50 protein-coding genes and 1 pseudogene (1 of these 51 cut by a window edge) are annotated in these 56,533 nt (G+C 74.7%); 31 read left to right on the forward strand and 20 right to left on the reverse strand.

All coding sequences use genetic code 11. The features are described from left to right. Window positions 1-40: 40 nt before the first annotated feature. The gene (locus tag M0638_RS16600; RefSeq protein WP_248668117.1) at window positions 41-1,132 is read right to left on the reverse strand and encodes a phosphatase PAP2 family protein; all 1,092 of its coding nucleotides are present in this window, start codon (window positions 1,130-1,132) and stop codon (window positions 41-43) included. A 35-nt stretch (window positions 1,133-1,167) separates the two neighbouring features. Further along, a complete protein-coding gene (locus M0638_RS16605; RefSeq protein WP_248668118.1) occupies window positions 1,168-2,091 on the reverse strand; it encodes a lipid kinase in 924 nt (307 codons plus the stop codon). 133 nt (window positions 2,092-2,224) lie between these two features. Between M0638_RS16605 and M0638_RS16610 the strand changes: the two genes are divergently transcribed. From M0638_RS16610 to M0638_RS16620, 4 genes are all read left to right on the forward strand, one after another. After that, window positions 2,225-3,232: a Bug family tripartite tricarboxylate transporter substrate binding protein gene (locus tag M0638_RS16610; protein WP_248668119.1), complete on the forward strand. Its 1,008-nt coding sequence runs from the start codon at window positions 2,225-2,227 to the stop codon at window positions 3,230-3,232. 47 nt (window positions 3,233-3,279) lie between these two features. Next, complete coding sequence (locus tag M0638_RS28875; protein WP_282572087.1) at window positions 3,280-3,408, forward strand: hypothetical protein; 129 nt, start codon at window positions 3,280-3,282, stop codon at window positions 3,406-3,408. Then, on the forward strand, window positions 3,405-3,548 hold the full coding sequence (locus M0638_RS16615) for a hypothetical protein (protein ID WP_248668120.1): 144 nt from the start codon (window positions 3,405-3,407) through the stop codon (window positions 3,546-3,548). Before M0638_RS28875 ends, M0638_RS16615 begins: the two co-directional genes overlap by 4 nt. A gap of 308 nt (window positions 3,549-3,856) precedes the next feature. Next, on the forward strand, window positions 3,857-4,936 hold the full coding sequence (locus tag M0638_RS16620) for an amidohydrolase family protein (RefSeq protein WP_248668121.1): 1,080 nt from the start codon (window positions 3,857-3,859) through the stop codon (window positions 4,934-4,936). 305 nt (window positions 4,937-5,241) lie between these two features. Here the strand turns inward: M0638_RS16620 and M0638_RS16625 are convergent, their stop codons facing one another. Next, window positions 5,242-6,270, reverse strand: a complete 1,029-nt coding sequence (locus tag M0638_RS16625; protein WP_248668122.1) for a Bug family tripartite tricarboxylate transporter substrate binding protein — start codon at window positions 6,268-6,270, stop codon at window positions 5,242-5,244. 242 nt (window positions 6,271-6,512) lie between these two features. On the opposite strand from M0638_RS16625, the gene M0638_RS16630 reads away from it, so the two are divergent. Both M0638_RS16630 and crtI read left to right on the forward strand, forming a co-directional pair. Further along, the gene (locus M0638_RS16630; protein WP_248668123.1) at window positions 6,513-7,631 is read left to right on the forward strand and encodes a YihY/virulence factor BrkB family protein; all 1,119 of its coding nucleotides are present in this window, start codon (window positions 6,513-6,515) and stop codon (window positions 7,629-7,631) included. Window positions 7,632-7,891: 260 nt separating this feature from the next. Next, complete coding sequence (gene crtI / locus M0638_RS16635) at window positions 7,892-9,448, forward strand: phytoene desaturase family protein (protein ID WP_248668124.1); 1,557 nt, start codon at window positions 7,892-7,894, stop codon at window positions 9,446-9,448. Between the two features lie 91 nt (window positions 9,449-9,539). Here crtI and M0638_RS16640 read toward each other — a convergent pair whose 3' ends face one another. Then, the gene (locus M0638_RS16640; RefSeq protein ID WP_248668125.1) at window positions 9,540-10,934 is read right to left on the reverse strand and encodes an MFS transporter; all 1,395 of its coding nucleotides are present in this window, start codon (window positions 10,932-10,934) and stop codon (window positions 9,540-9,542) included. 1,233 nt (window positions 10,935-12,167) lie between these two features. Between M0638_RS16640 and M0638_RS16645 the strand changes: the two genes are divergently transcribed. From M0638_RS16645 to typA, 4 genes are all read left to right on the forward strand, one after another. Beyond that, window positions 12,168-13,736: a phytoene desaturase family protein gene (locus M0638_RS16645; RefSeq protein WP_248668126.1), complete on the forward strand. Its 1,569-nt coding sequence runs from the start codon at window positions 12,168-12,170 to the stop codon at window positions 13,734-13,736. 580 nt (window positions 13,737-14,316) lie between these two features. Next, a complete protein-coding gene (locus M0638_RS16650; protein WP_248668127.1) occupies window positions 14,317-14,535 on the forward strand; it encodes a hypothetical protein in 219 nt (72 codons plus the stop codon). A 271-nt stretch (window positions 14,536-14,806) separates the two neighbouring features. Further along, window positions 14,807-15,610, forward strand: coding sequence for a hypothetical protein (locus M0638_RS16655; RefSeq protein WP_248668128.1), 804 nt, complete (start codon window positions 14,807-14,809; stop codon window positions 15,608-15,610). A gap of 404 nt (window positions 15,611-16,014) precedes the next feature. Beyond that, a complete protein-coding gene (gene typA, locus M0638_RS16660; protein ID WP_248668129.1) occupies window positions 16,015-17,844 on the forward strand; it encodes a translational GTPase TypA in 1,830 nt (609 codons plus the stop codon). A gap of 232 nt (window positions 17,845-18,076) precedes the next feature. Here typA and rlmN read toward each other — a convergent pair whose 3' ends face one another. Continuing rightward, window positions 18,077-19,288 (reverse strand): 23S rRNA (adenine(2503)-C(2))-methyltransferase RlmN, encoded by a 1,212-nt coding sequence (gene rlmN, locus M0638_RS16665; RefSeq protein WP_248668130.1) that lies wholly within the window; start codon window positions 19,286-19,288, stop codon window positions 18,077-18,079. Between the two features lie 22 nt (window positions 19,289-19,310). Next, complete coding sequence (locus tag M0638_RS16670) at window positions 19,311-19,883, reverse strand: invasion associated locus B family protein (protein ID WP_248668131.1); 573 nt, start codon at window positions 19,881-19,883, stop codon at window positions 19,311-19,313. A 181-nt stretch (window positions 19,884-20,064) separates the two neighbouring features. Between M0638_RS16670 and M0638_RS16675 the strand changes: the two genes are divergently transcribed. The 4 genes from M0638_RS16675 (at window position 20,065) to M0638_RS16690 (ending at window position 24,500) form a co-directional block, all read left to right on the forward strand. Next, window positions 20,065-21,309 carry a methyltransferase gene (locus M0638_RS16675; RefSeq protein ID WP_248668132.1) on the forward strand — a complete coding sequence of 415 codons (1,245 nt, stop codon included), beginning with the start codon at window positions 20,065-20,067 and terminating at the stop codon, window positions 21,307-21,309. 121 nt (window positions 21,310-21,430) lie between these two features. Next, complete coding sequence (locus M0638_RS16680) at window positions 21,431-21,946, forward strand: YdcF family protein (RefSeq protein WP_248668133.1); 516 nt, start codon at window positions 21,431-21,433, stop codon at window positions 21,944-21,946. Between the two features lie 328 nt (window positions 21,947-22,274). Further along, window positions 22,275-23,420 carry an MFS transporter gene (locus M0638_RS16685; protein ID WP_248668134.1) on the forward strand — a complete coding sequence of 382 codons (1,146 nt, stop codon included), beginning with the start codon at window positions 22,275-22,277 and terminating at the stop codon, window positions 23,418-23,420. Between the two features lie 249 nt (window positions 23,421-23,669). Further along, window positions 23,670-24,500, forward strand: coding sequence for a PhzF family phenazine biosynthesis protein (locus M0638_RS16690; RefSeq protein ID WP_248668135.1), 831 nt, complete (start codon window positions 23,670-23,672; stop codon window positions 24,498-24,500). A 31-nt stretch (window positions 24,501-24,531) separates the two neighbouring features. On the opposite strand, the gene M0638_RS16695 is transcribed toward M0638_RS16690, so the two are convergent. Next, the gene (locus M0638_RS16695) at window positions 24,532-25,668 is read right to left on the reverse strand and encodes an alpha/beta hydrolase family protein (protein ID WP_248668136.1); all 1,137 of its coding nucleotides are present in this window, start codon (window positions 25,666-25,668) and stop codon (window positions 24,532-24,534) included. Window positions 25,669-25,738: 70 nt separating this feature from the next. Further along, a pseudogene (locus tag M0638_RS16700) lies at window positions 25,739-26,032 on the reverse strand (LysR substrate-binding domain-containing protein); the annotation flags it as partial. Between the two features lie 247 nt (window positions 26,033-26,279). Between M0638_RS16700 and M0638_RS16705 the strand changes: the two are divergent. From M0638_RS16705 to M0638_RS16715, 3 genes are read left to right on the forward strand one after another with little or no spacing between them, the layout of a single operon-like run. Beyond that, window positions 26,280-26,540, forward strand: coding sequence for a peptidoglycan-binding domain-containing protein (locus M0638_RS16705; protein ID WP_248668138.1), 261 nt, complete (start codon window positions 26,280-26,282; stop codon window positions 26,538-26,540). Continuing rightward, window positions 26,537-27,307: a hypothetical protein gene (locus M0638_RS16710; protein WP_248668139.1), complete on the forward strand. Its 771-nt coding sequence runs from the start codon at window positions 26,537-26,539 to the stop codon at window positions 27,305-27,307. Before M0638_RS16705 ends, M0638_RS16710 begins: the two co-directional genes overlap by 4 nt. An 11-nt stretch (window positions 27,308-27,318) precedes the next feature. Further along, window positions 27,319-27,855, forward strand: a complete 537-nt coding sequence (locus M0638_RS16715; RefSeq protein ID WP_248668140.1) for a hypothetical protein — start codon at window positions 27,319-27,321, stop codon at window positions 27,853-27,855. A gap of 18 nt (window positions 27,856-27,873) precedes the next feature. On the opposite strand, the gene M0638_RS16720 is transcribed toward M0638_RS16715, so the two are convergent. Further along, window positions 27,874-28,785 (reverse strand): LysR family transcriptional regulator, encoded by a 912-nt coding sequence (locus M0638_RS16720; RefSeq protein WP_248668141.1) that lies wholly within the window; start codon window positions 28,783-28,785, stop codon window positions 27,874-27,876. Between the two features lie 143 nt (window positions 28,786-28,928). On the opposite strand from M0638_RS16720, the gene M0638_RS16725 reads away from it, so the two are divergent. After that, window positions 28,929-29,702 carry an SDR family oxidoreductase gene (locus M0638_RS16725; RefSeq protein ID WP_248668227.1) on the forward strand — a complete coding sequence of 258 codons (774 nt, stop codon included), beginning with the start codon at window positions 28,929-28,931 and terminating at the stop codon, window positions 29,700-29,702. Between the two features lie 149 nt (window positions 29,703-29,851). On the opposite strand, the gene M0638_RS16730 is transcribed toward M0638_RS16725, so the two are convergent. The 3 genes from M0638_RS16730 to M0638_RS16740 all read right to left on the reverse strand — a co-directional run bounded on the left by M0638_RS16730 (window position 29,852) and on the right by M0638_RS16740 (window position 32,492). After that, window positions 29,852-30,955, reverse strand: coding sequence for an AI-2E family transporter (locus M0638_RS16730; RefSeq protein ID WP_248668142.1), 1,104 nt, complete (start codon window positions 30,953-30,955; stop codon window positions 29,852-29,854). A 234-nt stretch (window positions 30,956-31,189) separates the two neighbouring features. Then, entirely contained in the window at window positions 31,190-31,735 is a 546-nt protein-coding gene (locus M0638_RS16735; protein WP_248668143.1) for a L,D-transpeptidase family protein, read from the reverse strand. Then, entirely contained in the window at window positions 31,716-32,492 is a 777-nt protein-coding gene (locus M0638_RS16740) for a hypothetical protein (RefSeq protein WP_248668144.1), read from the reverse strand. The genes M0638_RS16735 and M0638_RS16740 overlap by 20 nt, the downstream gene beginning before the upstream one ends. 453 nt (window positions 32,493-32,945) lie before the next feature. Here M0638_RS16740 and M0638_RS16745 point away from each other — a divergent pair, with 453 nt between their 5' ends. Next, window positions 32,946-33,662: a response regulator transcription factor gene (locus tag M0638_RS16745; protein WP_248668145.1), complete on the forward strand. Its 717-nt coding sequence runs from the start codon at window positions 32,946-32,948 to the stop codon at window positions 33,660-33,662. 159 nt (window positions 33,663-33,821) lie between these two features. Here M0638_RS16745 and M0638_RS16750 read toward each other — a convergent pair whose 3' ends face one another. Continuing rightward, complete coding sequence (locus M0638_RS16750) at window positions 33,822-34,880, reverse strand: DUF6683 family protein (protein ID WP_248668146.1); 1,059 nt, start codon at window positions 34,878-34,880, stop codon at window positions 33,822-33,824. Between the two features lie 308 nt (window positions 34,881-35,188). Here M0638_RS16750 and leuS point away from each other — a divergent pair, with 308 nt between their 5' ends. From leuS to holA, 3 genes are read left to right on the forward strand one after another with little or no spacing between them, the layout of a single operon-like run. Next, window positions 35,189-37,885, forward strand: coding sequence for a leucine--tRNA ligase (gene leuS, locus M0638_RS16755; protein WP_248668147.1), 2,697 nt, complete (start codon window positions 35,189-35,191; stop codon window positions 37,883-37,885). Between the two features lie 19 nt (window positions 37,886-37,904). Continuing rightward, complete coding sequence (gene lptE, locus M0638_RS16760) at window positions 37,905-38,480, forward strand: LPS assembly lipoprotein LptE (protein ID WP_248668148.1); 576 nt, start codon at window positions 37,905-37,907, stop codon at window positions 38,478-38,480. Between the two features lie 9 nt (window positions 38,481-38,489). Further along, complete coding sequence (gene holA / locus M0638_RS16765) at window positions 38,490-39,545, forward strand: DNA polymerase III subunit delta (RefSeq protein WP_248668149.1); 1,056 nt, start codon at window positions 38,490-38,492, stop codon at window positions 39,543-39,545. A gap of 56 nt (window positions 39,546-39,601) precedes the next feature. On the opposite strand, the gene M0638_RS16770 is transcribed toward holA, so the two are convergent. The 6 genes from M0638_RS16770 to M0638_RS16795 form a co-directional block, all read right to left on the reverse strand. Beyond that, a complete protein-coding gene (locus M0638_RS16770; RefSeq protein WP_248668228.1) occupies window positions 39,602-40,444 on the reverse strand; it encodes a ParB/RepB/Spo0J family partition protein in 843 nt (280 codons plus the stop codon). Window positions 40,445-40,467: 23 nt separating this feature from the next. Beyond that, the gene (locus M0638_RS16775) at window positions 40,468-41,310 is read right to left on the reverse strand and encodes a ParA family protein (protein WP_248668150.1); all 843 of its coding nucleotides are present in this window, start codon (window positions 41,308-41,310) and stop codon (window positions 40,468-40,470) included. Next, the gene (rsmG, locus tag M0638_RS16780; RefSeq protein WP_248668151.1) at window positions 41,291-41,911 is read right to left on the reverse strand and encodes a 16S rRNA (guanine(527)-N(7))-methyltransferase RsmG; all 621 of its coding nucleotides are present in this window, start codon (window positions 41,909-41,911) and stop codon (window positions 41,291-41,293) included. Before rsmG ends, M0638_RS16775 begins: the two co-directional genes overlap by 20 nt. Next, window positions 41,908-43,779, reverse strand: coding sequence for a tRNA uridine-5-carboxymethylaminomethyl(34) synthesis enzyme MnmG (gene mnmG, locus M0638_RS16785; RefSeq protein ID WP_248668152.1), 1,872 nt, complete (start codon window positions 43,777-43,779; stop codon window positions 41,908-41,910). The genes rsmG and mnmG overlap by 4 nt, the downstream gene beginning before the upstream one ends. Window positions 43,780-43,837: 58 nt before the next feature. Beyond that, complete coding sequence (gene mnmE, locus M0638_RS16790) at window positions 43,838-45,172, reverse strand: tRNA uridine-5-carboxymethylaminomethyl(34) synthesis GTPase MnmE (RefSeq protein WP_248668153.1); 1,335 nt, start codon at window positions 45,170-45,172, stop codon at window positions 43,838-43,840. Window positions 45,173-45,366: 194 nt separating this feature from the next. Then, on the reverse strand, window positions 45,367-45,747 hold the full coding sequence (locus M0638_RS16795) for a (2Fe-2S) ferredoxin domain-containing protein (protein WP_248668154.1): 381 nt from the start codon (window positions 45,745-45,747) through the stop codon (window positions 45,367-45,369). Window positions 45,748-46,042: 295 nt separating this feature from the next. Here M0638_RS16795 and M0638_RS16800 point away from each other — a divergent pair, with 295 nt between their 5' ends. From M0638_RS16800 to cobM, 4 genes are all read left to right on the forward strand, one after another. Continuing rightward, complete coding sequence (locus tag M0638_RS16800) at window positions 46,043-46,543, forward strand: methylated-DNA--[protein]-cysteine S-methyltransferase (RefSeq protein WP_248668155.1); 501 nt, start codon at window positions 46,043-46,045, stop codon at window positions 46,541-46,543. A gap of 58 nt (window positions 46,544-46,601) precedes the next feature. Further along, entirely contained in the window at window positions 46,602-47,576 is a 975-nt protein-coding gene (locus M0638_RS16805) for a quinone oxidoreductase family protein (protein WP_248668156.1), read from the forward strand. A 126-nt stretch (window positions 47,577-47,702) separates the two neighbouring features. Further along, window positions 47,703-48,743 carry a LysR family transcriptional regulator gene (locus tag M0638_RS16810; protein WP_248668157.1) on the forward strand — a complete coding sequence of 347 codons (1,041 nt, stop codon included), beginning with the start codon at window positions 47,703-47,705 and terminating at the stop codon, window positions 48,741-48,743. After that, entirely contained in the window at window positions 48,740-49,495 is a 756-nt protein-coding gene (gene cobM / locus M0638_RS16815) for a precorrin-4 C(11)-methyltransferase (protein ID WP_248668158.1), read from the forward strand. Before M0638_RS16810 ends, cobM begins: the two co-directional genes overlap by 4 nt. A gap of 248 nt (window positions 49,496-49,743) precedes the next feature. Here cobM and M0638_RS16820 read toward each other — a convergent pair whose 3' ends face one another. Then, entirely contained in the window at window positions 49,744-50,838 is a 1,095-nt protein-coding gene (locus tag M0638_RS16820; RefSeq protein ID WP_248668159.1) for a cobalt-precorrin-5B (C(1))-methyltransferase, read from the reverse strand. A 251-nt stretch (window positions 50,839-51,089) separates the two neighbouring features. On the opposite strand from M0638_RS16820, the gene M0638_RS16825 reads away from it, so the two are divergent. From M0638_RS16825 to M0638_RS16845, 5 genes are all read left to right on the forward strand, one after another. Further along, window positions 51,090-52,508 (forward strand): cobyrinate a,c-diamide synthase, encoded by a 1,419-nt coding sequence (locus M0638_RS16825; RefSeq protein WP_248668160.1) that lies wholly within the window; start codon window positions 51,090-51,092, stop codon window positions 52,506-52,508. 104 nt (window positions 52,509-52,612) lie between these two features. Then, window positions 52,613-53,656: a nicotinate-nucleotide--dimethylbenzimidazole phosphoribosyltransferase gene (cobT, locus tag M0638_RS16830; RefSeq protein WP_248668161.1), complete on the forward strand. Its 1,044-nt coding sequence runs from the start codon at window positions 52,613-52,615 to the stop codon at window positions 53,654-53,656. Between the two features lie 272 nt (window positions 53,657-53,928). Further along, the gene (cobS, locus tag M0638_RS16835) at window positions 53,929-54,729 is read left to right on the forward strand and encodes an adenosylcobinamide-GDP ribazoletransferase (RefSeq protein WP_248668162.1); all 801 of its coding nucleotides are present in this window, start codon (window positions 53,929-53,931) and stop codon (window positions 54,727-54,729) included. Window positions 54,730-54,959: 230 nt separating this feature from the next. After that, window positions 54,960-55,799 carry an EcsC family protein gene (locus M0638_RS16840; RefSeq protein ID WP_248668163.1) on the forward strand — a complete coding sequence of 280 codons (840 nt, stop codon included), beginning with the start codon at window positions 54,960-54,962 and terminating at the stop codon, window positions 55,797-55,799. A 152-nt stretch (window positions 55,800-55,951) separates the two neighbouring features. Further along, window positions 55,952-56,533: the 5' portion of a Bug family tripartite tricarboxylate transporter substrate binding protein gene (locus tag M0638_RS16845; protein ID WP_248668164.1), read on the forward strand. It continues 462 nt past the right edge of the window; 582 of the gene's 1,044 nt are visible here — the first part of the coding sequence; the start codon lies at window positions 55,952-55,954; its stop codon lies beyond the right edge, outside the window.

A 56,533-nucleotide genomic window follows, 5' to 3' on the forward strand; every position in this document is an offset into this window, starting at 1 on the left:
TAGAGCCGTTCCGGCCTGATACAGTCAGGCTGGATCGGCTCTAAGGAGAGGGAGCCCCGGGCGGCGCCGCGCCCTCCCGTGGGGTCCGGAGCGGCGCCGGGGGTGCTGTCGGGGACGGATCGACGGACGAGGCCGCGGGCATGGCGGCGCCGCGGCGCCATTCCGCCAGGGCGATGCCGGCCAGCAGCCAGAAGCCGCCCACCAGGTAGCCGCTGGCCACGTCGGTGGCGTAGTGGACGCTGAGCAGCATCCGGCTGAGCCCGATCAGCCCGATCAGCGCGGCGGTCCAGAAGCCGAGCTCGAAGCGCCGGCGCCGCCCCGGCAGGTCGCGCGCCACGGCGTAGGCGACGAAGCCCAGCACCGCCATGGCGCCGGTGGCGTGCGCGCTGGGAAAGGAGGGCGAGGCGGCGGTGACGTCCGCCAGGAAGTCGGGCCGGGTGCGCCCTACCGCGAACTTGCCGATCCAGGTGGTGGCCTGGGCGCCGAGCAGGGTCAGCCAGAGGGCCGGCACCAGCCTGGCGCGCCCGCCGGCCCAGAGGAAGCCGGTGGCGGTCACGGCGATGCCGGCCAGCGCCGCGCCGGTGCCGAGGGTGGTCAGCCACGCCATGCCGGCCAGCAGCCAGGGCGCGCGGACGGCGCCGAGGGCGAGGTTCAACCGCACGTCGAGGCGATGGACCGAATCGGCCTCCCGCACCGCCTCGACCAGCCCGCCGAACAGGGCGGCGAGGTAGAGCGCGGCGAGCGCCAGCAGGGTCAGGGGCAGGCCGGCGAAGCGGCGCGGGTCCAGGCGCCGGCGCAGCAGCCCGTAGGCCCGCGGCGCGCGCCGGCGCAGCCAGGCCCGGGCGGGATGGCGGGCGACCCAGCGCCGGGCGCGGCCGGAACGTCCTTCCCGCACCGCCAGCCGGCCGGCCAGCCGGTCCAGCAGCCGCCACAGCGCCGCGCGCAGCAGCAGCAGCCCGCCCAGCGTGGCGAGGGCGAGCAGCAGGAGGGGCAGCAGCGGCAGCACCTCCGCGGCCACGGCGTCGAACGGCGTGCCCGGAGCCGGCCCGGCGGGCGCCGTCGGCATGCCGGCGCCCGCCGGCGCGGCCGCCAGGATGGGCAGGACCGGGATGAGCAGGATTGGGAGAGGCATGGTCGGGGCGGCCGTGACCGGGGCGGACCCGGTGGTCAGGGCACGTAGACCCGCAGCGCGCCGCGCAGCACGCGGAAGCAGGCCGGGGTGCGGGTGACGATCTCGCCGTCGGCGTTCACGGCCCGGCGCCGGCGGGTGCGGATCTCGATGGCGTCGCCCGTGAGGGTGCGGATCTCCGCCCAGCGCTGGTGGCGGCCGCTGCGCAGCGCCGGCAGCAGCTTCAGGAGCTGCCAGACGCCGGCCACCTCCAGGCTGTAGACGTCGAGCCGGCCATCGTCGATCTCCGCATCCTCGGAGACGGTCATGCCGCCGCCGTAGTGCCGGCCGTTGCCCACGGCGACGTGGACGGTGCGCGAGACCCGCCGCTCGCCGCCCGAGAGGATCTCGGCGCTGAACGGGCGCAGCCGGCTGAGCGCGCGGAAGCCGGCGATGGCATAGCCGAGCACGCCGAAGCTCCGCTTCGAATCACGCGTCAGCGCGCGGGTGAGGTCGACGCCGAAGCCGACGCTGGCGACGTTGAAGTAGGGGTGCCCGTTCACCTCGCCGAGGTCGATGGCGCGCAGCCGCCCCGCCGCGATCACCGCCGCCGCCGCCTCCGGATCCGCCGGGATGCCCAGGGTGCGGGCGAGGTCGTTGGCGGTGCCGAGCGGCAGGACGCCGAGCGGCAGGCCCGTCTCCAGCAGGCCGGGTGCCGCGGCGTTCATGCTGCCGTCGCCGCCGCCGATCACCACCCGGTCCACCCGGTCGGCCATGGCACGGATCAGGTCGGGCAGGCCGCGCGCATCCTCGCAATTCTCGCGGCGCACGGGCACGCCGGCCGCCTCCAGCGCCGCGCCCGCCGCCTCGCCGGCCGCCGCGCCGCGCCGGCTGTTGCGGTTGACCACGAGCAGCGCCGGCAGGCGCTGCGATGCCGTCCCGTCCGCCCCGGCGGCGGCCGGCTCCTCAATGTCCTGCTGCACGGCGGCTCCCGGTTCCGCTTTCCCGGCGCAACAGCGCGAGGGCCGCGGCAAGGTTGCCGGCCGCCGGGAATGCCCCGATGCTGGACCGCAAGGGGACGGCCGGGCAACGGCCGACAGCGCGGGAGGGACGGCGATGCCGGGACGAGGCGAGGCGGCGGGCTGGCGCAGGCGTGCCGCCCTGGGCGCGGGGCTCGCCCTGGCCGTCGTGCCGGCGCCGCGCGCCGCCCGGGCCGCGTCCTGGCCGGAGCGGCCGGTGAAGGTGCTGGTGCCCTTCCCGCCCGGCGGCACGGTGGACATCCTCGCGCGGCTGATCGCCTCGGGCCTGTCGGAGACGCTGGGCCAGGCCTTCGTGTGCGAGAACCGGCCCGGGGCGGGCGGCAACATCGCCGCCGCGGCGGCCGCGCGCGCGGCGCCGGACGGCTACACGCTGCTGATGGGCTCGCCCGGCACGCAGGCGATCAACGCGCATCTCTACGCCAGCCCCGGCTATGACGGCATCGCCGACTTCGCGCCGATCGTGCTGGTGGCGGACGTGCCGAACATCCTGGCGGCGCACCCCGACCTCGGCGTGCGCACCGTGCCGGGGCTGGTGGCGAAGGCGCGTGAGCGGGCGGCGGCGGGCAGCCGGCTCGCCTACGGCGAGACCAGCATCGGCGGCAGCACGCACCTCTCGGCGGAGCTGTTCCGGATCCAGGCCGGGATCGAGGCGGAGCACGTCTCCTACCGCGGCTCGGCGCCGATGCTGCAGGACCTGCTGCCGGGGCGTGTCCAGTTCGGCTTCGACAACCTGCCCTCGATCCTGCCGCACCTGCGCTCCGGCGCGCTGTCGGGCCTCGGCGTCACCTCGGCCGCGCGCTGGCCGGGGCTGCCGGACCTGCCGGCGATCGCCGAGAGCCTGCCGGGCTACGAGGTGACCGCCTGGTTCGGGCTGCTGGCGCCGCGCGGCACGCCGGCGGCGCTGGTCGAGACGGCCAACGCGGCGGCGCGGCGCGCCATGGCGGCGCCGGCCCTGCGCGCGCGCTTCATGGAGGTCGGGGCGCAGCCGGTCGGCGGCACGCCCGACGACTACGCCGCGCGCATCGCCTCGGAGCACCGGCGCTGGGGCGTGGTGATCCGGCAGGCGGGGATCAGGATGGAATGATGGACCCGCGCGTCCGGGAGACCCGCGCCGGCCGCGGATCGTCCGCGATGGCATCGCCGCGCGCGGCCGGCATCGCCTGCGGGAACGGGATGAACGTGCTCCGCCTCGGCGCCGGCGTCCGCCTGGAGAGCATGCGCGCCTTCAACGAGAAGCGTTCGGCGGAATTCGCGCGATGAGGGTGTTCCTGACCCGCATCGAGGCAGCCTTCGCCGGCCGCTGCGGCGAGGAGGCGCCGGCCGCCGGTCGTCTGCCCGAGGGGGCGGTGAACGGCGATGCCGCCCACCAGCTCGGCCGCCTCGTCGGGCCCGCTCCCTGACAGACCCTTCCGCCGGGGGAATCGGCGCCCCGGCGGCAGCCAGGGGCACGATCCCGGACGCTGTAGGGCGACGCTTGGCGCGATGTCCGGGGCGACCGGGTTCGCACCCCCGTCCTGCCGGCGGCCCCGGCGCGGATCCGCCCGGGCTGCGCGCCGACCGCCGGCAGCGGGCCGAGGGCGCGCCGCGCCGGGGGGGCGACATGGCCGGCCGCGGCGGCGAGGATGCGGGCGGGCACGCCCGGCGAGGTCCGCGGCGGACCGCGCCATGCCGCCGGCGATCCCGGCGGCAACCCAAGGGGGAAACCGTCATGACCGACCGCGCCGCCCGGCGGCTCACCGCCTCGCGCCAGATCGCCATCCGCGAGGACTGGCTCGACCGGACCCGGGAGGCGATCCTCGACCCGGACCTGCCGATCGTGGACCCGCACCACCACCTGTGGGACCGCCCGGGCGAGCGCTACCTGCTCGACGACCTCCTGCGCGACACCGGCAGCGGCCACGACGTGCGCGCCACCGTCTTCGTGCAGTGCGGCGCCATGCACCGCGCCGACGGGCCGGAGGAGCGGCGACCGCTGGGCGAGACCGAATTCGTCAACGGCATCGCGGCGATGAGCGCCAGCGGCACCTACGGCCCGACCCGCGCCTGCGCCGGCATCGTCGGCATGGTGGACCTGACGCTCGGCGACCGGGTCGCGCCGCTGCTGGAGGCCCATGTGGCGGCGGCCGGCGGCGCCGGGGGCGGGCGCTTCCGCGGCGTGCGCAACCGCACCGCCTGGCACCCCTCGCCCGAGATCCGCTCGAACCTGCTCTCCCCGCCGCCTGGGCCGCTGGAGGATCCGGCGTTCGCGGCCGGCGCCCGGCGCCTCGCCGAATTCGGCCTGACGCTCGACGTCTGGGCCTATCACACGCAGCTCGCGCACGTGATCGCCCTGGCGCGGGCGGTTCCGGCACTGACCATCGTGCTCGACCATGTGGGCGGCCCGCTCGGCGTCGGGCCCTTCGCCGGGCAGCGCGCGGCGGTCCTCGCGGCCTGGCGGCGGGACATCCTGGCGCTCGCCGCCTGTCCCAACGTGGTGGTGAAGCTCGGCGGCCTCGCCATGGAGGTCAACGGCTTCGACCTCGACCTGCGGGAGCGGCCGGCGGGCTCGGCCGAACTGGCCGAGGCCTGGCGCCCCTACGTCGAGACCTGCATCGAGGCGTTCGGTGCCGGGCGCTGCATGTTCGAGAGCAACTTCCCGGTGGACAAGGGCATGTGCGGCTACGCGGTGCTGTGGAACGCCTTCAAGCGCCTCGCGGCCGGCGCGGGCGAGGCCGAGAAGGCCGCGCTGTTCGCCGGGACGGCGATCCGGACCTACCGCCTCGAGGCCGCGCTCGCCGGCGCGCGGTAGGCAGCCCGCGCGCTGTCCCCGCCCGCCATGCCGTGCCGGCGGCATCTGCCGCCCATCCGGGGCTCTGCCCGGGCCCCGCGCCAGGGGGCGTCGGGGGGCGCGGACCCGGGAAATGCGAAGAACCAAAAGGCTGGAGCCGTTCCGGCCCGATACGGTCAGGCCGGATACAGTCGGTCGGAACGGCACCGGCGCATTTCAGGCCGGGCGTACGCACCCGACGGACCGGAGGATGCGCGAGAGCAGCACGGCTGCAGCGGTGTTCCGCCCGACCGTGGCAGCCGGCCGTCCGCGGCCGGTCGGGCGTCCTACCCGTCCAGGCGGATGCCGAGCTCGCGGATCAGCGGCCGCCACGTCGCGATCTCGCGCGTGACGAAGGCGGCGAATTCGGCGGGCGTCCAGGGCGCGGTCTCGATGCCGAGATCGGTCATGCGCGCCTTGATCTCGGGCGTGGCGAGCGCGCCGATCAGGTCGGCGTTGAGGCGGCCGGCGATGGCGGCCGGGGTGCCGTGCGGCACGGAAAGCCCCTGCCAGCCATAGGCGACGGCGCCGGCATGGCCGAGCTCGACGGCGGTCGGCACCGTGGGCGCCTGGGCGGAGCGGGCCTCCGACATGACGAGCAGCGCGCGGGCGCGGCCGGCGCGCAGGAAGGGCAGGCCGGAGGCGCAGTCCACGCACACCGTGTCCACGAGGCCGCCGAGCAGGTCGGTCATCGCCGCCTGGGCGCCGCGATAGGGAACGTGGGTGGCGTCGAGCCCGGTGCGGCGCTTGAGCATCTCCATGGCGAGGTGATGCGGCGAGGCGACGCCGGCGGAGCCGTAGGTGGGGGCCCGGCCGCGGGACTCGGCGACGAGCTGGGCGAAGTCCTTCACCGGGCTGTCGGGGCGCACCACCAGGAACAGCGGGAAGCGGCCGATGAAGCCGACGCTCTGGAGGTCCCTGTCGGGATCGAAGGGCAGGCGGGAATAGAGGACGGGATTGTAGACCAGGATGCCGTTGTCGACGTGCAGCCAGGTGTAGCCGTCGGCGGGGGCGCGCACCGCGGCCTCGGTCGCGAGCACGGCGCCGCCGCCCGGGCGGTTGTCGATCACCACGGGCTGGCCGAGGCGGGCCGCCATGGCCTGGCCGATCAGCCGGGCCATCACGTCGCTCGCGCCGCCGGCCGGGTAGCCGACCAGCCAGCGCAACGCATGCTCCGGCCAGGCACCCTGCGGGACCGCCGGCTGGGCCGTGCCCTGGGCGAGGGCCCCGCGGAGCGGGCCGAGGGCGGCGGTGCCGGCCAGCAGCGACGTCACGGCGGCGGCGCCTCCGGCGGTGAAGCCACGTCGTCCGAGCATCCTCTGCACCCCGTCGCTGATGTTGCAGCGCATCATGCCCGCGCCACCGGCCCGCGTCACGGGGCGACGTGCCGGCCTTCGCCCCAGCCTTGCACTCCCGGCCTTGCACTCCCGGCCTTGCGCCCCCGGCCTTGCGCCCGGAGGGCTTATCGCCGCCGGCGCGCCACCGGAACGCTCCGCCCGCGTTGCAGCGCATGATGCCGCCCCGCGCGGCCATTCTTCCAGCATCCGGAGCGCCCCGCATGCCCGCCGCGCAGCGCCTCAGCAACGCCCTCCTCACCGCCGGCGCCGCCATGGGGCTGGCCGCCCTGCTGCTGCCGGACCGGCAGCGGCGCGCGGCCGCGCGCCTCACGCCGGATGCGCCGCCGGAGGCCGCCATCGCGGCCGCGAACGGCGCGGGGCCGGTGGCGCCGCCGCAGCGCGATCCGCTCGGCCGCACCGCCGAGGCGCCGCACCAGATCCCGGCGCGCGGCTGGTGGAGCATCCTCAAGCGCACCTTCGCGCAGGTGAACGAGGACCGGGTGATGGCCAACGCCGCCGGCATCACCTTCTACGCGCTGCTCTCGGTGTTCCCGACCGTGGCGGCGCTGGTCTCGCTCTACGCGCTGTTCGCCGACCCGGCGACGATCGGCAAGCACCTGTCGGAGATCGCGGGCTTCGTGCCGCAGGGAGGCATGGAGATCATCACCGACCAGATCAAGCGCGTGGCGGCCAAGGCGGACGGGACGCTGGGGGTGAGCGCCATCATCGGCCTCGCCACCTCGCTGTGGAGCGCCAACCAGGGGATGAAGGCGCTCTTCGACTCGCTGAACGTGGTCTACGAGGAGGAGGAGAAGCGTTCCTTCGTCTGGCTCAACCTGGTCTCGCTGACCTTCACGGTGGGCTCGATCCTGTTCGTGCTGCTGGCCATGGGCGCGGTGGTGGTGCTGCCGATCGTGCTGAACCTCGTCTATCTCGGCGATTCGACGGAGACGCTGCTGCGCTGGGTGCGCTGGCCGGTGCTGTTCGTGGGCATCACCGTGTTCCTGTCGCTGATCTACCGCTACGGGCCGAGCCGGGAGCGGGCGCGCTGGTCCTGGGTGAGCTGGGGCGGCGGGGTGGCGTCGCTGGCCTGGCTCGGCCTGTCGGCGGGGTTCTCGGTCTACGTCTCGAATTTCGGCAACTACAACGAGACCTACGGCTCGCTGGGGGCGGCGATCGGCTTCATGACCTGGATCTGGCTCTCCTCGATCGTGGTGCTGGTGGGCGGCGAGCTGAACGCCGAGATGGAGCATCAGACGGCGCAGGACACCACCACCGGTGCGCCGAAGCCGCTCGGACAGCGCCGGGCACGCATGGCGGACGAGGTGGCGCCGGCCTGAGAGCGCCGGCCTGAGAGCGCCGCCTGGGAGCGCCGATCCGGCGGGACACGGGCATCGCTCCGGCTCACGGTTCCGTGAACCGGGATGTCCCCTTCGCGTCCTGGCGAACCGTGCCACATGGCGGACGATACACGGGACGATTCGCACGCACCGCCCACCCGGCCGCGCCGCCGCGCTTGAGGGACGCCACGCTGAACCTCTCCGACAAGGAAACGTTACCGGGCGGGTCGTCGCCCGCGCGGAAGCCGGCGCGGCCGGCGGTGATCCGGCCCCGCAAGCGGGTCTCGGTGATCGGCGCGGGGCCGGGCGGGCTCGCCGCCGCCATGCTGCTCGGCGCGGCCGGGGCGCGCGTCACGCTGCACGAGCGCGACGGCACGGTCGGCGGGCGGACCCGCACCGTCACGGCGCCGGGCGGCTACCGCTTCGACCTGGGGCCGACCTTCTTCCTCTACCCCCGCATCCTGGAGGAGATCTTCGGCGCCGCCGGGGCGCGGCTGCGCGAGGAGGTGGAGCTGATCCGCCTCGACCCGCAGTACCGGCTGGTCTTCGAGGGCGGCGGGACGATCGACGCCACCGCCGACCCGGCGCGGATGGAGGCCGAGATCGCCCGGCTGGCCCCCGGCGACGCGGCCGGGCTGCGCCCCTTCCTGGCGGAGAACCGGCGCAAGCTCGCCGCCTTCCGGCCGGTGCTGGAGCGGGCCTTCGGCTCGCCGGCCGACCTGCTCGGGCTCGACATGCTGCGCTCGCTGCCGCTGCTGCGGCCGCACCGCTCGGTGGACCGGGACCTCGCGCGGCACTTCCGCGACCCGCGCGTGCGCCTCGCCTTCTCCTTCCAGGCCAAGTACCTCGGGATGAGCCCGTTCCGCTGCCCGAGCCTGTTCACCATCCTCTCCTTCCTCGAGTACGAGCACGGCGTGTTCCACCCGCGCGGCGGCTGCGGCGCGGTGTCGGAGGCCATGGCGCGGGTCGCCACCGGCCTCGGCGTCGAGATCCGACTGGGCGAGCCGGTGGAGCGCATCGCCTTCGACGGGCGACGGGCGCGCGCGGTGGAGACGGCGGGCGGGCGGCACGCGGCCGACGCCGTGGTGGTCAACGCCGACTTCGCGCACGCCATCCCGCGCCTGATCCCGGACGCGGTCCGGCGGCGCTGGAACGACCGGCGGATCGCGCGGGCGCGCTATTCCTGCTCGACCTTCATGCTCTACCTCGGCATCGAGGGAACGCTGCCGGGCCTCGCGCACCACACCGTCCTGCTGGCAGAGGACTACCGGCGCAACATCCGCCAGATCGAGACCGGCGAGCTGCCGGACGTGCCCTCGATCTACCTGCACCATCCCGGCGCCACCGATCCCGGCATGGCGCCGCCGGGGCACACCAGCCTCTACCTGCTGATCCCGGTGCCCAACCTGCGCGCCGGAATCGACTGGGCCGAGGTGGCGCCGCACTACCGCGCCCTGGCGCTGCGCCGCCTGGCGGCGCTCGGCCTGCCCGACATCGAGTCGCGAATCCGCCACGAACGGATGGTGACGCCGCAGGGCTGGCAGGACGAGTTCGCGGTGGGCTACGGTGCCACCTTCAACCTCGCGCACGATCTCGGGCAGATGCTCTGCTTCCGGCCGGGCAACCGCTTCGCCGACGCGGACGGCGTCTACCTCGTCGGCGGCGGCACGCATCCGGGCAGCGGGCTGCCGGTGATCTACGAGGGGGCGCGAATCACCAGCGGGCTGGTGCTGCGCGACCTCGGCCTGGCGCCGGCGGGCGACGCGCCGCCGGCCGAGGCGGCGGTGGCGGCGTCGCAGGTCGCGGTGGAGGTCTGATGCCGGCCCGCACAAGTGCTGGCTCGTGCGGGCCGGCATCGCGCGCGGGGCTGGTGGGGCGGCTGCGGGAGGGCGGCGCCCTCCCCGCCGTTCACGCCCCGGCGGTGCCGAGCGCCTCGGCGCGCATCCGCTCGTAGTCCGGCTTCGGCACCGGCACCGCGTCGCGGTGGCCGAGGTCGTTCAGGTGGATGCGGTAGGTCTCGCGCGCCGACAGGGCGGCGAGCGCCGCGACGATGGTCACGCCGAAGGTGATCGCGCCGACCGTCAGCGGGATGTTGGCCGAGCCCGGGGGGGCCACCGTGGCGAACAGCGCCGGCAGCAGGGCGGTGATGGTGGTGCCGGTGTTCTGGGCGATCGCCATCGCCGAGACGCGGGTGCGGGTCTGGAACAGCTCCGGGTAGAAGCTCGGGAAGACGGCGTTGTAGCCCTGGTACACCACGCCCCACATCAGCAGCGAGCAGACGATCGCCAGCGTCACGTTGCCGATGCTGATCGCGTAGAGGTAGACGAAGGAGAACAGGCCCGAGGCCAGCGCGCCGACGATGATGGGCGGGCGGCGGCCGATCCGGTCCGAGAGGTTGCCGACCATCGGGATGATGAGCACGGCGAGGACGTTGCCCAGCACCGGGATCCACAGATAGACGTCCTTGTGGAAGCCGATGCCGTAGGCCGGCTGCACCGCGTAGGCGGCGCCGAAGATGGTGGCGACGACCGGGATGACGTTCATCAGCGCCATGCAGGCGACGCGCACCATGTCGTCCCAGCTCAGCCGGAAGGCCTCGACGATGGGCGAGGCCGGCACCTGGCCGTGCTGGCTCTCCTCGGCGAAGGCGGGCGTCTCGTCCACCTCGCGGCGGATGACGTAGCCGGCGATGATGACCACCACGCTGAGCAGGAAGGGGATGCGCCAGCCCCAGCTGTTGAACGCCTCCTCCGGCATGTAGGCGGCCAGCGGCAGGAACACCGCCGCGGCGAGGATCTGCCCGGCCTGCACGCCCTGCAGGCTGAAGCTGGCGAAGAAGCCGCGGCGGCCGAAGGGCGCGTGCTCCAGGATCATCGAGCTGGCGCCCGAGATCTCGCCCGCCACCGCGAAGCCCTGGACCAGCCGCAGCAAGACCAGCAGCGCCGGGGCGAGCAGGCCGACCTGCTGGTAGGTGGGCAGCAGGCCGACCGCCATGGTCGAGATGCCCATCAGGAACATGCAGACCAGCAGCACCTGCTTGCGGCCATGCGTATCGCCCCAATGTCCGAGCACGAAGGCGCCGATGGGACGGGCGACGTAGCCGACGCCGTAGGTGGCGAGCGAGGCGATGATGCCGACCGTCGGGTTGGACGAGGGGAAGAAGATCTGCGGGAAGACCAGGGAAGCGGCCGTCGCGTAGATGAAGAAGTCGTAATATTCTAGCGCGGAGCCGATCCAGCCGCTGGCGGCGGCCTTCTTCGACTGGTGACGGCCGCCTGGCTCGTGATGTGAGGCGCTGCTCATGCCGTTTTCCTCCGTGGCGTGGTTGGATGCTGCGGGCCCGGTCGTTGCGGCGCGGTCCCGGCGAAGCGGTGCCGGGCTGCCGGGAAACCGTGCCGATGCGGAACCGGGCTTTCCGGCCTCGGACATCGCGTGACGGGTCGTGTCGGACGACGGGCCTGGCTCGGCCGAGCGTTCGGGCAGGGCGTCCTCCTCGATCTTCGTCGCCGGCGATATGAACTACCCGGTACGTACGAGGCAATGTTTTTTTGCCATACACCTTGTTCATGCAGGCCGGGGTTCGTGCAGGCCGGGTTCATGCAGGCCAGGGTTCATGCGGGCCGGGTGGGCGCCGCCGGGCAGCCACGGCTTGACGGTGCCGGCCGGGACGCTGAGACCTTCCCGGCGGCAGGGCGGCAGGGCGGCAGGGCGGCAGGGCGGCAGGGCGGCAGGGCGGCAGGGCGGCAGGGCGGCAGGGCGGCAGGGCGGCAGGGCGGCAGGGCGGCAGGGCGGCAGGGCGGCAGGGCGGCAGGGCGGCAGGGCGGCAGGGCGGCAGGGCGGCAGGGCGGCAGGGCGGCAGGGCGGCAGGGCGGCAGGGCGGCAGGGCGGCAGGGCGGCAGGGCGGCAGGGCGGCAGGGCGGCAGGGCGGCAGGGCGGCAGGGCGGCAGGGCGGCAGGGCGGCAGGGCGGCAGGGCGGCAGGGCGGCAGGGCGGCAGGGCGGCAGGGCGGCAGGGCGGCAGGGCGGCAGGGCGGCAGGGCGGCAGGGCGGCAGGGCGGCAGGGCGGCAGGGCGGCAGGGCGGCAGGGCGGCAGGGCGGCAGGGCGGCAGGGCGGCAGGGCGGCAGGGCGGCAGGGCGGCAGGGCGGCAGGGCGGCAGGGCGGCAGGGCGGCAGGGCGGCAGGGCGGCAGGGCGGCAGGGCGGCAGGGCGGCAGGGCGGCAGGGCGGCAGGGCGGCAGGGCGGCAGGGCGGCAGGGCGGCAGGGCGGCAGGGCGGCAGGGCGGCAGGGCGGCAGGGCGGCAGGGCGGCAGGGCGGCAGGGCGGCAGGGCGGCAGGGCGGCAGGGCGGCAGGGCGGCAGGGCGGCAGGGCGGCAGGGCGGCAGGGCGGCAGGGCGGCAGGGCGGCAGGGCGGCAGGGCGGCAGGGCGGCAGGGCGGCAGGGCGGCAGGGCGGCAGGGCGGCAGGGCGGCAGGGCGGCAGGGCGGGCGGCGCCTGGCTGCGACGGGCAACGGACTCGACGGACAGGCACAGGGAATCCGGCATGGGCGCGCGCGTGGTGGTGATCGGCGGTGGCCTCGGCGGCCTGGCCGCGGCGGTGGTGGCGCAGGCGCGCGGGCACCGGGTGACGCTGTTCGACAAGAACGACTGGCTCGGCGGCAAGGCGGCGGTGCTGCGGCTGGAGGAGACCGAGGGCAGCGGCGCCGCCGCCAACCGGGCGTGGCGCTTCGACATGGGGCCGACCATCCTGACCGTGCCGCGCGTGCTGCGGCGGGTGGTGGAGGAGGCGGGGCGGCGGCTGGAGGACGAGATCCCGCTGGTCCGGCTCGACCCGCAATGGCGCTGCTTCTTCGAGGACGGAACGCGGATCGACCTCGTGGAGCGCGTGGACGCGATGGCGGCGGCGATGGACCGCTTCGCGCCGGACAAGGGGCTGGGCGAGGGCTACCGGAAGTTCCAGGACATCGCGCGCCACCTGCACGGCGTCTCGGAGAAGTTCTTCTTCTGGAAGTCCGTGGAGGGAATCACCGACACGATCGACTTCCGCGCCAACCTCTCGCCCTCGACCATGCGCGACGTGCTGAGCCTGCGCATGGGGCAGACCGTGGCGAAGGTGATCCGCGGCCACGTGCCGGATGCGCGGCTGGCGCAGATGCTGGACCACTACTGCCAGTACGTGGGCTCCTCGCCCTATCTCGCGCCGGCGGTGCTGTGCTCGATCGGCGACATGCAGGCGAGCGAGGGCATCTGGTACCCGGAGGGCGGCACGCGCGCCGTGGCGGAGGGGCTGGCACGGCTGGCGACGGAGCTCGGCGCGGAGCTGCGGCCGGGGACGGAGATCGTCGGGCTGGACACGACGGGCGGTGCGGTGCGCGCCGTCACCACGGCTGCCGGCGAGGTGGTGCCGTGCGACGCGGTGATCTCCAACATGGACGCGATCCGCACCTACACCGAGCTGGTGGGCGGGGCGGCGGGGAAACGCTACGCCGGCAAGGGGTTCGAGCCGGCCTGCTCAGGCGTGGTGCTCTATCTCGGCCTGGACCGGCGCTACGAGCACCTCGCGCACCACGACTTCGTCTTCTCGCGCGATGCCGAGGAGGAATTCGACGCGATCTACCGCCAGGGCGTGCCGGCGCCGGACCCGACCGCCTACCTGGCGGCGCCGGCGGCGACGGACCCCTCCGTGGCGCCCGAGGGCGGCGAGGCGCTCTACGTGCTGGTGCACACGCCGCACCTCCGGCCCGGGCAGGACTGGAAGGCGATGTTCCCCGGCTACCGGCAGGTGATCCTGGACAAGCTGAAGCGCACGGCGGGGCTCGAGGACATCGAGCGGCGCATCGTGGTGGAGCGGCACCTGACGCCGCAGGACATCCACGACCGCTACAGGGTGCTGGACGGCGCCATCTACGGGCTGGCGAGCCACGGGCGCTGGCTCGGCGCCTTCAAGCCGGGCAACCGCTCGAGGCAGGTGCGCGGGCTGTACCTCGCCGGCGGGGCGGCGCATCCGGGGCCGGGCATGCCGATGGTGATGATGTCCGGCTGGATCGCGGCGGATTCGCTGGATGCCGATCTCGGCCCGGCCGGTCGGCGGGAGGCGGCCGTGGCCGGCTGATCCGGCCTCGGCGGGAACCATGTCGCCGGACGGCCACGGTGCGCGCCGCCCCGCCGCCCGGCATGGCAAGTCAATACCCACGCAACCGAAACCATTCTATGCTCGCCGCATGAGCATCTACGAGCCGCCGCTCCCGCGTGACGAAGGCGGTCGCCGACGGCCGGCGCCGAACCCGCGCGGCACGCTGGCCGCGCTGCTCGGCGCGGATGCCGCGTCGGCCGCGGGGCCTGCCGCCGGGCCGCCCGTCGGGCCGCCCGGGGCGCCATCGTCCGGGGGGCCATCGTCCGGGGAAACCTTCGGGCTGCCCTCCGGGGGCATCGACAGCCAGGCCGGCACCGGCACGCTGGCGTGGCTGCGGGCGGACCTTCCCGGCAACGCGCCGGGAAACGGGGCGGGGCCGATGCTCCGGCAGATGGCCGCGGCGGCACCGGGGACGCGATACCCCGCCATGCCCACGCCTTCCGCACCGGCTGCCATGGGTCCGGCCACCATGCCGGCGGGAGGGCTACCCTTCCCGGCGCCATCCATCCCCGCCGGCCATCCTGCCGATGGTGGCAGGCCCCATGGCGGCCGGGAGGCCATGACCCCGATGGCCGCCGCGACGACGCCGGCCGCCGCCCTGCCCCTGCGCGTGCCCACCTCTCCCGCGTCGGATCGCCCCGGCCCGGATGCCGCGGAGCGGCACGACACGCCGGCATCCGTCGCGCCCCGGCGGGCCGCGCCGCGCCGGGCCGGCGGGTGGCTGACGCTGCTGGTGCTGGCATTCAGCCTCGGCATGTACTGGATGTGGCGCAACTGACGGCCCATCCCTGACCGCGCCGCTCCCCGCGGCGGGGACAGGGCGCTGCCGCCTTCCCTCCGCCCGGGACGGGTACGCCCCGCCACGCCGGAACGGCCGCGCTGCGTCCGGTCCGGGCGGACGCCCCAACCCGTCGGGGGTGGTCGCGCCGTCGGAACCGCGCGTGCGCTGAGGTGTTGGTTGGGCGAGCCGGTGGAATGGTGGCCCGCCTTCTCCGCCGCCCGGCGCGGGGCATGGCCGCCGCGCCGCCAACGAACGGGGAGCCGCAGTCATGCGCAATCGCTTCATGGTGTTCACCGCGCTCGGCACGGCATTGCTGGCGATGCCGGCTCTGGCGGCGCCGCGCGACCGCACCGCGCCGCAGGGCGGCGACGGCAGCGCGATCGGCGAGATGCAGCAGGAACTGCGCTCGCCCGGCACGCCCTGGGTTCCGGCGCAGCGGCGCGATGCCGCGGCCGCGGACGCGATGGGGCCGGAAACGCCGTTCCCGCTCCTGCAACGCGCCGAGGCGATGGTGCAGCGCGGTCGGCTGGGCGAGGCGAACGAACTGCTCGAGCGCGCCTCCACGCGCCTGCTGACCCGTTCCACCCTGGCGAGCCAGGCGGACCAGCCGATGCAGTCCGGCGCGGTGGAGGCGATCAGCCGGGCGCGGACCGCCCTGATGAGCCGCGACCGCGCCGGGGCCCAGCAGCAGATCGCGCAGGCGATGCGCATGGTCGGTCAGGTTCCGGTCGAGCCGATCACCGATGTCATGCCGCCCGCCGCGCCGCCGCCCGGCCGCGCGATGAAGCGGCTGGACGGTGCCGCCCTGACGCCGGCGTACGAGAACGCCTTCCGGATGGCCCAGGCCGGGCCGCAGATGTCGCCCACCACCGGCTCCGGCACGCGCAACGGCACGGCCGCCCAGCCCAACGTGGCGCGTCCCTCGGGCGTGCCCGGCACCGGCACCACCATGGGCACGACCGGTGCCCCGGCGCCGGGGACGGGCGGCGGCTCGATGCCGCGCCCGGGCATGCCGGGCAACAACCAGGGCGGCGGCGGCAACAACGCCGCCGGCGGCAGCACCGGCGGCTGATCCCGCCCGCGACCTCGCGCGCCGGCAGCCCTCCGGCCCATCCACCCGGCGGGGCCGGGAAGGGTGACGACAATGGCCGATAGCAGGGGGGCCGATAGCAGGGGGGCCGATAGCAGGGGGGCCGATAGCAGGGGGGCCGATAGCAGGGGGGCCGATAGCAGGGGGGCCGATAGCAGGGGGGCCGATAGCAGGGGGCCGATATCGGGGCCGCGCCTTCGGGGCGCGGCCTCCGCATGCCCGGCATTCGCCTCGGGGACGCGGGTAAGTCTCGCTTTTCAGGGCCGGGACGCCTATGTGTTGCGCCGCAACACGCCGCCTTCCCGCCTCGCCACGCCGCTGCCGGCCACTCCGCCGGTGGGAGCGCGTTGTGCTGCGGTTACCGGCCCGACCGGATGCCTCGCCCAATGGAACTCCGCAACGTCGCCATCATCGCGCACGTCGACCACGGCAAGACCACGCTGGTGGACAACCTGCTGAAGCAGGCCGGCGCCTTCCGCGCCAACCAGCAGGTCGCCGAACGTGCGCTCGACCGCAACGACCTGGAGCGGGAGCGGGGCATCACCATCCTCGCCAAGTCCACCGCCGTCGAGTGGAAGGGCGTCAAGATCAACATCGTGGACACGCCCGGCCACGCCGATTTCGGCGGCGAGGTGGAGCGCATCCTCTCCATGGTGGACGGCGCCATCGTGCTCTGCGACGCGGCCGAGGGCCCGCTGCCGCAGACCAAGTTCGTGCTGACCAAGGCGCTGGCGCGCGGCCTCAAGCCGATCGTCGTCATCAACAAGGTGGATCGGCAGGACGCCCGCCCGGACGAGGTCCACAACGAGGTGTTCGACCTGTTCGCGGCGCTCGGCGCGACCGACGAGCAGCTCGACTTCCACACCATGTTCGCCTCGGGCCGCCAGGGCTGGGCCGACATGAGCATGGACGGTCCGCGCAAGGACCTGTCGCCGATGTTCGACCTGATCCTGAGCCACGTGCCGGCGCCGAAGGTCGACCTCGACAAGCCCTTCGCGATGAACGCCTCGATCCTGGAGAGCGACAACTTCCTCGGCCGCATCCTGACCGGGCGCGTCGAGCAGGGCACGGCCAGGGTCAACATGCCCGTCCGCGTGCTGCGCCAGGACGGCACGGTGGTCGAGAGCGGCCGCCTGACCAAGCTGATGACCTTCTCCGGCCTCGACCGCGTGCCGGTGGACGAGGTGCAGGCGGGCGACATCATCGCCATCGCCGGCCTCTCCGACGCCACCATCCCCGATACCATCGCCTCCCCCGAGGTGACCGAGCCGCTGCCGGCCATCCCGGTCGACCCGCCGACCCTCTCCATGACCTTCCGCATCAACGACGGCCCGCTCGGCGGCCGCGAGGGCAAGAAGGTCACCTCCCGCCAGATCCGCGACCGGCTCTACAAGGAGACCGAGGGCAACGTCGCCATCCGCGTCAAGGACAGCGAGGAGGCGGACAGCTTCGAGGTGGCCGGGCGCGGCGAGCTGCAGCTCGGCGTGCTGATCGAGCAGATGCGCCGCGAGGGTTTCGAGCTGACCATCGGCCGCCCGCGCGTGCTGACCCGCGAGAACCCGGAGACGGGCGAGCGCGAGGAGCCGTTCGAGGAGTGCCTGGTCGACGTGGACGAGGGCTATTCCGGCGTCGTCGTCGAGAAGATGTCGCAGCGCAAGGGCGTGATGCAGGACATGCGCCCCTCGGGCGGCGGCAAGGTGCGCCTCACCTTCCACATCCCGAGCCGCGGCCTGATCGGCTACCACGGCGAGTTCCTGACCGACACGCGCGGCACGGGGATGATGAACCGCCTGTTCCTCGGCTACCAGCCCTGGGCCGGCCCGATCGAGGGCCGCCGCAACGGCAGCCTGATCTCGAACTCCGACGGCGAGGCGATCCAGTACGCGCTGTTCTACCTGCAGGAGCGCGGCACGCTGTTCGTCGATCCGGGCGTGAAGGTCTATGTCGGCATGATCCTCGGCGAGCACAGCCGGGAGAACGACCTCGACGTGAACCCGATCAAGGAGAAGAAGCTCACCAACATCCGCGCCGCCGGCAAGGACGAGGCCCTGCTGCTGACGCCGCCGCGCCGGATGAGCCTGGAGCAGGCCATCGCCTACATCGAGGAGGACGAGCTGGTGGAGGTCACCCCCTCCGCCGTGCGCATCCGCAAGCGCTACCTCGACCCGCACGAGCGCAAGAAGCACGCGCGCCGGGCGGAGAGCGAGGCGGCCTGAGCCGATACGCGGGTGCGGGGGGCTTCGCCCCCTGCGACCCCGACCAGGGAAGGCAGGGCCTTCCCTGGACCCATCCGCCAGGGTCGAACATGCGTTCGACCAGGTTCCTGGACCTCCGCTGGCGTTCGGGCCTCGATGGTTCGATTCGAACGGAGTTTCCAAAGGGGCTTCGCCCTTTGGTGGGGTCCAGGGGCAACGCCCCTGGCGGGGTTCGGGGCAGCGCCCCGATGCCCTACGCCTGCCGCTGAGCCCGCCGCTCGCTCTCGGTCTTGAGCTGCCCGCACGCCGCCAGGATGTCCCGCCCGCGCGGCCGGCGGATCGGGCTGGCGTAGCCCGCCTCGTTGAGGATGTCGGCGAAGCGGCCGATCACCTCGGAATGGCTGGTCTTGTACGGGCTGCCGGGCCAGGGGTTGAACGGGATCAGGTTCACCTTGGCGGGGATGCCGCGCAGCAGGCGCACCAGCTCGCGCGCCTCGGCCTCGCTGTCGTTCACGCCGCGCAGCATCACGTACTCGAAGGTGATTCGCCGCGCGTTGGAGGCGCCGGGGTAGCGGCGGCAGGCGGCCATCAGCTCGGCGATCGGGTACTTGCGGTTCAGCGGCACGATCTCGTCGCGCAGCTCATCCGTCACCGCGTGCAGCGAGACGGCGAGGCCCACGTTCAGCTCCGCGCCGCAGCGGTCCATCATCGGCACCACGCCGGAGGTGGAGAGGGTGATGCGCCGGCGCGAGAGGCCGATGCCCTCGCCGTCCATCAGGATGCGCAGCGCCTTGGCGACGTTCTCGTAATTGTAGAGCGGCTCGCCCATCCCCATCATGACGACGTTGGAGAGCAGCCGCGTGGCGCCGTCGGTCGGGCTCGGCCATTCGCCGTAGCTGTCGCGCGCCGCCATGAACTGGCCGACGATCTCGGCCGCCGAGAGGTTGCGCACCAGCCTCTGCGTGCCGGTGTGGCAGAAGCGGCAGGAGAGGGTGCAGCCCACCTGCGAGGAGATGCAGACGGCGCCGCGATCCTCCTCGGGGATGTACACGGTTTCCGCCTGCTGCCCGTCGCGGAAGCGGAACAGCCACTTGCGCGTCTCGTCGGCGCTGGTCTGCACCGTCGCGACCTCCGGCCGGCCGACCACGAAGCGCTCCGCCAGCCTGCGCTGCATGGGCTTCGCGATGGTGGACATCGCGGCGAAGTCGGCGGTGCCCTGGTGGTAGATCCAGTGCCAGAGCTGCTTGGCGCGGAACGGCTTCTCGCCGATCGCCACCATCTCGGCCGCCAGCTCCTCGCGCGAGAGGCCGACCAGGTCGCGCCTGCCGTCCGCCAGCGTCGCCTCGGGCGGCGCGAACAGCGCGGTCTTGGCCAGGATGCGCGCCGCCTCCTCCGCGCGCAGCCCCGCCTGCGCCTCGGAGAGGGACGCGGCGGGCGGGGCGGCGGGCGGGGTCAGCGCGTTCATGGCGGGGCTCGGATGGGGCGGCTCAGCGCCGGCCGGAAGAAGGGCCGGGGGGCGGGCACTCGCGGCTGATCGCCTCGTAGGCGGCGGTGAAGCCGTTGAGCGGGAAGGTGTCGGAGGCGGTGCCGCGGCCGTTCGGGCCGGGGCCGCTGGTCTTCGCCTCGCGGCCGCCCCGCATGGCCGCCACGGCGGCGCGGCCGTCGCGGGCGAAGGCGCTGTCGGCGGCGGTGTAGAAGGGCAGCTCGGTGCCGCCGATGGTCATGGTGACCTCGGCGTTGCGCGGGAAGGAGTAGCCGGCGCGCACCGCCACCTGGTCGCGGCCCTGCGGCCGCTGCGTCACCAGCAGCAGCACGTTCTGGCGGTTGCCCGCCCCCTCGGAGCGCGAGGCGCGGGTGAAGGCGTAGCAGACCTTCTGGCCGCCCTCCATGTGGGTCGCGGCCGTCCAGTCGCCGAAGGTGCCGAGGCGCGCCGGCCCGCCGGCCGGGCGTGCCGGCGCGCTCGCGCCGGACTGGCGCGACTGCGCGGCCACGGGCGGCGCGGCCGCCAGGGCGAGGGTGAGGATGGCGGCAACGGTCGGGGCAAGGTCGGTGCGGCGCATGGGCGCTAGATACGGCGCGACTCCGGCGGCAGCAACCGCCGGGCGGCCTTTGGCGACCCACGGCACGGCAGGCATGCGGTTTCGCCTCCCCGAGGCGTTCCGCCTCCCGTCGATCCGCTCTAGAAGCACCCCACGGCGCGCGGCCGCACGGCCAGCCCCCCACCCACCCCGACGGAGCGGCATGACCGACGCGCGCGACGCCCAGCTTTCCGCCCAGTACGAGGCCTATCCCTACCCGGCGCGCGACCCGCGGCAGGAGGCGAAGCGGCTGGTGGTCGGCAGCCCCAGCCACCTGCGCGAGATCGACCACTGGATCTTCGGCGCGCGCCGCCCGGCCGCGCGGCCCCTGCGCGCGCTGGTGGCGGGCGGCGGCACGGGCGATGCCACGATCATGCTGGCGCAGCAGATGCAGTCGGCTGGCCGCGCCGGCGAGGTGGTGTGGCTCGACCGCTCCGCCGCCGCCCGCCGCATCGCCGCGGCTCGCGCCGAGGCCCGAGGGCTCGGCAATGTCCGCTTCGTCGAGGGCTCGCTGCTCGACCTGCCGGATGCCGTCCCCGGCTCGCCCTTCGACTACATCGACTGCTGCGGCGTGCTGCACCACCTGCCGGACCCGGCGGCGGGGCTCGCGGCGCTGGTCTCGGCCCTGGCGCCGGGGGGCGGCATCGGGCTGATGGTCTACGCGCCGCATGGCCGCACCGGCGTCTACATGATGCAGGACGCGCTGCGCCTGCTCGCCCCGCCCGAGGAGACGCCGGCCGCGCGCGTCGAGGCGGCAAGGCGGCTGTGGAAGGGGCTGCCGGAGACCAACTGGCTGCGCCGCAACCCCTACCTCTCCGACCACCTCGACGGCGGCGATGCCGGCCTCTACGACCTGCTGCTGAACCCGCGCGACGTGGCCTTCACCGTGCCGGCGCTGGAAGCGCTGGTGCGCGGCGCCGGGCTGCGCATCGCCTGCCTCGTCGAGCCGCTGCGCTACGACCCCGACACCTACCTGACCGACCCGCGCCTGCGCGCCCGCGCCGAGGCGCTCGACCCGGTGTCGCGCGCCGCGCTGGCCGAGGCGGTCGCCGGCAACATGGGCATCCACATCGCCTACTGCGTCCGCGCCGACGACCCGGTGGCGGCGCCCCCCTGGGACTCGCCGGACGCGGTGCCGGTGCTGCGCGAGCTGGACGGGCCGACGCTCGCGCGCGGCCTGCCGTCGACCGGCGCCATGCCGGTGACCTTCGACGGTATCCGCGTCACCGTGCCGCTGCCGCGCCTCGCCGCGGCGATCCTGCAGCGGGTGGACGGGGTGCGCAGCATCGGCGCGATCGGCGACGAGCTGGCGGCGGCCGGCACCTCCCGCGAGGCCTTCGCGCGTGACGTCGCGGCGCTGCGCCGGGCGCTGGAGCCGCTGAACCGAATGCTGCTGGCGGCGCCTTGAGCGGGGCCGGGACGCGCGGCGAGGCAGGCGCCGCCCCGACCGCCCCCATGATGGTCGGTCCCACGGCGGCCGGACCGGGAAGGATCGGGCCGGGAAGGATCGGGTCGGGGAAGGCGGGCGCGTGACCGCGCCGGACACCGTCATCGTCGTCTTCGGCGCCGCGATCCGGCCGGACGGCACGGCGAGCCCGACGCTGCGCCGGCGCATCGAGGCGGCGGCGGCCTACGGCGCGCGCCAGGTCTCGCCGCTCTACTGCGTCACCGGCGGCCAGGGCCGCTACGGCCCGCCCGAGGCCGAGGTGATGGCGGCGCTGCTGCGCGACCACGGCGTGCCGGAAGCGGCGATCCTGCAGGAGCGGACGGGCCTCGACACCCTCTCCTCCGCCATCGCCTGCACGCACCTGCTGCGTGGCATGGGACATGCAGGCCCGGTGCGCGTGGCCACCAGCTTCTACCACCTGCCGCGCTGCGTGCTGCTGCTGCGCCTCGCCGGGCTGCGGGCAAGGCCGGTGCCGCCCCCCGCGACACCGGCCGGCATGAGCCGCTGGGGCATGTGGTACTGGCGCCTGCGCGAGGTGCCGGCCATCCCCTACGACGCGCTGCTGATGCTGTGGGCCAGGCTGCGGGGGCGGGTTTGAACGGACGAGGCTTGCGGCGGACCGGTCCGGCGGCCATGGCGGAACGGGTGCCGCTGCGCATCCGGGCACCGGGGAAGGCGCCGCCTTCTCCGTACCCCATCCGTCCCCCGGGGACGGCCTTGCCTTCCCCGGCCCCCATCCGCCCCATGGTCCCTTGGAAGGGCGAAGCCCTGCTGGACCTCTGTTCGTTTGGGTTCGGGCTGTCGCAACCGCCGGGCTGCCCTTCCCGGCACGGGGGATCCAAGGGGGCTTCGCCCCTTGGCGGAGGGTGCAGGGAGGCAGCGCCTCCCTGCCGGGGTCCGGGGCGGAGCCCCGAAAGGCCCGCCTGTTGACCGCCCCCTCCCTCCTCCTGCTCTCCGCCGGCGGCTTCTGCGCCAGCGCCGGCATCCGCCTGCTCGACCCGCTGCTGCCCATGGTGGCGCGCGACTTCGGCGTGGCGGTCGGCCAGATGGGCGCCGTGGTGGCCGCCTTCGCCCTGCCCTACGGGCTCAGCCAGGTCGTGATGGGCCCACTCGGCGACCGCCTCGGCAAGCTGCGCATGGTGGCGGTGGCGCTGCTGCTCTACGGCCTCGCGCATCTCGCCGCCGCCTGGCTGGCGGGCAGCCTGGGGGCGCTGGCGCTGCTGCGCGCGCTGGGCGGGGCCTTCGCCGGGGCGGTGATGCCGCTGCTGCTCGCCCATCTCGGCGACACCGTGCCCTATGCCGAGCGGCAGGCGACGATCAGCCGCTTCCTGACCGGCTCCGTGATGGCCTTCCTGCTCACCGGACCGCTGGTCGGCGTGGCGGGCGAGGCGGGGGGCTGGCGCCTGGCCTTCGCGCTGTTCGGCACCGTGGCCTGCCTCGTCGGCGCGCTGCTGGCCTGGCGGCTGGGGCCGGCGCTGTGGCAGCCGGCCGGGGTGGCGGGGGGCGGCGGCTTCCGCTCCTATCTCCGCCTGCTGCGGCAGCCGGCGGGTCGGCGGTTGCTGCTGGCGGCGTTCCTGGATGGCGGGCTGCTGGTCGGCGGCGCCTTCCCCTTCATCGGCTCCTTCCTGATCGAGCATCTCGGCCACACGGCGGGCGAGGCGGGGCTGGTGATCGCCTGCTTCGGCTTCGGCGCCTTCGCCTACACGCGGCTGGCCAGGCGGCTGCTGGCGCGGCTCGGGGAGTCGGGGATGCTGGTGGGCGGCGGCGTGCTGATCGGCCTCGGCCTCGCCGGCATCGCCGTGGCGCCGGCCTGGTGGGTGGTGGCGCCGATCCAGGCGCTGCTCGGCTTCGGCTTCTTCCTGCTGCACGGCACCCTGCAGGCACGCGCCACCGAGGCGTTGCCGGAGGCGCGCGGCACCTCCGTCTCCGCCTTCGTGATGGCGCTGTTCCTGGGGCAGAGCCTGGGCTCGATCGCCTTCGGCGCGCTGATCGGCGCGGTCGGGTACCGCGCCGGCTTCGGGATCGGGGCGGCGGCGGTGGGGCTGTTCGCGCTCTGGGCGCGGCGGGGATAGGCGGACAGGAGGGTGTTCCGGAAGGCGGGCCGGCGCAGGCGGCGGGCCCCGGCGCCGCCGTTGCGTCCCGCGCGGCATCCGGGGTCGGCGCGGTGTCGACCCCGCGCGGCAGCCCGCCGGACCTCGCGGTCCGCGCGGGAAGGCTCCGCGCTGGACAGCCGGCGCGCCCCGGGGCCAGCCTGCGGCGGCGGGCCGGTGCCGGCCCCGCCCCGGCGCCGCGCCAGGCCGCCGGGCATCCGGTGAGGTCCGATGCGGCTGCCCCTGTTTCTCGTCGATGCCTTCGCCACCCGCCCCTTCGAGGGCAACCCGGCCGCCGTGGTGCCGCTGCCGCGCTGGCTGCCGGACCCGGTGCTCCAGGCCATGGCGGCCGAGCACAACCTCAGCGAGACGGCCTTCCTGGTCGCCGGGCCCGAGGGCTGGCAGCTGCGCTGGTTCACGCCGCGGCAGGAGGTGCCGCTCTGCGGCCACGCCACCCTGGCCAGCGCCTTCGTGCTGGCGACGGAGATGGGCGAAGAGAGCCCGCTGCGTTTCCACACCGCCTCCGGCCTGCTCGGCGTGGCGCAGGAGGAGGGACGCTTCGTGCTCGAGTTCCCCGCCTGGGCGCCGGTGCCGGTGGCGGCGCCGCCTGGGCTGGTGGAGGCGCTGGGCGCCACGCCGCGCGCCGTGTGGAAGGCGCGCGACTGGATCTGCCTGTTCGACAGCCCGGACGAGGTGCTGGCGCTGCGGCCGGACCATGCGCGGATCGCGGCGCTGCCGGATGGCGAGCCGGCCCCCGGCGTGCCGCCGCAGCCGGCCCGCGTGGCGGCCACGGCCCCCGGCGCGGGCTGGCGGGGCAGCGAGTACGACGCCGTCTCGCGCTACTTCTCGGCCAAGGTCGGCGCGGCGGAGGACCCGGTGACGGGGGCGGCGCACACCCAGCTCGTGCCCTTCTGGGCGGACCGGCTGGGGCGGGAGCGTCTGGTCTGCCGGCAGGCGAGCGCGCGCGGCGGCACGCTGTGGTGCGAGCGACGGGGCGACCGCGTGCGGCTGGGCGGGCATGCCGTGCTGTACGGGCGCGGCGAGGTGCGGGTGCCGGGGTAGGGCGCCCGGCTGGGTGGCGTGCGCGGCGCGTTCAGGGCGTCACCGGATCGAGGCGTGCCGTCGCCCGCTGCCTGCCCGCCTCGTAAGTGATCCGGAACGCGTTCCCGGGCAGCGGCTCCAGCAGCAGCGAGACGCCGGGCCAGGGCTCAGCGGCCAGCGCGTCGCCGCGATGGCCGATCGCCGCCTCGGCATAGCCACGGGAATCCGCGTCCTTCCAGGCATAGACGAGCCGCCCGCTGTCCAGCACGACCATCGCGTCCGGGCCGTCCGCGCCGAAGCGCCCGCACCAGCCCGCGGCACCGGGCGGCAATGGGCCGGGCAACAGGAAGTCCAGGGTCGTCCACTGCTCGGGCGGGACCTCCGGCGCGGTAGGCGTGGCGGCGAAGCCGGCACGCAGGGCGGCCAGGTAGTCCGGCAGAAGCTGCCGCCAGTTGGCGGGGGCGAAGGTGTGGTGCCCCTCGATGCCGGGCTCGCCGGGATAGTCACGCCAGCGCTGCGCGGGGCGGAAGCGGCTGCTCCATTCGAAGATGTGCCTGGCGCCTTCGGGGAACACGAGCGTGTCGGTGCGCAGATGCTGGAACAGCACCGGCGCCGTGATCCGCGCGGCAGCGTTGGCGATCGGGCGGATGCTCGCCTCCATGTGGCCGTAGGCGGCGCCGGTGGCCTGGGCGATGACACCGCCATAGGGCCGCTGCGCCGCGGCGAGCAGAGAGACCACGCCGCCATGGCTGCCGCCGGTGATGACGCAGCGCGCCCCGTCCACGTCCGGTCGCGCGCAGGCCCAGTCGGCGGCGGCATTGGCATCCCCGGCGCGGCCCAGCAGCATCTCGAAGGTGGCCCTGGTGCCGCGCCGCACCACGGCCAACGGGTCCGGGCCCGCCGAACCGCCATAGCCCCGGCCTTCCGGGAACAGGGACAGGACCCCGCCAGCGGCGCTGCGTGCCCAGGCCGGGTTGTCCGGGTCGATGGTGGGGCGCGACGGATCGCCAGTCGGCGTGCCGTCGGCGCCCATGCCGATGCCGGAACCGTGGTTCTGGACCAGCAGCGGGAACGGCCCCGGGCCGGGCGGACGGACGATCCAGACGACGAGATCGAGACCGTCGTGACGGTGGACGTGGCGTTCGAAGACGACGCCGTGGCGTTCCAGGATCAGGGGCATATCGGTCATCGGCACCACCCACGCCTGCGGCCATTCCCTGACCGATCCGAGCACGGCGCGGGGTGCGCCGTCACCTGCCTCACCCCCCGCCCGCCCCCAGCACCCGCGCCCGCAGCAGCGGCACCGGCCAGTCCAGGAAGGTCCGCAGCCGGCGCGACAGGTGCCGGTGCGGATAGACGAAGGCGAGCGGCATCGGCGGCGCGGCGTGGTCGGGCAGCACCGCCACCAGCTCGCCCGCCTCCGGATGCGCGCGCACGTCGCAGGCCGGCACCTGGATCAGCCCGAGCCCGGCGAGGCAGCAGGCGATGCAGGATTCCGCGCGGTTCACCGTCACCCGCCGTGGCGGCGACAGGGTGCGCACCTCGCCGCCCCGCGCATACTCCCACGGCTCGACCCGCCCGCTGGCGGGCGAGGCATAACCGACGACTTGGTGCCACCGAAGACATCTTCGTTACTTATTCGTTCTGACATGCCGCCGAGCGTCAAGATTTATCATAAATATTCCTATTATAGGAAAATTTACTTGGCCTGCTCCAGCCTATACCGTATGCTTCGCGGCAGATTTCCGGAGTTTGTTCATGCCTCTCGCAAGCTCTATAACCCCCCCCCCCCCGACATCTTTGCTCATTGACGTGGTAGGGAACGGCCAAACCAACCATCCCAGGGATATTCTCTGGACCAAGGCTGCCCTGTGGCATTTGGGGCGTTATCGCCACCATGGCGAATTGAACCATTACATCGATCGCATGCTGCACGAGGCGATCCAAGCCTACCAGCGTGACCGCGGCTTGCGTCGGGATGGCTGGATCGGCCCGAATGGCGAAACGGAATGGACGTTGCGGGTCGAGCTTCATCACTGCCGTTCGGAGATCCGGCGATGAGCGACTGGATGGAATCGCTCCGGCCTTCTCTCGATCCTGACGAACAGGAACTGTCGGATGCCCGTACCTTTTTCGATCGGACTCAACTCGGCTTCGATGCCGCGGCGGCGCTGAGCCCAGGCTTCAGAACCGCCGCGGAAAATCTACGCCGCTATCGCAGCGGGGTCGGTGGGCGGCGCGACTACACAAGCGAGGAGATCGCGCAATTCGATCCGCTGATGGCGCAGGAAGATCGCAACCGCAGCAGAATGGAGCGGGGTACATTTGTCGGAAGAACGCGGGCCAATTCCCAAGTCACGCGCCTGAGCAAATTGAACGATGGGGAGACCCTCGCCTTCGAAGACGGCTACGATGCCGCTTACCCCACGAGCAATAACGAGGCGGCTCAAAGCTTGCCTGGCAGGTTGGAGAGAATTGCGGACACCGCCGGGAGCATCATAACCAATCCGGCGACCTACCTCGCTTTCGGGCAGAACAACGTCGCGTCCCGCGGCCAATTCAGCGCTCGGCGGGATGGGAACCGTCTGTTAATCCGTGGGACCGTTTCGCACGGCTTCGGTAATACCGAGCGGGGGACGGATAGCGAGCCGTTCGACTTCCACGCCGGCCAGCCGGGCGGCGGCGAGGCCGCCACGCTGGAACGCGCCGGTGAGGCACGACCCTTCGACATGGCCTATCGGCGGCAACAGGATGTCGAAGCAGAAGCCGAGTACAACCCCGATGGAACACTGACCCTCAGGCGCGCAACATGGGGGCCGGTTCGCTGATGAGGAAGGCGATGCGATGGGCCGTGTGGCTGATCGTTCCCGGCCTCATGGCCGGCATGGCGATGGTCATCCTGCTCTTCGTCGTGCCGGACAGGTACAGCCCCACCTGTTGGGACAGCAGCAAATTCGACATGGGGTTGAGGGGGCCTTTGCGCCCGCAGGCGCTATTGCTTCTCTCTCGCGCGATGATGCAGCATGGACTCGGCTTCATCATCCGTGACAACGCCATCTACCGCACACCGGTGGACAGCCGGGAGTTCTTCGGCTCAGGCGATCCGCGCGACATGGCGCGCCGATACGGCCCGGACTACATGGATCGTGCGGATTTCGAGTCCATCGTTGTGCCGGCCATCGTCCAGTCGATCGCGCGCGGCGTGCATGCGGAAGGCATCTACTATCCGCCGCCGCCCGCGCTCGTCGAGCGGCTGAGCCGGATACCGCCCCTCGCGAGGTCAAGGCCCGACTGGGACTACCGCCTTAGCGACTGCGACGTCATGCGTCTGGCCCTGATCGAGGTCGAGAAGTTGGCGGAACCACCGCCACGATAGGACGCGCCGTCACCCGCCTCACCCCCCGCCCGCCCCCAGCACCCGCGTCCGCAGCAGCGGCACCGCCCAGTCCAGGAAGGTCCGCAGCCGGCGCGACAGGTGCCGGTGCGGATAGACGAAGGCGAGCGGCATCGGCGGCGCGGCGTAGTCGGGCAGCACGGCCACCAGCTCGCCCGCCTCCAGATGCGCGCGCACGTCGTAGGCCGGCACCTGGATCAGCCCGAGCCCGGCGAGGCAGCAGGCGATGTAGGATTCCGCGCAGTTCACCGTCACCCGACGCGGCGGCGACAGGGTGCGCACCTCGCCGCCCCGCGCATACTCCCACGGCTCGACCCGCCCGCTGGCGGGCGAGGCGTAGCCCACCACCTGGTGCCCCGCGAGGTCGGCCGGCGTGCGCGGCGTGCCGTGCCGCGCGAGATAGTCGGGGCTGGCGCAGCTGACCAGCGGCAGCGCGCCGACCGGGCGGGCGATCAGGCTGGTGTCGCCGAGCGCGCCGACCCGGATGGCGGCGTCGATCCCCTCCTGCAACAGGTCCACCGGGCGGTCGGTGACGCTCATCTCCAGCGCGATGCCGGGATGGCGGGCGAGGAATTCCGGCAGCGCCGGGGCGAGGACGAGGCGGCCGAAGCGGCCCGGCACGGTGATCCGCAGCCGCCCCTGCGCCGGCGCGCCGTCCCGGCGGAACAGCGCCTCCGCCTCCTCGTGGTCGCCGAGCAGGCGGACGCAGCGCTCGTAGAACAGCGATCCCTCCTCGGTGAGGGCGAGGCGGCGGGTGGTGCGGTGCAGCAGCCGGGCGCCGAGCCGCACCTCCAGCGCCTGCACCGCCGTGGAGACCGAGGAGCGCGGCATCCGCAGCGTGTCGGCGGCGCGGGTGAAGCTCTCGCATTCGACGACGCGGGCGAAGACGCGGAGCTGGTCGAGGCGGTCCATGGCCGGATTGTTCGCGATCCACGACAGGTCCTGTCAAGGATCGCGGGTTTATGCGCGGCGGCCGGAAGATCAGGTTGCGATCCATGGATGCGCCCGCCGGGCCATCCCGCACTCGGAGAGCCGGACGCATGACCGATCGCAGCATCATGGACCACAGCATCAAGGGGAAGGTCGTCCTCGTCGCCGGCGGCGCCAAGAATCTCGGCGGGCTGATCGCGCGCGACCTCGCCCGGCAGGGCGCGGGGGCGGTGGCGATCCACTACAACAGCGCCGCGACCGAGGCGGCGGCGCGCGAGACCCTGGTGGCGGTGCAGACCGCCGGTGCCGAGGCGGCGCTGTTCCAGGCGGACCTGACCGGCGGCGCCGCCGTGAAGGGGCTGTTCGCCGATGTCGTGACGCGCTTCGGGCGGCCGGACATCGCCGTCAACACGGTGGGCAAGGTGCTGAAGAAGCCGATCGTCGAGACCACCGAGGCCGAGTACGACGAGATGGCGGCGGTGAACGCCAAGAGCGCCTTCCTGTTCATCCGCGAGGCCGGGCGGCAACTCGCCGACAACGGGAAGCTGGTGACGCTGGTCACCTCGCTGCTCGGTGCCTTCACGCCCTTCTACGCCACCTATGCCGGCACCAAGGCGGCGGTGGAGCACTTCACGCGGGCCGCGGCCAAGGAGTTCGGCGCGCGCGGCATCTCGGTGAACGCGGTGGGACCGGGGCCGATGGATACGCCCTTCTTCTACCCGGCCGAGGGGCAGGACGCCGTGGCCTACCACCGCACGGCGGCGGCGCTCTCGGCCTTCTCGAAGACCGGCCTGACCGACATCGAGGACGTGGTGCCCTTCATCCGCTTCCTGGTCTCGGACGGCTGGTGGATGACCGGCCAGACCGTGCTGATCAACGGCGGCTACACGACGAAGTAGCCGGGCGGCCGGTGCGACGCGGGGCGGCGGCCCCGGGTCGGCCGGTCCGGGAGGGTGGCGGGCCCCCAGATCACTCGGTTCAGATCACCCGGTTCAGATCGCCCGGCCCAGATCCGGCCGGTCCAGCCACCCAGTCCAGACCGCCCGGTTCAGGGCGCCGGACCGCCGGCGGCGGGCTGTTCCCTCGCCCGCACCGTGGCCACCGTTTCGCGCGGGCCATCCTCGAAGGCCGGCAGCGCCTCGGCCGCGTCGTCCTCGTCGCCTTCCACCCAGGCCTGCACGTAGCCGCGGCGCATCACCACCAGCGTCGCCGCGATCAGCGGCGCGGCCAGCGCCAGCCCCATCAGGCCGAACAGCGCGCCGAGCAGGAATTGCGCGGCCAGCAGCATGGCGGGCGGCAGGTCCACGGCGTGGCTCTGCACGTAGGGCGTGACGAAGTCGCCCTCGATGACGTGGATGGCGAGGAACAGGCCGATCACCCAGAGCGCCAGGGTGGGGTCCTGCGCCAGCGCCATCAGCACCGCCGGCGCGCCGGAGACGAAGGCGCCGACCACCGGCACGAAGGTCAGCAGACCGGCCAGGAAGCCCAGCACCGCCGCCAGCGGCACGCCGAGCGTCCAGAGGCCGAGGAAGGCCAGCAGCCCCACCAGCACCATCGCCACGAGCTGCCCGGCCAGCCAGCCGCGCAGCGTGCGCCCGACCTCCGCCAGCACGCGGTCCACGCGCCGGCGCAGCGAGGGGGCGAACAGCATCCGCAGGCCGCGCAGGTAGGGGGCCGGGTCCAGCGCCAGATAGACCGCGATCAGCAGGAAGAACACCGTGTCGCCCAGCGCGCTGAAGGTGCCGAACACGGCGCCCGCCGCCATCTGCGCCGCGCGCTCTCCCTGGCTCTGGAACTGCTCCGGCTGCACCCAGCGCAGCAGCGCGCCGCCGATGCTGGTGTGCGACAGCCACTCGCGCAGCCGGGCGAGGCTGTTCGGCAGCTCCTGCATCAGCCTGTCGGCCTGCGCCTGGAGCTGCGGCGCCGCCAGCCAGCCCACCAGCCAGAGCACCCCGAGGACCGACACGGCGACCAGCAGCAGCGCCAGCTTCTCCGGGATCTTCAGCCGCAGCGCCAGCGGATCGGCGAGGCCGCGCAGCGCCACGGCGAGCAGGATGGCGGCGCCGAAGAGCAGCACGGCGTGCGATGCCAGCACCAGCAGCACGGCCAGGAAGGCCAGCAGGATCAGGACCGTGTGGCGGGCGTGCGACATGCGGCGCCAACGGATCGGAAACGGTGCGGTTGCAACCGGCATCGCGGCGGGCGGATCGGCGTGGCAGGCGCCGCGCAGCGCCCGCCCGGCCCCGCGGCTGCGGCGGGCCGCGATTTGGGCGGGCCGCGATCCGGGCGGGGCAGCGGCCGACGCCGGCGGCGCGGAAGCCGGGGAGGCGCCGCCCCGACGGGCCGATGCGGGCAGGGTACGGGATGGATGTCCCGCTGCCGGTCCTCAGGCCGCCAGCACCTGCAGCCCGGCCAGCCCCGAGGCCAGCAGCCGCCGCAGCTCCGCCTCCGGCAGCGAGACGCAGCCCGCCGTGGGCGCGAAGTCGGGTGCCGCGACGTGCAGGAAGATGGCGCTGCCGCGGCCGCGCACCGGCGGGTCGTCGTTCCAGCCGAGTACGCCGATCAGGTCGTAGAGGCGGTCCTCGCGCCACAGCTCCTCGTGGCTGGCGGCGAAGGGCAGTCGGACCGGGCGGTTGTAGGCGGGGTGGTCGGCATCGTCGCACCAGCCGTCGTCGCGCGCGATCGGCTCCACCGGCACGCGGCAGGCCGGCGGCGGACCACGGTCGGCGCGGTACAGCACCCGGCGCAGCACGAGGCGGCCGGGCGGGGTGCCGCCATCGCCCTCGCGCTTGTCCGGCTGCACGCCGGTGCGGCCGATGGCGCAGCGAAGCACGGCGCCGTTGTAGCTCAGCCAGGCGGCGCTCGGGCCGCCGCCCCCGGCGGGATCGGGGACGACGATGCCGAAGCCCGGCTCAGCCGGCGCGGCGGGCATGGATCGCGTAGGCGGCGCGGATCTGCGCCTCCATGGCGGGGTCGGTACGCAGGCTCATGAGCATCTGTCCCAGTTCGGCGACGGCGACGGCGCGGCCAGCCGCGTCCTGCCCCGTCGCCGGGTCGGACACGGCAGCGCTGGAAGCGACATTAGCGGCTGCCGGGACGGCCATGGCAACCGGGGCCGTGGCGGCCGCCGGTTCGGGCGGGGGGCGCATCGGGCCCGGCCCGGCCCCCGGCGGGACAGGATCGCCGGCGGCCGGGCTGTCGGCGGGCAGGCCGGCGGGAGACGGGCCGACGGCGGGGAGGCCGGAAGCCGCGCCCCGGGCGGCGGATGCCGTGCCGCCGGGCGCCTCGGCCAGCGCGCGGTTCGCGGCGCCGTCGAGATTGGCGAGCACGGTGGCGGCGTCGCCGCCCGGCGTGCCGCCGATCGCGGCGGCGAGGGTCTGGATGGGCCGGAACTGCTCCAGCGCCGCGCCGGCCGCCGCCAGCACCATCCCGAGCGGCCCGCCGAACAGCGCCGCGCCGGCCACGCGCATCGCGGGCGGCGCCTCGTCGCCGGTGACCGCGCGGTAGATCGTGCCGACCACCGGCAGATGCTGCAGGGGGTTCAGGCCGCTCAGGAACTGGTCGAAGGTGAGGTTGCCGGGGATCGGCGCCGCCGCCTCGTCGTCCAGGGGCGGGCCGCCATCGGCGGGCGGGGGCACCGCGCCGGTGATGGGGTCGCGGCTGGCTAGCCGGATCGGGTCGGTCAGCATGGGAGCCTCGGCAGGGCTGGCGGCGGGCTGGAGGACGAGGATCACGCCGCCGGGTCGGCGGCTGCCGGGGCGGCTGCCAGCCCCGGCGGCACTTCCCGCGGCGGTTCCAGTGGCAGCCACTGGTGGCGGCCATGGCAGCCATGGTGGCAAGCGTCATGCCACGCGGGATGCCACCCGGGATGCCGCCTGGCGCGGACCGGCGGCGCGGGCCGGTCCGATGCAGCCCGGGCGCAGCCGGGGCACACCCGGCCGGCGAACCGGACGCGACGCCATGGAACCGGAGGCGCACAGAAGTGTTGTCGATCACAGCCGTTCACGGTTCCGTGGTTCAATTCCTTGATCCACGCCTGATGTCGATGGCACCCTGGCTTCACGACCGCGCGTCTCGCGTCGATTCGCCGTGAGCGACGACGGCGCACGGCATCGGGCGCATCGAGTATGCTGGGAGAATGCATGTCCGGTTCGCGTCCCATCCTCATCGTGGACGACGACGACGCCCTGCGGTCGACGCTCACGGAACAGTTCGCCGTCGACGGCGAGTTCGCCCCGGTCGGCGCCGCCAGCTCGGCCGAGGCGGAGCAGAAGCTCGCCGCCGACAATGCGCGCTTCGATGCCATGCTGCTGGATATCGGCCTGCCCGACGGCGACGGGCGCGACCTCTGCGCCAAGCTCCGGCGGCAGGGCTTCAAGGTGCCGATCATCATGCTGACCGGCGCCGACGCCGAGCAGGACGTGGTGCGCGGCCTCGATTCCGGTGCCAACGACTACATCGCCAAGCCCTTCCGGATGAACGAGCTGCTCGCGCGGGTGCGGGCGCAGCTGCGCGTCTTCGACAATTCCGAGGACGCGGTGTTCATCATCGGGCCCTACACCTTCCGGCCCTCGGCCAAGCTGCTGCTGGAGACGGCGCGCAACCGCAAGATCCGCCTCACCGAGAAGGAGGCGGCGATCCTGAAGTACCTCTACCGCGCCGGCGGCCGGCCGGTGGGGCGGCAGATCCTGCTGAACGAGGTCTGGGGCTACAACGCCGCCGTCACCACCCACACGCTGGAGACGCACATCTACCGGCTGCGGCAGAAGATCGAGCCCGACCCCTCCAACGCGCGGCTGCTGCTCACCGAGGGCGGCGGCTACCGGCTGGACCCGCAGGCGGGACGCGCCGCCGCCTGACCCTCCCTGGCCCGACCGTCCCATCCCGGCCATTCCGTTCGGCCTGGAACACGCAGGGACCGGGCCGCGCCGGACAGGAGCATCCCAGGCCGGGCCATCCCGGGCCGGCCGGTGGCCAATGCCGGCCGGGCGCCGCGCCCCGGACCCGGCCGTTCGGCATCAGGCGGGAACGAAGCCGCTGCCGGTCAGGCGCACCCGCCGCAGGTCCAGGCCCTGGGCCCGGACGTGCTGGTAGACCATCTCCCGCACCGCGTTCAGGTTGGCGCTGTCCGGCCCGGCCTGCGCCGCCTGGTGGTGCAGGGCGGCCATGAACACGGTCAGGAAGGCCAGCGTCTCGGCCGTGACCTGCTTCTGCGCGTCGGTACGGCCGGGCAGGCCGGGATCGCTCAGCAGCACGTTCAGGAACTGGCCGCGCGCGGCGGCGATGGCGGCGGTCTGCATGGAGGCGTCGGCGCCGTTCACCACCTCCCAGGCGACGATGTAGTAGGCCGTCATCACGTCGGCGAGGTTGCGCGGCGAGTAGCCGTAGCGCAGCAGCAGCGCATCGAATTCCTGCCAGGGCGCGCCGGTCTCCAGCACGCGGCGCAGCGGCTCGGCGATCTGCGGTGCGCTGCTGCCGATGTTGCGCTGGATCTGCGCCCGCACCTGCGCGCTGATCTGCGGCGCCGGGGTGAAGGAGACGAGGCGCAGCGTCTGCGGCGACAGCGGTGCCGCGGGGGATGCGGCGGCGGATGGCGGCGGGAGGGCGTTCTGGCCGGCGGCCGGCGGCTTGCCCGGCAGGCCGGCCGGCGGCTGCCAGCCCTGAAGCTGGCCCTCCGGCGCGGCGGGCGGGAGCCAGCCGGATGGCGGGGTGGCGGGCAGGCCGGCCAGGGGGGCGGGCGATGCGCCGGGCGGGCCGCCGGCGCCCTCGCCCTGCATCACGCGCACGCCGATGCGCAGGGCGAAGCCGTCGGGGGAGCCGAATTGCAGCACGCCCTGACCCAGCGCCGTGTTTCCGGAAGCCATGTCGCCGGGCGTGCCGTTCCCGCCGGCCATGCCCGGGCCAGCGCCCTGCCCCGGGTTGCCCTGCCCCAGGCTGCCTTGCCCCAGACTGCCTTGCCCCGCATTGCCCGGCCATGGGTTCTGGCCCTTGCCCTGGGCCCGGCTGCCGGCGAACGGCGGCACGGCCAGGACCAGCGCCAGGAGCAGCGTCGCCGCCTTGCCGGATTGCCGCCGCATCGCCCTGCTCCCGTTCCGAGAAAGCGTTTCCGCGCCCGGTTCCGAGCGTAGCGTCGGAGCCGGCGGCCCGAACAGGGCCGCCGCCCGACGGGCCCGGCCCGCGCGCCGAAGGGTTAGGGCGGGCAGCTTACGGACTCGTGCCGATCCGCCGACGCGCCCCGCCCCCCCGCCTCGTAGGGACTCGCGCACCGCGCGGGCGGCGCATCCCTGCCGAGGCCGCCCCGCCCTTCCCTTGGCGCGGGTCAGGCCCTATCCCTGGCCCTTCCTTCCCACCGCATCGCCCGCCGCGCCCCCGAATGCCGAGCCCCATGAACGACGTCCCCAGCCCGACCGACACCCTGCCCGCCGCCGCGGCCGGTCGTCCCGAACCCGCCGCCGAGCTGCGGCACGACTTCCGGGCCGCCGAGCCGCGCTGGCAGGCGGAATGGGAGCGGCGCGGCTGCTTCGCCGTGCCCGACGTGCCGGACGGCAGCCGGCCCAAGTACTACGTGCTGGAGATGTTTCCCTACCCCAGCGGCAAGATCCACATGGGGCACGTGCGCAACTACACGCTGGGCGACGTGGTGGCGCGCTACAAGCGGGCGCGCGGGCACCAGGTGCTGCACCCGATGGGCTGGGACGCCTTCGGCCTGCCGGCGGAGAACGCGGCGCGCGACCGCGGCGTGCATCCGGCGGCCTGGACCTACCAGAACATCGCCAACATGCGCGCCGAGCTGAAGCGCATGGGGCTCAGCCTCGACTGGAGCCGCGAATTCGCCACCTGCGATCCCGAGTACTACGGTCAGCAGCAGCGCCTCTTCGTGCGGCTGATGCGCGCCGGCCTGGTCGAGCGGCGCGAGAGCTGGGTGAACTGGGACCCGGTGGACAACACCGTGCTCGCCAACGAGCAGGTGATCGACGGGCGCGGCTGGCGTTCCGGCGCGCCGGTCGAGAAGAAGCGCCTGTCGCAGTGGTTCTTCGCCATCACGAAGTACGCGCCGGCGCTGCTCGCGGCGCTGGACGACCTGCCCCGCTGGCCGGAGCGGGTGAAGACCATGCAGGCCAACTGGATCGGCCGCTCCGAGGGTGCGCGCGTGCGCTTCCCGCTGGTCGAGCCGGTGGCCGGGCCGGAGGGGCGAATCACCGAGGCCGAGGTGTTCACCACGCGGCCGGACACGCTGTTCGGCATGAGCTTCCTGGCCGTGGCGCCGGAGCACCCGATCGCCGCCGCCGTCGCGGCGCGCGATCCGAAGGCGGCCGAATTCGTCGCCGAATGCCGGGCGCTCGGCACCAGCGAGGCGGCGATCGAGCAGGCCGAGAAGCGCGGCTACGACACCGGGCTGCGCGTCGCGCATCCCTTCATCGAGGGCGCGACCTTTCCGGTCTGGATCGCCAATTTCGTGCTGATGGAATACGGCACGGGCGCGATCTTCGCCTGCCCGGCCGGCGACCAGCGCGACCTCGACTTCGCCCGCAAGTACGGGCTGCCGGTGCTGCCGGTGGTGCGGCCCGCCGATGCCGGCGAGGACTTCACGGTGGGCGACACCGCCTTCACCGATGACGGCATCGCCTTCAACTCCGGCTTCCTCGACGGGCTGCCGACCGCCGAGGCGAAGCTGGCCGCCATCGCGAAGCTGGAGGAACTCGGCGCCGGCACCCGCGTGGTGAACTGGCGCCTGCGCGACTGGGGCGTCTCGCGCCAGCGCTACTGGGGCTGCCCGATCCCGGTGATCCACTGCGATTCCTGCGGCGCCGTGCCGGTGCCCGAGGACCAGTTGCCGGTGCGGCTGCCCGAGGACGTGGACTTCTCCCGCCCCGGCAACCCGCTGGACCACCACCCGACCTGGAAGCACGTCGCCTGCCCGTCCTGCGGCGCCCCGGCGCGGCGCGAGACCGATACCTGCGACACCTTCGTGGACAGCTCCTGGTACTTCGCCCGCTTCACCGCGCCGCGCGCCGGCGAGCCGCTGGTGCGGGCGGCGGCGGATGGCTGGATGCCGGTGGACCAGTACATCGGCGGCATCGAGCACGCGATCCTGCACCTGCTCTACAGCCGCTTCTTCACCCGCGCCCTGCACGACACCGGGGAGCTGGCCGCCGAGGAGCCCTTCGCCGGGCTGTTCACCCAGGGCATGGTGACGCATGCGAGCTACCGCGCCGCCGATGGCCGCTGGCTCTACCCGGCCGAGGTGGAGGTTCGCGCCGACGGCACGGCGGTGGCGCGGGAGACCGGCAAGGCCGTGACCGTCGGCCGCGGCGAGAAGATGTCGAAGTCCAAGAACAACACGGTGGACCCGGGCGGCATCATCGACCGCTACGGCGCGGACACGGCACGCTGGTTCATCCTCTCGGACAACCCGCCGGACCGCGACATGGAGTGGAGCGAGGCAGGCGTCGCCGGCGCCTCGCGCTTCACCCAGCGCCTCTACCGGCTGGTGGCGGGCGCGGCCGGCGGGCTGCCGGCGCCGGAGGCGCCGCTGACCGCCGAGCCGGGCTCGGCGGCGCGGAAGCTGCGGCAGGCGACGCACCGGACCATCGCCGCCGTGACCGAGGCGCTGGAGGGCTTCAACTTCAACGTCGCCGTGGCGCGCCTCTACGAACTGACCAACGCGGTCGGCGAGGCGTCGGGCGGCGAGGCGTCGGGCGATGCCGCCCCCGCCCTGGGGGCCGCGCGCCGCGAGGCGCTGGAGACGCTGGCACGCCTGTCCGCGCCGATGATGCCGCACCTGGCCGAGGAGCTTTGGTCGCTGCTGCGGCCCGCGGGGCGGGACGGCGGCGCCGAGGCGCTGGTGGCGGAGCTGGACTGGCCCGAGGCGGACCCCGCGCTGCTGGCGGCCGACACGGTGAAGCTCGCCGTGCAGGTGCTGGGCAAGCTGCGCGCCACCATCGAGGTGCCGGTGGGCACGCCGGAGGCCGAGGTGCTGGCCCGGGCCGAGGCCGAGGAGAACGTGCAGCGTGCCATCGACGGTCGCCCCATCCGGAAGCGCATCCATGTCCCAGGCCGGATCGTCAATTTCGTCGTCTGAGGTCCCGGCCGGGCCTCCCGTGGGGCAGCCCGCGCGGCAGCCCCAGGCGGGGCGCCGCCGGCTGCTCGGGCTCGGCGGGGTGCTGCTGCTCGGCGGACTGGGCGGCTGCGGCTTCCGGCCGATGTACGCGGGCGGCGGCGAGGCCGGGTCGCCGCAGCGCAGCGGCCCGATCACGGCGGAGCTTGCCAAGGTGCGGGTGGGGCCGATCCCCGAACGATCCGGGCAACTGCTGAAGCGCTCGCTCGAGAACCACCTGACGCCGACCGGGGCGGACGGGCTGGGCAGCTACGAGCTGAACGTCTCGACGGCATTCAACGTCGAGCCGCAGGGCTTCCGGCGCGACGGTACCCCCTCGCGCCTGCGCTACACGGCGACGGCCACCTGGTCGCTGTTCGACAACGCCGCGCCGCCGAACCGCCTGGCCGGCGGCATGGTCCGGTCCCTCGACGCCTTCAACCTGCCCGACCAGCAGTACTTCGCCGCCGACATGTCGCGCGAGGCGATGGAGCGGCGCCTGATGGAATCGCTCTCCGAGCAGATCGTCGAGCGCGTCGCCGTGGCGCTGGAGCGCCGCCGGCAGCCGTCGGCGGCCTGAGCCGGGCGCGTGGCCAAGCTGGAGCCGCGCCGCGTCGCCGGCTTCCTGGCCGCCCCCGGCGCGACGCTGGGTGCCACGCGGCTCGTGCTGCTGCACGGCGACGATGCCGGGCTGGTGCGCGAGCGGGCCACGATGCTGCTGCGCGCCGTGCTGGGCGGCGAGGACGATCCCTTCCGGCTGGCCGAGGTGACGCGCGAGGCGGCCGCCAGGGACCCGCGCCTGCTGGCCGACGAGGCGGCCGCGGTGCCGCTGACCGGCGGGCGCCGCGTGGTACGGGTACGCGACGCCGGCGACGCCCTGGCGCCGGCGGCGGAACGGGTGTTGCAGGCAGAGCGGCCCGGCGGGGGGCCTGGGGCGGCGCCCGGAGGATTGGTCCTGCTGGAAGGCGGCGAGCTGCCGGGGCGTTCGCGGCTGCGCGCCCTGCTGGAGCCGGCCGAAGGCGCCCTGGTGATCGCCTGCTACCGAGAGCGTGGCGCGGAGCTGGGCCAGGCGATCGTGGCGATCCTGGACGAGCTTGGGGTGAAGGCCGATCGCGGGGCGGTGGACTGGCTGTCGCAGCGTCTCGGCGAGGACCGGCTGCTGATGCGGCGTGAGCTGGAGAAGCTGGCGCTCTATGTCGGGGAAGGCGGCCGCGTCACCGAGGACGGCGCCGCCGCCTGCATCGGCGAGGGTACGACGCTCGACCTGGAGGAGGCGCTGATGGCGGCGACGGTGGGTGACGCCGTCGCCACCGACCGGGCGCTGGAAGCCGCCTTCGCGGAGGGCGAGACGGCGGTGGGCGTGGTGCGGGCGGCGCTGCGGCATCTGCAACGGCTGCAATCCGCCGTGCTGGCGATGCAGGGCGGGGCCACGCCGCAGACGGCGCTGGCCGGGCTGCGGCCGCCGGTGTTCTTCCGACACCGTCCGGCGTTCGAGCGGGCGCTGCGGCTCTGGTCGCCGGCGCGTCTGGATGCCGCGGGCGCGGCGCTGCTGGAAACGGAGCGGCGGACCAAGACCACGGGGCTGCCGGAGAACGCCGTGGCGCGCATGGCGCTGCTGGATGTCGCGCGGATGGCGCGGCGATAGCCGGAACGGCCGGCATTCCCGCGCGTGGCGGGAAGCCGGGCGGCGCCGTCGGCCGGTCAGCTCTCCGGCATCAGCAGCCGGATGAGGCCGTCGAGCTGATCGAGGTCGCGGTAGTGCAGGACGAGCTGGCCGTGCCTGCCGTCATGCTTCACCTCGGCCTTGAGGCCCAGCCGCGAGGCCAGGTCCCGCTCCAGCACCGCCGTTTCCGGATCGCGTTCCGCCCGGGCACGGGCCGGGCGCGGCCGGCCCTGCGCGGCAGCCAGCGCCTCGGTCTGGCGCACGTTCAGGCCACGCACCAGCACCGTGTTGGCCATCCGCTCCGGGTCCTCGACGGTCAGCAGGGCACGGGCATGCCCGGCCGAGAGAGAGCCCTTGCGGACCAGGGTGCGGACACCCTCCGGCAGCGCCAGCAGGCGCAGCGTGTTGGCGACGTGGCTGCGGCTCTTGCCCACGGCCTGGCCGAGCCCGTCCTGGGTCAGGCCGAATTCGCTGAGCAGGCGCCGATAGCCTTCCGCCTCCTCCATGGCGTTGAGGTCCTGGCGTTGGAGGTTCTCCACCAGCGCCGCCGCCATCGCCTCGCGGTCCCCCAGGGGACGGATGACGACCGGCACCTCGTGCAGCTGCGCGGCCTGGGCGGCGCGCCAGCGTCGCTCGCCGCCGATGATCTGGTAATGGCCGGGCCGGTCCGGGGTGGGGCGCACCAGGATCGGTTGCAGCACGCCGTGCTCCCGGACCGAGGCGGCAAGCTCCTGCAGCGCCTCCGGGTCGATCGGGCCGCGCGGCTGGAACGGGCCGGGGGCGAGCGTCTCGATCGGCAGGGTGCGGAAGCCGCCCTCGGCATTCGAGGTCGTGGCGGGCTCCGGATCCGGCATCTCGCCGAGCAGCGCCGAAAGGCCCATGCCGAGGCGGGCCGGCTTCCGGCTCACGCCGCCTTCTCCGCCGTCGAGGCCTGACGCTCTCGCCGCAGCAATTCGCCCGCGAGGGCGATGTAGGCCTGCGCGCCCGGCGAGCGGAAATCGTAGAGGAGCACGGGCAGGCCGTGGGAGGGCGCCTCGCTGACGCGGACGTTGCGCGGGATCACGGTGTCGAACACGGCCTCCTTGAAGAAGCCGCGCACGTCGGTGGCGACCAGCTCGGAGAGATTGTTGCGGCGATCGAACATGGTCAGCACGATGCCGGCCAGTCGCAGGCGCGGGTTGAAGCCGCGCCGGACGCGCTCGATGGTGCGGGTGATCTGGCTGACCCCTTCCAGGGCGAAGAACTCGGTCTGCAACGGGACGATCACGGCATCCGCCGCCACCAGCGCGTTCAGCGTCAGCAGGCCGAGCGAGGGCGGGCAGTCGATCAGCACGTAGTCGTAGGCGTTCAGCGCCTCGGCCGCCGCGGCGAAGCCCTGCTGGAGCCGGCGCTCGCGCTCCGGCAGGCCGACCAGCTCGACCTCGGCGCCGGCGAGGTTGTTGTCGGCGGAGAGGACGGAGAGGTTGGGCACGGCGGTCGGGCAGACCAGCGTGGCCAGCGGCTTCTCGCCGATCAGCAGCGCATAGCTCCCCTCCCCGCGCCCGTTCCGTGGCAGGCCGACGCCGGTGGAGGCGTTGCCCTGCGGGTCGAGGTCGACCAGCAGCACCTTGTGCTCGGCTGCCAGCGCGGTGCCGAGGTTGATCGCGGTCGTGGTCTTGCCCACGCCACCCTTCTGGTTGGCGAAGGCGAGGATGCGTGGAGGGCGGGGCGCGCGGAGGGCCGCGCTCTCAGTCTTGGGCGCCGGCACGGCGGATCTCGCTCAGTCGGAGGATGGTGGCGGCGGCGTCGGTGACGCTCGGGAAGCGCTCGACGTGCATTGTCCAGTCAGCATTGGCTTGCGTCAATTCGGCCTCGGCGGTGCGACCCTTGGGAAAAAGCGCGACGCCACCCGGGCGCAGCCTCGCGGCGGCGATGGGCAGCAGGCTGGAGAGCGGCGCCAGGGCGCGGGCGGTCACCACGCCGAGCGGCGGCAGGGCGACGCGCTCCAGCCGCTCGCTGTGCACGGTGACGTGCGGCAGGGCAAAGGTGCGGCTTGCCTCCAGCAGGAAGGCGGCCTTGCGCTTGTCCGATTCGACGAGGTGCACCGGCCGGGTGGTGACGGCGGCGAGGACGAGGCCGGGGAAGCCGGCGCCGGAGCCGAAATCGCCGAGCGGGGCGTCATCGGGCGGCAGGTAGGCGGCGAGCTGGAGGCAGTCCGCGATATGTCGATGCCGGATCGCCGCCGGGTCCCGCTCGGCGACCAGGTTGATCCGCTCGTTCCAGCGCAGCAGCAGATCGAGATAGGCGTCGAGTGCGCGCTGCGTTTCACGTGAAACATCGGGCGTGGCCCTGGGCGTGGCGTGTTTCACGTGAAACGCGCCCCTTCCCGGCGAAGATGCGCGGCCAGCGCCGCGATTGCCGCGGGGGTGATGCCCTGGACGCGGCCGGCGCCACCGAGCGTGGCCGGCCGCGCGGCGGCGAGGCGCTGCCGCATCTCGGTCGAGAGACCGGCGACCCGCACGAAGTCGAGCCCGTCCGGGATGGCGATGCCCTCCTCGCGCCGCAGGGCCTGCATCTCCGCTGCCTGTCGCTGAAGATAGGGCGCATACAGGGCTTCCGCCTCCAGCTGGGTCCGCAGTCCCGGCGACAGTTCGCCCAGCCAGGGAAAGGCCGCCTCCATGCGGTCCACGGGCATGCCGGGCAGTCCCAGCAGATCCAGCACGCTGCGCCAGCGACCGTCCTGGTTGATCGGCAGACCCAGCGCGTTGCAGCGGGCCGGCGTCGCCCCGTCCGACCGGGCGCGGGACAGAGCCTCGCGCAGCGCCGCGTCGAAGCCGTGATGCCTGGCCGCCCGCTCCGCGCCGACGCAGCCCCAGCCCAGGCCCAGCGCGGTCAGGCGCGGTCCGGCATTGTCCGCCCGCAGCGCGAGGCGATGCTCGGAACGGGCCGTCAGCATCCGGTACGGCTCGCTCACGCCCTGCAGCACGAGGTCGTCGATCAGCACGCCGATATAGGCCTGGTCGCGACCCAGCACCCGCCCTTCCGCCATCCCACCCGCCAGCGCCGCCGCGTTCAGCCCGGCCATCAGCCCCTGCGCCGCCGCCTCCTCGTAGCCGGTGGTGCCGTTAACCTGCCCGGCCAGGAACAGGCCCGGCACCGCCCGCACCTCCAGCGTCGGGCGCAGCGCGCGCGGGTCGATGTGGTCGTACTCCACCGCATAGCCGGGGCGGAGGATGCGGGCCTGCTCCAGCCCGGGGATGCTGGCGATCATCGCCGCCTGCACCTCCGCCGGCAGGCTGGTCGAGATGCCGTTCGGGTAGACGGTGTCGTCCTTCAGCCCCTCCGGCTCCAGGAAGATCTGGTGCCGCTCGCGCTCCGCGAAGCGCACCACCTTGTCCTCGATGGAGGGGCAGTAGCGCGGCCCGGTCCCGGCGATCTGCCCGGTGTAGATCGGCGCCCGGTCCAGGTTGGCGCGGATCAGCGCATGCGTCGCCGGCGTGGTGTGGGTGATGCGGCACTCCACCTGCGGGTTGTCGATCCGCGCCGTCATCCAGGAGAGCGGCTCCGGCGGGTCGTCGCCGTGCTGCGCCTCCAGCCCTTCCCAATCGATGCTGCGCCGGTCCAGCCGCGGCGGCGTGCCGGTCTTGAGCCGCGCCATGGGCAGGCCGAGACGCGCCAGCGCCAGCGCCAGCCCCACCGAAGGCGCATCCCCCACCCGGCCCGCCTGGCTCTGCCGTTCGCCGACATGGATCACGCCGCGCAGGAAGGTGCCCGCCGTCACCACTACCGCGCCGCAGCGCAGCCGTGCCCCGTCCGCGCAGAGAACGGCCGAGACGCGGCCGCCCGCATCCCGCTCCAGATCCTCCACCGACGCCTCACGCAGCGTCAGCCCGGGCGTCGCGGCCAGCAGCGAGCGGATGGCGCGCCGGTACAGCGCCCGGTCCGCCTGCGCCCGCGGCCCGCGCACCGCCGGCCCCTTGCTCCGGTTCAGCAGCTTGAAGTGGATGCCGGCCATGTCGCCGGCCCGCCCGATCAGCCCGTCCAGCGCGTCCACCTCGCGCACCAGATGCCCCTTGCCGATCCCGCCGATGGCAGGGTTGCAGGACATCTCGCCGACCGTGGCCAGCCTATGCGTCAGCAGCAGGGTGCGGGCGCCGCAGCGCGCCGCGGCGGCCGCCGCCTCGCAACCCGCATGGCCGCCGCCCACCACCACCACGTCCCAGAATTCGTCGTGCATGGGGCGGGGTATACGCGCTCCCGCCGGCGCCGCAGAAGAGGCTCGCGCCCCCACCGCCTCACTTCCCGATGCAGAACTCGCGGAACACCGAGTCCAGCACCGCCTCGACCCCGACCCGCCCGGTCAGCCGCCCCAGCGCCCGCAGTGCCGCGCGCAGCGCCTCGGCCCGCACCTCCGGCAGTGCCGCCGCCTCGGCCTCGGCCAGCCACGCCACCGCCTCGCCCAGCGCCGCCCGATGGCGCGGCCGGGTCAGCGCCGGCGCCTCGCCCAGCCCGGCGATCTCCCGCACCCTCGCCTCCAGCCGTGCCCGCAGCGCCGACAGCCCCTCCCCCGTCCGCGCCGAGACCCCGACCGGTACCAGCCCGCCCAGCCGGTCCGGCGCCGCCGCCAGATCCGTCTTGCTCGCCACCGCCAGCGCCCCGTCCCGGCACTGCGCCAGCGTCTCCGCGTCCGGCGCCCGGTCCGCGGCGAACACCGCCAGCACCAGATCGGCCCGCCCCGCTCGCTCCAGCGCCCGCCGGATGCCCTCCGCCTCGATCTCGTCCGCCGCCTCGCGCAGCCCGGCCGTGTCGGCCAGCGTCACCGGCACCCCGGCCAGTTCCAGACGCACCTCCACCACGTCCCGTGTCGTCCCCGCCCGCGCCGAGACGATCGCCGCCTCGCGCCCCGCCAGCGCGTTCAGCAGCGAGGACTTCCCCGCGTTCGGCGCGCCGACGATCGCCACCTCCACCCCGTCGCGCAGCCGCTCGCCCCGGCCGCCATCGTCGAGATGCGCCGCGATGTCGCCCCGCAGCGCCGCCGCCTCCGCCAGCACCAGCGCATCGAGATCCGCCGGCAGATCCTCCTCGACGAACTCGATCGCCGCCTCCTGCCGCGCCAGCAGCCGGGTCAGCCGGACGGTCCAGCCATCGTACAGCGCCGCCAGCCCGCCCTCGGCCTGCCGCAACGCCTGCCGGCGTTGCGCCGGCGTCTCCGCCGCCACCAGATCGGCGATGCCCTCCGCCGCCGTCAGGTCCATCCGCCCGTTCAGGAAGGCCCGACGCGTGAACTCGCCGGGCTCCGCCTGCCGCAGCCCGAGCCGTCCCAGCGCCGCCGCCACGCCCGCCACCACCGCCGGGCCGCCATGCAGGTGCAGCTCCGCCGCATCCTCGCCGGTGTAGGAGCGCGGGCCCGGGAACCACAGCAGCAGCGCCTGGTCCAGCACCTCGCCCGTGTCGGGATCGCGCAGCCGGCGCAGCGTCGCCAGGCGCGGCGCCGGCCGGCGCCCGGCCAGCCGCTCCAGCGCCGGCCCGCTTCCCGGCCCGGAAAGGCGCAGCACCGCCACGGCCGCGCGCGCGGCGCCGGTCGCCAGGGCGAAGATGGTGCGGCCATCGCTGCCGGGGAGCGGATTCATGCGGGGGCCGAGGGCGGTCGGGCCGTCATGCCCGGAAGGCCTCGCCTGCCCGGGCCCGCCGGCCCCGGTTCCCCGGCGTCCGGTCGGCGGCCGTCCTCTCGGCCCGATGGACGGCTCCGACAGGTTCCCCTCCCCTCCGCAGGGGGCGGCGCGGATCCCCGTCACCATGCCGGGCCAGCGGGCTCGCCATCCCGTCATCCCTTCTTCGGCACCACGTCCCGCTCGGTCAGCATCAGCCGCCGCACCCGGCCCCCGTCCCGCAGATGGGTCGTCAGGATCTCGTCCACGTCCTCGGGCGTGTGCGGCCGGTACCAGATCCCCTCCGGATAGATCACCAGGGTCGGCCCGAATTCGCAGCGGTCCAGGCAGCCCGACTGGTTCACCCGGACCCCCTTCAGCCCCAGCTCCTTGGCGCGCACCTTCATGTAGTCGCGCAGCTTCTCGGAGCCGAGCGCGGCACAGCTGCCGCGCGGATGCCCGTCCGGCCGCCGGTTGCCGCACACGAAGACATGGGCGCGGAAATAGGGCGGCGGATCGGGCAGGTTCGCGGGATCGCTGCTCTGGCTGTCGGACATCGGAAACCCTGCTCGTGCTTGTACGGTGTCGTCCTTCATCTAGGGCGGATCGTCGGATGGCGGTACGCCCCGGCGGAGTCATTCCGCCCCGGCGGTGCCGGGGGCGGCAGCCAAAGCCCGGCGCGATCGCGGATTCGCCGGCGGCGGCAGCCAGGGCTCCGGCCCGCCTTCCGGCCGCGGGCTGCGATACCCCCCTCCGCGCGAACCCGTTCCCGACGGGCCCGGCCGCCCCAGCGCGGCGAAACGCCACGCTTGACGCCCCTGCCCCGCCGGGTGTGGCATCCGCCCCGACGCCATGCCGCAGCTTGCCCTTCATACCCCTCTCGGCGAGATCACCCTGTCCGAGGATTCCGACGCCATCGTCGCCCTGGACTGGGGCCGCGGCCGCGACCTCGACGAGACGCCGCTGCTCCGCCGTGCCGCCGACCAGCTCCAGGACTACTTCGACGGCCTGCGCGCCGGCTTCGAGCTGCCGCTCGCCCCGTTCGGCTCGCCTTTCCGCCAGGCCGTCTGGGCCGCCCTGCGGGCCATCCCGGCGGGAGAGACCCGCTCCTACGGCGAACTCGCCCGCGCCCTCGGCACCTCGGCCCGTGCGGTCGGGCAGGCCAACGGGGCGAATCCCATCCCGATCCTCATCCCCTGCCATCGCGTGGTCGGCACCGGCGGCTCGCTCGGCGGCTATTCCGGCGCCGAGGGACCCGCTACCAAGCGCTACCTGCTGGAGCTGGAACGCCGCGCCCTGGCGAAGCGCGCGGCGCCCGTGGCCAGCCCCATCGGCCAGGGCAACCTCCTTTGAGAGGAATGCCCGCCATGAAGGTCATGCCCATGACGGTCACGCCCGGGAAGGTCGCACCATGAGCCACGCCATCCGGATCCACGAACCCGGCGGCCCCGAGAAGCTGCAGTGGGACCAGGTCTCGACCCCCGACCCGAAGCCGGGCGAGGCGCTGGTGCGCCACACCGCGATCGGCCTCAACTACATCGACGTCTACTTCCGCAACGGCCTCTACAAGGTGCCCAGCCTGCCGGCGACGCTGGGCATGGAGGCGGCCGGGGTGGTCAAGGCGGTCGGCGAGGGCGTCACCGAGGTGAAGCCGGGCGACCGGGTCGCCTACGCCACCGCCCCGATCGGCGCCTACGCCGAGGCCCGCGCCATCAAGGCCGACCGGCTCGTGCGGCTGCCGGACGACATCGCCGACGAGGCGGCCGGCGCGATGATGCTGCAGGGCCTCACCGCCTGGTACCTGCTCCGCCGCACCCACAGGGTGACGGCGGGCGAGACCATCCTGGTGCACGCCGCGGCCGGCGGCGTCGGCCTGATCATGTGCCAGTGGGCGAAGCACCTCGGTGCCACCGTGATCGGCACGGTCTCGACCCCGGAGAAGGCGGCGCTGGCCCGTGCCCACGGCGCCGACCACATCGTCGCCGCCGGCGAGGACCTGCCGGCGCGGGTGAAGGAGATCACCGGCGGCGCCATGCTGCCCGCGGTCTACGACAGCGTCGGCCGCGACACCTTCACCGCCTCGCTCGACTGCCTGGCCCCGTTCGGCCTGATGGTGAGCTTCGGCAACGCCTCCGGCCCGGTGCCGCCGGTGGATCTCGGCATGCTCGCCGCCAAGGGTTCGCTCTTCGTCACCCGCCCCACCCTCGCGACCTACACCGCGAAGCGCGAGGACCTGCTGGAAGGCGCCCGCGAATTGTTCGGCGTGGTCGCCTCCGGGGCCGTGAGGATCGTGGTCAACCAGCGCTACAAGCTGCGCGAGGCGGCCGAGGCGCACCGTGCGCTGGAGGCGCGCGAAACCACCGGCAGCACCGTGCTGCTGCCCTGAGCGGGCGTTCCCCGCCGCTTCTCTCCCCGTCCTTCCGCACCGCAGCGTCCAGAACCAGGAAACGTCCCGCCGACGGAGCGAGGTCAGCCCGCCTCCGTCCCCGCCACGCCCAGCCCGAACCGATGCATGGACCGACTGCAGCAGATGACCGTGTTCCGCCGGGTGGTGGAAACCGGCAACATCACCCGCGCCGCCCGCGACCTGGCGATGAGCCAGCCCAGCGTCTCGCGCCTCGTCTCGGAGCTTGAGCACCGCCTCGGCGCGCCGCTGCTGATCCGCGCGCCGCGCGGCCTGCGCGTCACCCCGGCCGGCGAGGCGTTCTACGCCGAGACGGTGCGCCTCCTCGACGAGCTGGAGGCCGCCGAGGACGCGGTGCGCGCCGACCGGACGGAGGCCAGCGGCCAGGTCCGCCTCGCCGCCCCCATCGTCTTCTTCAACAAGGTCGTCATGCCCTGGATGCCGGCCTTCCTGGCCGCCTACCCCGCCGTGCACATCGAGGCGGTGCTGGAGGACCGCGTCATCGACCTGACCGGCGAGGGGATCGACCTCGGCCTGCGGGTGGGACCGGTGCGCGATGCCGGACTGATCGTCCGCCGGGTCGGCCGCCTCACCTTCAACCTGTTCGCCTCGCCCGACTATCTGGCGCGTGCCGGCACGCCGGCGAGCCCCGAGGAGCTGACCGAGCACGAGTGCTGCGCCGGCCACGTCCAGCCCGGCCCGGCCGAGTGGACGCTGGAGACCATCCAGGGACATGCCGTCACCGTGACCGTGCACGGCCGCTTCCGCGCCAGCAGCGTGGAGGCGACGCGCCTCGCCGCGGAGGCGGGGCTCGGCATCGCGCTGCTCTCCGCGCCCTCGGTGGCCGAGCGTGTCGAGGCCGGCGCGCTGGTGCCGGTGCTGCCGACGTGGCACGAGCGGTCGCGCGATGTCAGCCTGGTCTGGCCCGGCACGCGGCACCTGCCCCGCCGGGTGCGCGTGCTGGTCGAATTCCTGGCCGAGCGCTTCGGCTCCTCGCCGCTGCTGTCGCTGCGGCAGGCCGTGCCGGACCGGAACGCCGCCCGGGAGTCCACGCGAAGCGCCAGCCGGGGCGCCACCCGGGGTGCCGCCCGGGACACCGCCGCGGAAGCCGCGGCCCCGGCGGGGAACGGGGCCCTGGCCGACGGATGACCGTCCACTTCATCGGCGCCGGCCCCGGCGCCCCGGACCTCATCACCCTGCGCGGCCGCGACCTGCTGGCGCGCTGCCCGGTCTGCCTCTACGCCGGCTCCGTGGTGGCGCCCGCCCTGCTGGCGCACTGCCCGCCCGGCGCCCGCCTCGTGGACACCGCCCCGCTCGACCTCGACGCGATCGAGGCCGAGTACCGGCGCGCCCACGCGGCCGGGCAGGACGTGGCGCGGCTGCACTCCGGCGACCTCGCCGTGTACAGCGCCGTGGCCGAGCAGGTACGGCGGCTGGAACGGCTCGGCATCCCCTATACCCTCACCCCCGGCGTTCCCGCCTTCGCCGCCGCCGCCGCCGCGCTGGGGCGCGAGCTAACCGTGCCGGAGGTGGCGCAGAGCGTGGTGCTGACGCGCCTCTCCGGCCGGGCCTCCGCGATGCCGCCGGGCGAGACCCTCGCGGCCTTCGGTGCTACGGGGGCGACGCTCGCCATCCATCTCGCCGTGCACGCGCTGGGCCGCATCGTGGCGACGCTGACGCCGTTCTACGGGGCCGACTGCCCGGCGGCCGTGGTGGTGCGGGCGAGCTGGCCGGAGGAGCGCCGCCTGCGCGGCACGCTCGCCACCATCGAGGCGCTGGCCGCGGCCGAGCCGGTGGAGCGGATGGCGCTGGTGCTGGTCGGGCCGGCGCTGGGCGCCGAGGGGTTCCGCGAAAGCGCGCTGTACGACCCGGACTACCGGCGGCGGTTCCGGGGCGCGTGATGGACCGGGCCGCGGCAGCCCTCCCCCGCGCGGCGGGGGCCTGCCTACGGCGAACCGCGGTCCGGTTGGGACTGCGGTTCGCCGTAGCTCGTTGTTCCCGGCGCGGATTCACGCCGCCGGGCGTGTCCGCCCGCCGGCGATCCGCGCCAGAGCGGATCGCAGACCAATCGGGACTGCGTGCCGCGCCATCCCATTGTTTTCCGAGCGGATTCACGCCGCCGGGCATAGCCGCCCGCCGGCGATCCGCTCTATCCGACGTTCCTGAACGGCGCCCGCCCCGCCACCCGCCCTTCGCGGTCGAACAGCACCACCTCCAGCGCCACGGGCATGCCGCGCAGCACCGCGGCAGCGGTCTCCCATCCCCGCGCCGCCACCGCATCCCCCAGCGCGATCCCGGCCGCCGCCGCGTGCCCGAAGGCTTCCGGCGTGGTGTTGGCGGCGGCGATCCGCGCGGCGGTCGCCTCGTCGGCGCCGCGCTCCCGCGCCAGCGCCGACAGCGCCGCCAGATCCACCGCGCCGCGCCGGGAATGCAGGTCGAGCCGGCCCTGCGCCATCTTGGTCAGCTTGGCGATGCCGCCCGCCACGGTGACGCGCGGCACGGGATGCACGCGCAGGTACTTCAGCATCCCGCCCACGAAGTCGCCCATGTCGATCAGCGCCTGGTCGGGCAGCCCGTGCAGCCGGCGCACCGCCTGCTCGGAGGCGTCGCCGGTGGCGCCGGCCACGTGGTCCAGCCCGGCCGCGCGGGCGACGTCGATGCCGCGATGGATGGAGTGGATCCAGGCGGCGCAGGAGTAGGGCACCACCACCCCCGTCGTGCCCAGGATCGACAGCCCGCCGACGATGCCGAGCCGGCCGTTCAGCGTGCGCCGCGCGATCGCCTCGCCGTCCGGGATGCCGATCTCCACCACCGCGTCGGGCGCGGCGCCGTTGCGGGCCGCGACCTCGGCGATCGCCTCGCGCATGAGCCGGCGCGGCACCGGGTTGATGGCCGGCTCGCCGGGCGGGACGGGCAGGCCGGGCAGCGTCACCGTGCCGACGCCGGGGCCGGCGCGGAACGAGACGCCGCCGCCGGGCGGGCCGCGGCGCACCGTGGCGAGGATCAGCGCGCCATGCGTCACGTCGGGGTCGTCGCCGGCATCCTTCACCACGCCGGCCGTGGCGGCGTCGCCATGCAGGGCGGCCTCGGCCAGGGCGAAGGCGGGTTCCTCGCCGCGCGGCAGGCGCAGCGTCACCGGATCGGGGAAACGGCCGGTCAGCAGCGCCGTCCAGGCCGCCTTGGTCGCGGCGGCGGCGCAGGCGCCCGTGGTCCAGCCCCGGCGCAACGGCGGATCGGCTTGCACGGGAACCCTTCTACAGCGGAACACGGGGCGGCCGGGACTGCGTTCCGCGGCCGCCTGTCGCCGCCGGCGCGGATTCACGCCGCGGGGGGGCACGTCTCCGGGCCATATGCCTTCGGGCAACACGCTTCCGGGCGCATCCGGCCGCCGGCGCCCCGTGCCGGCGCGGACCTTGCCCGCACGGACCTTGCCCGCACGGGGATGGCGACGCGTCTCGTGCCGCCCCGGACTGCCCCGCGCCGGAGGGGGCAGGCGTGACGACGCGCGGCCTGCTGGTCGCCGCGCCGCGCTCGGGCGCCGGCAAGACCACCGTGACCCTGGCGCTGCTGGCGGCGCTGCGTCGGCGCGGCGTGGCGGTGCGGGCCGTGAAGTCCGGTCCCGACTACATCGATCCGGCCTTCCATGCCGCCGCCACCGGCCATCCCTGCCTCAACCTCGACAGCTGGGCCATGCCGCCGGCCCTGCTCGACGCCCTGCTGGCCGAGGCCGCCGCCCCGCCGGCCGGCGGCGAGGGCGTGCTGCTCGTGGCCGAGGCGGCGATGGGCCTCTTCGACGGGGCCGGCGCGCCGCACGCAGACCGGACGGGCGAGCGCGCCGGGGTCGGCCGCCCCGAGGATGACCGGCGCCAGGGCAGCGCCGCCGACCTCGCGGCGCGCTTCGGCCTGCCGGTGCTGCTGGTGCTGGATGTCTCCGGCCAATCGCAATCCGCCGCCGCCGTGGCGCGCGGCTTCGCGCTGCACGACCCGGCGGTGCGGGTGGCCGGGGTGGTGCTGAACCGCGTCGGCAGCGACCGCCATCGCGACGGTGCGGCGGCGGCCATTCGCGCCGCCGGGCTGCCGGTTCTGGGCGCCCTGCCGCGTGAGGCGGCGCTGGCGCTGCCGGAGCGGCATCTCGGCCTGGTGCAGGCGGGCGAGCTGGCCGCGACGCTGCCGGCGCTGCTCGACCGTCTGGCCGGGGTGGCGGAAGCGCGTCTCGACCTGGAGGCGATCCTGGCCCTGGCGGCGCCGCCCGGTGGCGCCGCGTTCGGGCCGGCGGGCAGCGGGGGCGGCGCGATGCCGGCGTGGCGGGCCGCGCTGCCGCCGCCGGGGCAGCGGATCGCGCTCGCGGCCGACGCGGCCTTCGGCTTCGCCTATCCGCACCTGCTGGCCGGCTGGCGGCGGGCCGGGGCCGAGATCCTGCCCTTCTCGCCGCTCGCCGACGAGCCGCCGCCGGCGGGCTGCGACGCCTGCTGGCTGCCGGGCGGCTATCCCGAGCTGCACGCCGGCCGCCTGGCCGCGTCGCCGCGCTTCCGCGCCGGGCTGCGGCGCTTCGCCGAGACGCATCCGGTGCATGGCGAGTGCGGCGGCTACATGGTGCTGGGCGAGGGGCTGGAGGATGCGGCGGGCGGGCGGCACCGCATGCTCGGCCTGCTCGGCCACGCCACCAGCTTCGCGCGCCGCCGCCTGCATCTCGGCTACCGGGAGGCGCGGCTGTGCGCCGACGGGCCGCTCGGGCCGGCCGGCACGGTGCTGCGCGGGCACGAATTCCACTACGCCACCGTGTCGGAACCGGGCGGCGACGCGCCGCTGGCCATGCTCGCGGATTCGGCGGGGACGGCGCTCGGCCCGTCGGGGGGGCGGCGCGCCAGGGTCAGCGGCAGCTTCTTCCACGCCATCGCCCGCCAGCCGGCCTGACGCGGGGCCATGGTCCACCGATCCTGCATCGGCACGACAGGCCCTTCCGGGCCGCCGCCGGTACAACCCGCCGGGAGTGGCGGCGGCCCGCGCGCGGAAGCATCATGCCGCACCGCGCGACCGTGAGGCCCATGCTGCCCTTCCCTTCCCTCGAAACCCTGCGCGCGGCATGCCGCGCCCTTCCGCCCGGCGACGAGGCGGCGGTGGCCGCCGTGCACCGCAGGCAGGACCGCCTGACCAAGCCTCCCGGCAGCCTGGGCCGTCTGGAGACGCTGGCCGCCTGGCTGGCGCGCTGGCAGGGCACGCCGATGCCGCAGATCGGCCGGGTCGCGGTGCTGGTGTTCGCCGGCAACCACGGCGTCACGGCCCGAGGCGTCTCGCCCTACCCCGCCGCCGTGACGGCGCAGATGGTGGCCAATTTCGCGGCCGGCGGCGCCGCCATCAACCAGCTCACCGCCCTGGCAGGCGCCACGCTGCGGGTGGTCCCGCTCGACCTCGACCGGCCGACGGGCGACATCGCCGTGGCGGCCGCCATGACGGAGGCGGAATTCCTCGATGCCGTCGCGACGGGTTGCGCGGCGGTGCCGGCCGGGCTCGACCTGCTCTGCCTCGGCGAGATGGGCATCGGCAACACCACCGCCGCCGCGGCGCTGGCGGCGGCGCTGTTCGGCGGCGACGGCGCGCGCTGGGCCGGGCGCGGCACCGGCGTCGACGAGGCGGGGCTGCGGCGCAAGCAGGCGGCGATCGACCTCGCCCTGGCGCACCATGGCGGCGCCCTCGCGGACCCGCTGGAGGCCGCGCGTCGCCTGGGAGGACGGGAGCTGGCGGCCATCCTCGGCGCCACCCTGGCGGCACGCCGTCAGGGCATCCCGGTGCTGCTGGACGGGTTCGCCACCACCGTCGCGGCGGCACCGCTCGCCTGCCTCGCGCCGGGAGGGCTGGACCACGCGACGGTGGCGCACGTCTCGGCGGAAGCGGGACATCGCGGCCTGCTCGCGGCGCTCGGGATGTCGCCCCTGCTCGATCTCGGGATGCGGCTGGGCGAGGGCTCGGGCGCGGCGCTGGCGGTGCCGCTGCTGCGCGCCGCCGCCGCCTGCCACGCCGGCATGGCCACCTTCGACTCGGCGGGCGTGTCCGACGTTGGATAGGGCGGACCGCCAGGGGGCGGCCCAGGGAGTGGCCCAGAGGGCGGCCCAGAGGGCAGCCACGCCTGGAGGCGTGGATCCGCCGGGAAAGCGACGGGCCGGAGCGGAACGCCATCCTGACCGGCTGGCATTCCGCTCCGGCGTCGCCGGGCGGACATGAGGGGCGTGGCCCGCGGCCTCGCTGCCTGCCGGCGGTTCCGTCGGCGGAGCGTCGGGCGGCTCGCCCTGCCGAGTCCCCGGCCGGTCTTCCGGCACCCCGCCGCGCCGCCGGCGCCATGATTCCTGTCCTCGCCAGGCGGCTGGCGGAGCTGGGCGCGGCGTTCGGCCTGCTCACCCGGCTGCCGGTCGGCCGGCTGCCCCTCGCCGATGCCGCCGGCTGCGCGCGCGCGGTCTGGGCCTACCCGCTGGCGGGCGCCGTGGCGGGGGCGGCCGGCGGCGCGGCCTTCGCGCTGGCCAGCGGCCTCGGCATCCCGCCCGCTTCCGGCGCGGTGCTCGCCCTGGCGACGATGGCGCTCGTCACCGGCGCGCTGCACGAGGACGGGCTGGCCGACACCGCCGACGGGATCGGCGGCGGCCGCACGCCGGAACGGCGGCTGGCGATCATGCGCGACAGCCGGATCGGCAGCTTCGGGGCGCTGGCGCTGCTGCTCTCGCTGGCGCTGCGCGGCACGGCGCTGGCGGCCATGGCCCGCCCCGGCGACGCCACGACGACGCAGGCGGGCCATGTCGTGCTCGGGCTGGTGGCCGCCGCGGCGCTGGGGCGCGGCGCGATGCTGCTGCCGCTCGTGCTGCTGCCGCCGGCGCGGCGCGACGGGCTGGGAGCGTCGGTCGGCCGTCCACCGCGTGGCGCCGTCGGGGTCGGGCTGGCGCTGGCGCTGCTCCCTGCCCTGCTGCTGCTGCCGGCCGGCACGGCGCTCGGTGCCGGGCTGCTGGCCGGGCTGGCGGGCCTGGCCATGGCCCGTCTGGCATGGCGGCGACTCGGCGGGCAGACCGGTGACGTGCTGGGCGCCACGGCGGTGCTGGCGGAATGCGCCGTGCTGACGCTGCTGGCCGCCAGGGCCGCGTCGTCGGGCTGAGGGCGGCCACGGCCGGACCGGCGGCGCCGTGCCCGTGCCCGCCGCCGCCGGTCCGTCCCGGGACGGTGCGGCCGGCGGCCGGCCCGCGAGGTGGACGTCGGAACAGGGGCGGAGGCCGGAAGGGTCGGAGGTCGGAAGGGTCGGGGGCCGGAAGGTCAGGGCCGGAAGGTTGGGGGCGAAGTTTTTTCGCACCGCTTGAACGCGCCCCGGCGCTGCCGAGTTGTTCCAGCATGTCCGCCACGCACCCCGATACCGACACCGCCGGCCACGCGCTGACCGTGCCGAGCTGGCTGCCCGACGACGCCCAGGCCGAGCTCGCCGCGGCCGTCCGCACCCTGGAAACCTCCTCGCTCGCCGTCCGGCTGGCGGCGCTGGCCGGCTCCACTGTGGAGGGGCTGAAGCGCCGCCTGCCCGGCCCGATGCAGTCCGTGCTCGACTGGGCCGTGCGCAAGACGCTGGACCGCGCCCTGCGCGCGGCGATGGCGACGCGCCCGGACCGCACGCCCGACCTGGGGCCCCTCAAGCTCTCCAGCGCCTGGATGCACCGTGGCCTGGCCGTGGCCTCCGGCGTCGCGGGTGGCACCTTCGGCCTGCCGGGCACGCTGGTGGAGCTGCCGGTCTCGACCGGCATCCTGCTGCGCCGGATCGCCGCCATCGCCGCTGAGGAAGGCGAGGACCTGGACGACCCGCTGGTCGCCGCCGAGTGCATGAAGGTGTTCGCCCTGGGCGGCCGCGACCCGGCCGACGACGCCGCGGAGTCCGGCTACTTCGCGCTGCGCGTCGCCATGACGGAGATGCTGCGCGGCGGCATCGGCCGGGTGGTCGGCACGGTGATGCCGGGCTTCATCGGCGCCATCGCCACGCGCTTCACGGCGCCGGTGGGGATGAAGGTCACCGCCCAGGCGATGCCGCTGCTCGGCGCCGCGGCGGGGGCCGCGGTCAACCTCGCCTTCCTGGAGCACTTCTCGGGCATCGCGCATGCCCACTTCACGGTGCGGCGCCTGGAGCGCGAGCACGGCGCCGCCGTGGTCCGCCGTGCCTACGAGGATCTGCACGACGGGCTGGCCTGATTCCGCCGCCCCGCGGCGAGGTGTGGCGGCGGGACGCGGGCATCGCGGCGGCCTGACGCGCTGCCCGCGACCCGAGACCGGTCGACCGACCGAATTCCGTTGACGTCGGCGGCGCGGTTCGGAACGCTCCCGGAAAACCGGGAGGAAGCGCCATGCCAGATCGGGTCGCCGGGCCCATCCCCACGCCGACGCGCCGCCGGCTGCTCGGCGGCCTTGCGTTGCCGGCGCTGTTGCCGCGCGGCAAGGCCCTCGCCCAGCCGGAGACCGGTCAGCCCGCGCCACCCCAGGCCGCGGCGGCGCCCTGGCCCAGCCGCAGCGTGCGCATCGTCGTGCCCTCCGTCACCGGCGGCTTCGACACCTACGCCCGGATCATCGCGCCGCTGCTCTCGGAACGGCTCGGCAGGCCGGTGGTGGTGGAGAACCGCCCCGGCGCCAACGGCAATGTCGGCGCCGCCGAGGTGCAGCGGACCACCGACGGGCACACGCTGCTCTTCGCCTCCATCAGCACCATGACGATCAACAGCAGCGTCTACCGTTCCGTGCCGCTCGACCCGGTGGACGACCTCGCCGCCGTGGCGCTGCCGGTCGCCTCGCCCATGGTCTGGGTCGCCAACCCGGAATGCGGGCTGCGCCGCCTGCAGGACGTGGTGGACCGCGCCCGCGCGACGCCGGGGAAGCTCGACTACGCCCTGCCCAGCGCCGGCACGATCAACCACCTGATCGTCGAGGCCTTC

Origin of the sequence: Roseomonas acroporae (assembly GCF_023223525.1) — a bacterium.
GTDB lineage: Bacteria > Pseudomonadota > Alphaproteobacteria > Acetobacterales > Acetobacteraceae > Roseomonas_E > Roseomonas_E acroporae.

Coding starts and splice junctions, on each gene's coding strand:
- M0638_RS16600 (WP_248668117.1), bottom strand. CDS start 1,132: ATGCCTCTCCCAATCCTGCTCATCCCGGTCCTGCCCATCCTGGCGGCC.
- M0638_RS16610 (WP_248668119.1), top strand. CDS start 2,225: ATGCCGGGACGAGGCGAGGCGGCGGGCTGGCGCAGGCGTGCCGCCCTG.
- M0638_RS28875 (WP_282572087.1), top strand. CDS start 3,280: ATGGCATCGCCGCGCGCGGCCGGCATCGCCTGCGGGAACGGGATGAAC.
- M0638_RS16615 (WP_248668120.1), top strand. CDS start 3,405: ATGAGGGTGTTCCTGACCCGCATCGAGGCAGCCTTCGCCGGCCGCTGC.
- M0638_RS16620 (WP_248668121.1), top strand. CDS start 3,857: ATGACCGACCGCGCCGCCCGGCGGCTCACCGCCTCGCGCCAGATCGCC.
- M0638_RS16625 (WP_248668122.1), bottom strand. CDS start 6,270: ATGCTCGGACGACGTGGCTTCACCGCCGGAGGCGCCGCCGCCGTGACG.
- M0638_RS16630 (WP_248668123.1), top strand. CDS start 6,513: ATGCCCGCCGCGCAGCGCCTCAGCAACGCCCTCCTCACCGCCGGCGCC.
- M0638_RS16640 (WP_248668125.1), bottom strand. CDS start 10,934: ATGAGCAGCGCCTCACATCACGAGCCAGGCGGCCGTCACCAGTCGAAG.
- M0638_RS16645 (WP_248668126.1), top strand. CDS start 12,168: ATGGGCGCGCGCGTGGTGGTGATCGGCGGTGGCCTCGGCGGCCTGGCC.
- M0638_RS16650 (WP_248668127.1), top strand. CDS start 14,317: ATGACCCCGATGGCCGCCGCGACGACGCCGGCCGCCGCCCTGCCCCTG.
- M0638_RS16655 (WP_248668128.1), top strand. CDS start 14,807: ATGCGCAATCGCTTCATGGTGTTCACCGCGCTCGGCACGGCATTGCTG.
- typA (WP_248668129.1), top strand. CDS start 16,015: ATGGAACTCCGCAACGTCGCCATCATCGCGCACGTCGACCACGGCAAG.
- rlmN (WP_248668130.1), bottom strand. CDS start 19,288: ATGAACGCGCTGACCCCGCCCGCCGCCCCGCCCGCCGCGTCCCTCTCC.
- M0638_RS16670 (WP_248668131.1), bottom strand. CDS start 19,883: ATGCGCCGCACCGACCTTGCCCCGACCGTTGCCGCCATCCTCACCCTC.
- M0638_RS16675 (WP_248668132.1), top strand. CDS start 20,065: ATGACCGACGCGCGCGACGCCCAGCTTTCCGCCCAGTACGAGGCCTAT.
- M0638_RS16690 (WP_248668135.1), top strand. CDS start 23,670: ATGCGGCTGCCCCTGTTTCTCGTCGATGCCTTCGCCACCCGCCCCTTC.
- M0638_RS16695 (WP_248668136.1), bottom strand. CDS start 25,668: ATGACCGATATGCCCCTGATCCTGGAACGCCACGGCGTCGTCTTCGAA.
- M0638_RS16710 (WP_248668139.1), top strand. CDS start 26,537: ATGAGCGACTGGATGGAATCGCTCCGGCCTTCTCTCGATCCTGACGAA.
- M0638_RS16715 (WP_248668140.1), top strand. CDS start 27,319: ATGCGATGGGCCGTGTGGCTGATCGTTCCCGGCCTCATGGCCGGCATG.
- M0638_RS16720 (WP_248668141.1), bottom strand. CDS start 28,785: ATGGACCGCCTCGACCAGCTCCGCGTCTTCGCCCGCGTCGTCGAATGC.
- M0638_RS16730 (WP_248668142.1), bottom strand. CDS start 30,955: ATGTCGCACGCCCGCCACACGGTCCTGATCCTGCTGGCCTTCCTGGCC.
- M0638_RS16735 (WP_248668143.1), bottom strand. CDS start 31,735: ATGCCCGCCGCGCCGGCTGAGCCGGGCTTCGGCATCGTCGTCCCCGAT.
- M0638_RS16740 (WP_248668144.1), bottom strand. CDS start 32,492: ATGCTGACCGACCCGATCCGGCTAGCCAGCCGCGACCCCATCACCGGC.
- M0638_RS16745 (WP_248668145.1), top strand. CDS start 32,946: ATGTCCGGTTCGCGTCCCATCCTCATCGTGGACGACGACGACGCCCTG.
- M0638_RS16750 (WP_248668146.1), bottom strand. CDS start 34,880: ATGCGGCGGCAATCCGGCAAGGCGGCGACGCTGCTCCTGGCGCTGGTC.
- leuS (WP_248668147.1), top strand. CDS start 35,189: ATGAACGACGTCCCCAGCCCGACCGACACCCTGCCCGCCGCCGCGGCC.
- M0638_RS16770 (WP_248668228.1), bottom strand. CDS start 40,444: ATGGGCCTTTCGGCGCTGCTCGGCGAGATGCCGGATCCGGAGCCCGCC.
- mnmG (WP_248668152.1), bottom strand. CDS start 43,779: ATGCACGACGAATTCTGGGACGTGGTGGTGGTGGGCGGCGGCCATGCG.
- mnmE (WP_248668153.1), bottom strand. CDS start 45,172: ATGAATCCGCTCCCCGGCAGCGATGGCCGCACCATCTTCGCCCTGGCG.
- M0638_RS16795 (WP_248668154.1), bottom strand. CDS start 45,747: ATGTCCGACAGCCAGAGCAGCGATCCCGCGAACCTGCCCGATCCGCCG.
- M0638_RS16800 (WP_248668155.1), top strand. CDS start 46,043: ATGCCGCAGCTTGCCCTTCATACCCCTCTCGGCGAGATCACCCTGTCC.
- M0638_RS16805 (WP_248668156.1), top strand. CDS start 46,602: ATGAGCCACGCCATCCGGATCCACGAACCCGGCGGCCCCGAGAAGCTG.
- M0638_RS16810 (WP_248668157.1), top strand. CDS start 47,703: ATGGACCGACTGCAGCAGATGACCGTGTTCCGCCGGGTGGTGGAAACC.
- cobM (WP_248668158.1), top strand. CDS start 48,740: ATGACCGTCCACTTCATCGGCGCCGGCCCCGGCGCCCCGGACCTCATC.
- cobT (WP_248668161.1), top strand. CDS start 52,613: ATGCCGCACCGCGCGACCGTGAGGCCCATGCTGCCCTTCCCTTCCCTC.
- cobS (WP_248668162.1), top strand. CDS start 53,929: ATGATTCCTGTCCTCGCCAGGCGGCTGGCGGAGCTGGGCGCGGCGTTC.
- M0638_RS16840 (WP_248668163.1), top strand. CDS start 54,960: ATGTCCGCCACGCACCCCGATACCGACACCGCCGGCCACGCGCTGACC.